General features: G+C 46.3%; 56 protein-coding genes and 1 riboswitch (1 of these 57 running past the window's edge). Of the genes, 54 read left to right on the top strand and 2 right to left on the bottom strand.

Annotation, left to right across the window (positions count from 1 at the left end; all coding sequences use genetic code 11):
• Both BK126_RS27550 and rsmI read left to right on the top strand, forming a co-directional pair.
• Window positions 1–21: the end of a tRNA1(Val) (adenine(37)-N6)-methyltransferase gene (locus BK126_RS27550; RefSeq protein WP_076315672.1), read on the top strand. The gene continues 729 nt to the left of window position 1, outside the view; 21 of the gene's 750 nt are visible here — the last part of the coding sequence; its start codon lies off the left edge, out of view; its stop codon occupies window positions 19–21.
• A 61-nt stretch (window positions 22–82) separates the two neighbouring features.
• Window positions 83–973, top strand: a complete 891-nt coding sequence (gene rsmI, locus BK126_RS27545; protein ID WP_076315664.1) for a 16S rRNA (cytidine(1402)-2'-O)-methyltransferase — start codon at window positions 83–85, stop codon at window positions 971–973.
• 201 nt (window positions 974–1174) lie between these two features.
• On the opposite strand, the gene BK126_RS27540 is transcribed toward rsmI, so the two are convergent.
• Window positions 1175–1429, bottom strand: coding sequence for an AbrB/MazE/SpoVT family DNA-binding domain-containing protein (locus BK126_RS27540; RefSeq protein ID WP_047914173.1), 255 nt, complete (start codon window positions 1427–1429; stop codon window positions 1175–1177).
• 360 nt (window positions 1430–1789) lie between these two features.
• Here BK126_RS27540 and BK126_RS27535 point away from each other — a divergent pair, with 360 nt between their 5' ends.
• The 15 genes from BK126_RS27535 (at window position 1790) to BK126_RS27465 (ending at window position 16810) form a co-directional block, all read left to right on the top strand.
• Entirely contained in the window at window positions 1790–3070 is a 1281-nt protein-coding gene (locus tag BK126_RS27535) for an HD domain-containing protein (protein WP_076315663.1), read from the top strand.
• 41 nt (window positions 3071–3111) lie between these two features.
• Window positions 3112–3879 (top strand): TatD family hydrolase, encoded by a 768-nt coding sequence (locus tag BK126_RS27530; protein WP_076315662.1) that lies wholly within the window; start codon window positions 3112–3114, stop codon window positions 3877–3879.
• Window positions 3880–4106: 227 nt separating this feature from the next.
• Window positions 4107–4353, top strand: a riboswitch (cyclic di-AMP (ydaO/yuaA leader).
• A 277-nt stretch (window positions 4354–4630) separates the two neighbouring features.
• Window positions 4631–5869 (top strand): ubiquitin-like domain-containing protein, encoded by a 1239-nt coding sequence (locus BK126_RS27525; RefSeq protein WP_076315661.1) that lies wholly within the window; start codon window positions 4631–4633, stop codon window positions 5867–5869.
• A gap of 166 nt (window positions 5870–6035) precedes the next feature.
• Entirely contained in the window at window positions 6036–6581 is a 546-nt protein-coding gene (rnmV, locus tag BK126_RS27520) for a ribonuclease M5 (protein WP_047914170.1), read from the top strand.
• Window positions 6582–6585: 4 nt separating this feature from the next.
• Entirely contained in the window at window positions 6586–7473 is an 888-nt protein-coding gene (gene rsmA / locus BK126_RS27515; protein WP_076315671.1) for a 16S rRNA (adenine(1518)-N(6)/adenine(1519)-N(6))-dimethyltransferase RsmA, read from the top strand.
• A 95-nt stretch (window positions 7474–7568) separates the two neighbouring features.
• Window positions 7569–8474 (top strand): sporulation peptidase YabG, encoded by a 906-nt coding sequence (gene yabG / locus BK126_RS27510; RefSeq protein ID WP_076315660.1) that lies wholly within the window; start codon window positions 7569–7571, stop codon window positions 8472–8474.
• A 259-nt stretch (window positions 8475–8733) separates the two neighbouring features.
• A complete protein-coding gene (gene veg / locus BK126_RS27505) occupies window positions 8734–9012 on the top strand; it encodes a biofilm formation stimulator Veg (protein WP_076315659.1) in 279 nt (92 codons plus the stop codon).
• A gap of 129 nt (window positions 9013–9141) precedes the next feature.
• A complete protein-coding gene (locus BK126_RS27500) occupies window positions 9142–9726 on the top strand; it encodes an RNA polymerase sigma factor (protein WP_076315658.1) in 585 nt (194 codons plus the stop codon).
• Window positions 9692–11359, top strand: a complete 1668-nt coding sequence (locus BK126_RS27495; RefSeq protein ID WP_076315657.1) for a DUF4179 domain-containing protein — start codon at window positions 9692–9694, stop codon at window positions 11357–11359. The genes BK126_RS27500 and BK126_RS27495 overlap by 35 nt, the downstream gene beginning before the upstream one ends.
• Window positions 11360–11481: 122 nt before the next feature.
• Window positions 11482–11664, top strand: a complete 183-nt coding sequence (locus tag BK126_RS27490) for a small, acid-soluble spore protein, alpha/beta type (RefSeq protein ID WP_076315656.1) — start codon at window positions 11482–11484, stop codon at window positions 11662–11664.
• Between the two features lie 153 nt (window positions 11665–11817).
• A complete protein-coding gene (gene ispE / locus BK126_RS27485; RefSeq protein WP_076315655.1) occupies window positions 11818–12672 on the top strand; it encodes a 4-(cytidine 5'-diphospho)-2-C-methyl-D-erythritol kinase in 855 nt (284 codons plus the stop codon).
• A 116-nt stretch (window positions 12673–12788) separates the two neighbouring features.
• Window positions 12789–13622, top strand: a complete 834-nt coding sequence (gene purR / locus BK126_RS27480; RefSeq protein WP_076315654.1) for a pur operon repressor — start codon at window positions 12789–12791, stop codon at window positions 13620–13622.
• Window positions 13623–13811: 189 nt separating this feature from the next.
• Window positions 13812–14096, top strand: a complete 285-nt coding sequence (gene spoVG / locus BK126_RS27475; protein WP_047914164.1) for a septation regulator SpoVG — start codon at window positions 13812–13814, stop codon at window positions 14094–14096.
• Window positions 14097–14358: 262 nt separating this feature from the next.
• Complete coding sequence (gene glmU, locus BK126_RS27470) at window positions 14359–15759, top strand: bifunctional UDP-N-acetylglucosamine diphosphorylase/glucosamine-1-phosphate N-acetyltransferase GlmU (protein ID WP_076315653.1); 1401 nt, start codon at window positions 14359–14361, stop codon at window positions 15757–15759.
• A gap of 97 nt (window positions 15760–15856) precedes the next feature.
• Window positions 15857–16810, top strand: a complete 954-nt coding sequence (locus BK126_RS27465) for a ribose-phosphate diphosphokinase (protein ID WP_076315652.1) — start codon at window positions 15857–15859, stop codon at window positions 16808–16810.
• 80 nt (window positions 16811–16890) lie between these two features.
• On the opposite strand, the gene BK126_RS27460 is transcribed toward BK126_RS27465, so the two are convergent.
• Window positions 16891–17091, bottom strand: a complete 201-nt coding sequence (locus BK126_RS27460; protein ID WP_047914161.1) for a hypothetical protein — start codon at window positions 17089–17091, stop codon at window positions 16891–16893.
• 150 nt (window positions 17092–17241) lie between these two features.
• On the opposite strand from BK126_RS27460, the gene pth reads away from it, so the two are divergent.
• The 37 genes from pth to BK126_RS27275 all read left to right on the top strand — a co-directional run bounded on the left by pth (window position 17242) and on the right by BK126_RS27275 (window position 57359).
• The gene (gene pth / locus BK126_RS27455) at window positions 17242–17799 is read left to right on the top strand and encodes an aminoacyl-tRNA hydrolase (RefSeq protein ID WP_076315651.1); all 558 of its coding nucleotides are present in this window, start codon (window positions 17242–17244) and stop codon (window positions 17797–17799) included.
• A gap of 97 nt (window positions 17800–17896) precedes the next feature.
• Entirely contained in the window at window positions 17897–18127 is a 231-nt protein-coding gene (locus BK126_RS27450) for an anti-sigma-F factor Fin family protein (RefSeq protein ID WP_076315650.1), read from the top strand.
• A 251-nt stretch (window positions 18128–18378) separates the two neighbouring features.
• A complete protein-coding gene (gene mfd, locus BK126_RS27445; protein WP_076315649.1) occupies window positions 18379–21903 on the top strand; it encodes a transcription-repair coupling factor in 3525 nt (1174 codons plus the stop codon).
• Entirely contained in the window at window positions 21890–23062 is a 1173-nt protein-coding gene (locus tag BK126_RS27440) for a peptidylprolyl isomerase (protein ID WP_076315648.1), read from the top strand. Before mfd ends, BK126_RS27440 begins: the two co-directional genes overlap by 14 nt.
• 361 nt (window positions 23063–23423) lie before the next feature.
• Entirely contained in the window at window positions 23424–23966 is a 543-nt protein-coding gene (gene spoVT, locus BK126_RS27435; protein ID WP_076315647.1) for a stage V sporulation protein T, read from the top strand.
• A gap of 139 nt (window positions 23967–24105) precedes the next feature.
• A complete protein-coding gene (locus BK126_RS27430; protein WP_076315646.1) occupies window positions 24106–25761 on the top strand; it encodes a putative polysaccharide biosynthesis protein in 1656 nt (551 codons plus the stop codon).
• Between the two features lie 84 nt (window positions 25762–25845).
• A complete protein-coding gene (gene yabN, locus BK126_RS27425) occupies window positions 25846–27345 on the top strand; it encodes a bifunctional methyltransferase/pyrophosphohydrolase YabN (protein ID WP_076315645.1) in 1500 nt (499 codons plus the stop codon).
• 297 nt (window positions 27346–27642) lie between these two features.
• Window positions 27643–27915, top strand: coding sequence for an HU family DNA-binding protein (locus BK126_RS27420; RefSeq protein WP_047914152.1), 273 nt, complete (start codon window positions 27643–27645; stop codon window positions 27913–27915).
• Window positions 27916–28191 (top strand): RNA-binding S4 domain-containing protein, encoded by a 276-nt coding sequence (locus BK126_RS27415; protein WP_076315644.1) that lies wholly within the window; start codon window positions 27916–27918, stop codon window positions 28189–28191.
• 128 nt (window positions 28192–28319) lie between these two features.
• The gene (gene yabP, locus BK126_RS27410; RefSeq protein WP_076315643.1) at window positions 28320–28604 is read left to right on the top strand and encodes a sporulation protein YabP; all 285 of its coding nucleotides are present in this window, start codon (window positions 28320–28322) and stop codon (window positions 28602–28604) included.
• Complete coding sequence (yabQ, locus tag BK126_RS27405; protein WP_076315642.1) at window positions 28601–29170, top strand: spore cortex biosynthesis protein YabQ; 570 nt, start codon at window positions 28601–28603, stop codon at window positions 29168–29170. The genes yabP and yabQ overlap by 4 nt, the downstream gene beginning before the upstream one ends.
• A gap of 33 nt (window positions 29171–29203) precedes the next feature.
• Window positions 29204–29548, top strand: coding sequence for an FtsB family cell division protein (locus tag BK126_RS27400; RefSeq protein WP_076315641.1), 345 nt, complete (start codon window positions 29204–29206; stop codon window positions 29546–29548).
• 183 nt (window positions 29549–29731) lie between these two features.
• The gene (locus BK126_RS27395; RefSeq protein WP_076315640.1) at window positions 29732–30262 is read left to right on the top strand and encodes a S1 domain-containing RNA-binding protein; all 531 of its coding nucleotides are present in this window, start codon (window positions 29732–29734) and stop codon (window positions 30260–30262) included.
• 365 nt (window positions 30263–30627) lie between these two features.
• Window positions 30628–33132, top strand: a complete 2505-nt coding sequence (spoIIE, locus tag BK126_RS27390) for a stage II sporulation protein E (RefSeq protein WP_076315639.1) — start codon at window positions 30628–30630, stop codon at window positions 33130–33132.
• Window positions 33133–33235: 103 nt separating this feature from the next.
• Window positions 33236–33982: a vWA domain-containing protein gene (locus BK126_RS27385; RefSeq protein WP_076315638.1), complete on the top strand. Its 747-nt coding sequence runs from the start codon at window positions 33236–33238 to the stop codon at window positions 33980–33982.
• Window positions 33966–34898 carry a serine/threonine protein kinase gene (locus BK126_RS27380; RefSeq protein ID WP_305954061.1) on the top strand — a complete coding sequence of 311 codons (933 nt, stop codon included), beginning with the start codon at window positions 33966–33968 and terminating at the stop codon, window positions 34896–34898. The genes BK126_RS27385 and BK126_RS27380 overlap by 17 nt, the downstream gene beginning before the upstream one ends.
• 50 nt (window positions 34899–34948) lie before the next feature.
• Window positions 34949–36373 (top strand): tRNA lysidine(34) synthetase TilS, encoded by a 1425-nt coding sequence (gene tilS / locus BK126_RS27375; protein WP_076315636.1) that lies wholly within the window; start codon window positions 34949–34951, stop codon window positions 36371–36373.
• A 65-nt stretch (window positions 36374–36438) separates the two neighbouring features.
• Entirely contained in the window at window positions 36439–36978 is a 540-nt protein-coding gene (gene hpt, locus BK126_RS27370) for a hypoxanthine phosphoribosyltransferase (RefSeq protein WP_076315635.1), read from the top strand.
• A 98-nt stretch (window positions 36979–37076) separates the two neighbouring features.
• Window positions 37077–39131 (top strand): ATP-dependent zinc metalloprotease FtsH, encoded by a 2055-nt coding sequence (gene ftsH, locus BK126_RS27365; protein ID WP_076315634.1) that lies wholly within the window; start codon window positions 37077–37079, stop codon window positions 39129–39131.
• A gap of 301 nt (window positions 39132–39432) precedes the next feature.
• Window positions 39433–40371, top strand: coding sequence for a quinolinate synthase NadA (gene nadA / locus BK126_RS27360; protein ID WP_076315633.1), 939 nt, complete (start codon window positions 39433–39435; stop codon window positions 40369–40371).
• 53 nt (window positions 40372–40424) lie between these two features.
• Window positions 40425–42038: an L-aspartate oxidase gene (gene nadB / locus BK126_RS27355; protein WP_076315632.1), complete on the top strand. Its 1614-nt coding sequence runs from the start codon at window positions 40425–40427 to the stop codon at window positions 42036–42038.
• Window positions 42031–42894, top strand: coding sequence for a carboxylating nicotinate-nucleotide diphosphorylase (gene nadC, locus BK126_RS27350; RefSeq protein WP_076315631.1), 864 nt, complete (start codon window positions 42031–42033; stop codon window positions 42892–42894). Before nadB ends, nadC begins: the two co-directional genes overlap by 8 nt.
• 6 nt (window positions 42895–42900) lie before the next feature.
• Entirely contained in the window at window positions 42901–43668 is a 768-nt protein-coding gene (locus BK126_RS27345) for a type III pantothenate kinase (protein WP_076315630.1), read from the top strand.
• 287 nt (window positions 43669–43955) lie between these two features.
• Window positions 43956–44840: an Hsp33 family molecular chaperone HslO gene (gene hslO / locus BK126_RS27340; RefSeq protein WP_076315629.1), complete on the top strand. Its 885-nt coding sequence runs from the start codon at window positions 43956–43958 to the stop codon at window positions 44838–44840.
• 25 nt (window positions 44841–44865) lie between these two features.
• Window positions 44866–45807 carry a peptidyl-prolyl cis-trans isomerase gene (locus BK126_RS27335; protein WP_076315628.1) on the top strand — a complete coding sequence of 314 codons (942 nt, stop codon included), beginning with the start codon at window positions 44866–44868 and terminating at the stop codon, window positions 45805–45807.
• A gap of 319 nt (window positions 45808–46126) precedes the next feature.
• Window positions 46127–47065 carry a cysteine synthase A gene (cysK, locus tag BK126_RS27330; protein ID WP_076315627.1) on the top strand — a complete coding sequence of 313 codons (939 nt, stop codon included), beginning with the start codon at window positions 46127–46129 and terminating at the stop codon, window positions 47063–47065.
• Between the two features lie 235 nt (window positions 47066–47300).
• Window positions 47301–48881, top strand: a complete 1581-nt coding sequence (locus BK126_RS27325; protein WP_076315626.1) for an anthranilate synthase component I family protein — start codon at window positions 47301–47303, stop codon at window positions 48879–48881.
• 119 nt (window positions 48882–49000) lie between these two features.
• Window positions 49001–49576, top strand: coding sequence for an aminodeoxychorismate/anthranilate synthase component II (pabA, locus tag BK126_RS27320; protein WP_076315625.1), 576 nt, complete (start codon window positions 49001–49003; stop codon window positions 49574–49576).
• Between the two features lies 1 nt (window position 49577).
• Entirely contained in the window at window positions 49578–50483 is a 906-nt protein-coding gene (locus BK126_RS27315; RefSeq protein ID WP_076315624.1) for an aminotransferase class IV, read from the top strand.
• Window positions 50470–51327 carry a dihydropteroate synthase gene (gene folP, locus BK126_RS27310; RefSeq protein ID WP_076315623.1) on the top strand — a complete coding sequence of 286 codons (858 nt, stop codon included), beginning with the start codon at window positions 50470–50472 and terminating at the stop codon, window positions 51325–51327. The genes BK126_RS27315 and folP overlap by 14 nt, the downstream gene beginning before the upstream one ends.
• Window positions 51327–51695: a dihydroneopterin aldolase gene (gene folB / locus BK126_RS27305; protein ID WP_047914130.1), complete on the top strand. Its 369-nt coding sequence runs from the start codon at window positions 51327–51329 to the stop codon at window positions 51693–51695. The genes folP and folB overlap by 1 nt, the downstream gene beginning before the upstream one ends.
• 6 nt (window positions 51696–51701) lie before the next feature.
• Complete coding sequence (folK, locus tag BK126_RS27300) at window positions 51702–52247, top strand: 2-amino-4-hydroxy-6-hydroxymethyldihydropteridine diphosphokinase (RefSeq protein ID WP_076315622.1); 546 nt, start codon at window positions 51702–51704, stop codon at window positions 52245–52247.
• A complete protein-coding gene (locus BK126_RS27295) occupies window positions 52199–52399 on the top strand; it encodes a helix-turn-helix domain-containing protein (RefSeq protein WP_076315621.1) in 201 nt (66 codons plus the stop codon). The genes folK and BK126_RS27295 overlap by 49 nt, the downstream gene beginning before the upstream one ends.
• 91 nt (window positions 52400–52490) lie before the next feature.
• A complete protein-coding gene (gene dusB, locus BK126_RS27290; RefSeq protein WP_076315620.1) occupies window positions 52491–53522 on the top strand; it encodes a tRNA dihydrouridine synthase DusB in 1032 nt (343 codons plus the stop codon).
• Window positions 53523–53747: 225 nt separating this feature from the next.
• Window positions 53748–54224, top strand: a complete 477-nt coding sequence (gene greA, locus BK126_RS27285; protein ID WP_076315619.1) for a transcription elongation factor GreA — start codon at window positions 53748–53750, stop codon at window positions 54222–54224.
• A gap of 113 nt (window positions 54225–54337) precedes the next feature.
• A complete protein-coding gene (lysS, locus tag BK126_RS27280) occupies window positions 54338–55849 on the top strand; it encodes a lysine--tRNA ligase (protein WP_076315618.1) in 1512 nt (503 codons plus the stop codon).
• A 172-nt stretch (window positions 55850–56021) separates the two neighbouring features.
• Window positions 56022–57359 (top strand): TrkH family potassium uptake protein, encoded by a 1338-nt coding sequence (locus BK126_RS27275; RefSeq protein ID WP_076315617.1) that lies wholly within the window; start codon window positions 56022–56024, stop codon window positions 57357–57359.
• The last annotated feature ends 312 nt before the right edge of the window (window positions 57360–57671 follow it).

Raw genomic sequence — 57671 nt, 5'->3', positions numbered from 1 at the left:
ATTTACTATCCGAGTCCATGACTACCACTGGAGATGGATAGAAGCAGGATCGGTGAGACGTGGAACTGGAGAGGAGTTAGCTATGAGTATTCAAGTACAGAAGAGCTTTGAACAGAAGGAAGGAACGGGTACACTTTATCTTGTAGGTACGCCGATCGGTAATTTGGAAGATATCACATATCGCGCGGTAAATACCTTGAAGTCATGTGATATCATTGCCGCGGAAGATACAAGACAAACCCGCAAGCTATTAACTCATTTTGAGATCAGCCCTGAGATGTTGTTTAGTTATCATGAGCATAACAAGGAAGCCAGTGGACCTGAATTAATTCGATATATAATAGAAGGAAAAAATTTAGCCCTTGTCAGCGATGCAGGTATGCCGGCCATTTCAGATCCTGGTTCAGACCTGGTCCGTCTTGCCATTCATGCACATATTCCCGTGGTGACGGTGCCAGGAGCGAACGCTGCTCTATCTGCGCTAATTGCATCCGGTCTTGGAACCGAGCGATTCACCTTCGTTGGATTTCTTCCCCGTGAGAAAAAGGACATTACAGCTATCCTGAAGAGTTTTGGCGCATCGCAGGGCACCCTTTTGTTTTATGAGTCGCCGCATCGGGTACAAAAAACGTTAACCGTCATGCTGGAGCTATGGGGAAACCGAAGAGCGGTGCTCGCAAGAGAGCTGACCAAGCGTCACGAGGAATATGTGCGAGGGAATCTACAGGAGTGTATAGAGTGGCTTGAGGAGCATCCGCCCCTAGGCGAGTATTGTTTGATTGTAGAGGGAAGAAGTCAGGACGAAGAGAAAGAGCTGCAGAAGGAGTGGTGGCAGCAGTTAAGTCTTACGGAGCACGTGGAGCACTATGAGAAGGAAGGCCTCTCTCGCAAGGATGCGATGAAGAGCACGGCTGCAGATCGAGAGCTATCCAAAAGGGATGTATATAATGCTTTATTAAAAGAGGAACAATAGACCTCAGACAGAATAAAAGAAAAAACACCTTCTTCGGCAGATTGGATCTGACGAGGAAGGTGCCTAAGGAGATATGAAAAAGGTTAGAAATAACAATTATATATTCTCAAGAAAAGCGAGCATCTATATTAAAGGAATCGTAATGATTACTGATTAAAGGTATGCTTTTCTCTATCCAAAATTGATTATAACCTATTTTACTTAATTTGTCACAGGTGCTGGAATTTCAGAAATACATTCGTGACAAACAATTTTACCTTTGAAGTAAGTTACGTTCTCAGCGTTGCCGCAGAAGATACATGCAGGCTCATATTTCTTAAGCATGATGCGCTCACCGTCTACGTAGATTTCAAGAGCATCTTTTTCACCAATACCGAGTGTACGGCGCAATTCGATAGGAATAACAACCCGGCCCAGTTCATCAACTTTTCTTACAATACCTGTAGATTTCATCATTTTATACTAACTCCTCTCGCCATCGCTTATTACTGTCATGATTCGACATTATTTTATCTTTTATGCTAATCATCATACCAACCATTCCCAAATCAGTCAACATTGAAAATAAAGAATAAAGTTAACATTGTATGAAGAAAGGGAATGAGTACTGGTATTAACGATGATTTTCTAGTATCTATCTATTATTATAACGCGTGTCGATTTGGAAATCAAAACTGCATCATTATTCGACAAACTTTGTCGTATAATGTCGAATATATGAAGTGATTAGCTTGGATAAAGTCGAAATCCGACTTTAGTTGCACACAATTGAATTTTGCTATAAGAATTTAGGTTGAGAAAAGGAGCTGATTATCAATGGAACAAAAGCTTAGCGAAGAGAAAGTATTTAAAGACCCTGTACATAACTACGTGCATGTCCAGGATCCGATTATATGGCAGCTTATCAACACCCCGGAATTTCAGCGTCTTCGCCGAATTCGACAATTGGGGACTACATATTTGACTTTTCATGGAGCAGAACACAGCCGCTTCTCCCATTCATTAGGTGTGTATGAAATTACAAGGAAGATCATATCGCAGTTTGAACGCAATGAATATCCCGATTGGCCTAAAGAAGAGAAGCTAGTTGCTCTATGCGCAGCTCTGCTGCATGATGTTGGGCATGGTCCTTTTTCCCACTCTATTGAAGAAGCTTTTGATATGGATCATGAAGAATGGACCTGTAAGATCATACTGGGAGATACCGAAGTGGGCCGGATACTGGGTACCGTAGGTCCTGATTTTGCCCAAAAGGTCGCTTCTGTGATTGCCAAGACGTATGACAAGCCTATTGTTGTCAATCTGGTTTCAAGTCCGCTCGATGCCGATCGAATGGATTACTTGCTGCGGGATGCCTATTATACCGGAGTGAATTATGGAACCATTGACCTTGACCGAATACTTCGAATGCTGCGCCCTTACCAGGGAAGAGTTGTGGTTAAAGATTCTGGAATGCATGCCGTAGAAGATTATTTAATGTCGAGATATCAGATGTATTGGCAGGTATATTTTCACCCTGTAACTCGAAGCTCCGAAATTGTCCTGCGTCAAATCTTTAGAAGAGCCAAGGAACTCGTAGAAGAAGAGTACATCTTCAGCTTCATGCTTAGACCCCTCCTTCATCTGATTAAAGGCGATGTATCGGTCAAGGACTATCTTCGTATCGATGAATCTACGATTCAGGCTGCCTTTAATGAATGGACTTATGAGAAGGACCCCATTCTGAGTGAGCTGTGTACCCGGTTCCTGGACCGTAAGCTCTATAAGTATGTGGAAGTGGATTATATCGAGCAGAAGGATATCAAGCGAATAGAAGAAGCATTTCTCAAGGCAGGCTTGAATCCAGCCTATGACCTTGAAATTGATTTTCCTACCGATCTGCCGTATGATGTGTTCCGACCTGATATTGCGGGGAGCAAGAGACAGATCATCATTCTAGACAAGCAGGAAAGACAAAGAGATATATCCGAGGTATCCGAGATTGTCCGCTCTATTAGCGGCATGCAAAAAGGGAATTATCATCTGTACTTCCCGCAGGAGAAGCTGATGAATGCACTACCCAAGCTGCCTCCGGAAATTGCCGGTATGTTTAAATAATGTGAGACAAGATACAGTCCTTGAAAGGAGAAAAATATACGATGTTATTCGACACACATACACATTTGGATGCACCCGAGTTCGACGCTGACCGCGAGGAAGTGATTCAGCGCGCTGTCGAAAAGGGGGTTACCCGAATGATTAATATAGGATTTAATCGGGAAACAATTCCGACTACGATGAAACTTGCCGAAACCTATGATTTTATCTATGCGGCAGTAGGCTGGCATCCTGTCGATGCCATTACGATGAAGGATGGAGATTTGGAATGGATTGCATCATTATGTAAACATGAGAAGGTCGTTGCGATCGGTGAAATTGGTCTGGATTATCATTGGGATACGTCTCCTAAAGAGATTCAGCATGAGGTGCTGCGCAAACAAATTGGACTGGCTAGAGAGATCGCTATGCCGATTGTTATTCATAACCGGGATGCGCATGAAGACATTATTCGAATTCTGCGGGAAGAGAGGGCACAAGAAGTAGGCGGAGTGATGCATTCTTTCTCAGGCAGCTGGGAAACTGCAAAAATGGCGCTGGATATGGGCTTTCATATCTCCTTCGGAGGACCGATCACGTTCAAGAACGCGAAGCAGCCCAAAGAGGTGCTTGCAAAGGTACCGCTTGACCGGCTTTTGATCGAAACGGATTCACCATACCTGACTCCACATCCATTCCGCGGCAAGAGAAATGAGTCAGCTCATGTGGCCTTGGTAGCAGAAATGGCAGCGGAGCTGAAGGGCATTTCTGTGGAGGAATTGGCAAGGATTACGACCGCAAATGCACTGGAACGATTTGACATTCGTTAAAATAGAGAGAAAAACAGGTGAAAAAGGGAGTAAAACGGAGCGATTAAACTTTTTGTAAGACTTTTTCGCTGATTATTACAAATTTTTAACCAATTATTTAGAAAAACATAGTTGAATACTGCTTTACAACATGTATCGAAACAGGATATCATCGTTTCAGTGAATTGTTGATTGTTGGTAAAGTCCATTTTACATTCAGTTGATTTACCACTTTGAATTCACTTCATGAGTCATTCTCGCTGAATCTTTTGTAATTTAACAAAGAACGGGGGAACCGATATAGTGGTCTGCTGCTAGTCAGAAGATGGAATTAAGAGAGTTGTCTCTCTTGCTCTGACCACTGTATTTGATTTCAACACTTGAGTCTTGGGGTGAACGTAAAGGACAGCTGCCATGAGCAGCCTGGATCTGAGCGGGGGCGACTCTTACGCCCGAACCCGACAGCTAACTCCGTAAGCGTATTGAAGAGGCAAAACTCGTGCATGATGTTTCCGATATTCTCATTTGAACTTATCGGAGCCACGAAAGAGTTCCTCTTAAACTCTTTTTTGGCTTCTTTGTTTTAGGAGAATAAAAGTTACATTGTCGTCATACTGTTGGTTAACAGGAGGTGACATCATGCTGCGAAGAGTGGCACATGATGCAGAATCGGACGGGAGTTTCTCCGGTTTTGTAGACAAATCGGTATAGTCGCGTCAAATACAATCATGCAATACTCTTGACGGCGGGACTATGAAGGAGGACGGAGGAAGTGGGAAATTTCCAACTAGAGGAGACCCATGAGTCACCATCATCCAGCAAGTCTTTCGCGTTGCGATGGAAGCATGAGAATCTGCGTCAGATCACACTAGTCGCAATCTTCTCAATCGCACTGTTAGTCATGATCTCACTCATTGTGTATGGTCAGGGAGGCAAAGAAATCTCAATTGTCGTGGACGGCAAGGTTCAAACCTTGGAAACACGTGAAGGAATGCTTAGTGAAGTGCTGGATGAGCATTCAATCGCAGTCAGTCCACATGACGAAGTATCGATGTCTTTGAGTGATGAGATTGAAGATGGGGATCGAGTAACAATTAACCGGGCCGTAGCGATTAACGTAACGGCAGACGGTGAGACAGAGCAAGTTTATACAACACAGGATACCGTTAAGGAAGCACTTGCTGCTCATAGCATCGAAGTATCAGAAGATGATAAAGTATATCCTGCTGCTGACACTGCGGTGAAGGCAGATCTTAATATTCGAGTAGTCCGGGTGACTAAGCAAACAGCGTCACAAGAAGCTTCGATTCCGTTCAAGGTGATCAAGACGGCTGACCCAAGCTTGTACAAGGGCGATAACCGGGTCATTCAGAGCGGCAAGGAAGGTGTAATTGTCCAGACGATCGAGAAGACCTTCCAGGACGGCGAATTGGTGTCCAAGAAAATGACCGGCAAGAAGGTACAGACCAACCGTGTCGACAAAGTCATTGCCGTAGGAACGAAGAAGAAGCCTGAGCCAGTTCAGGAAACCGTGGTTGCCTCTGCAAGTGAAGCTGAAGCTGCAACTGCAACTGCAACTGCTTCTAAAGCTTCTAATGCATCCTCTTCAAAATCGTCAGCAAATCTGGCTGATAAAGTGAAGAAGGTATCTGCTTCAAGTGACAGCGATTCTGTCACGAAGGACGGAGTTACATTCAAGGCCAAAAAAGTGCTAAGCAATGTATCTATGACGGCCTATTCCTCAGAACAAGAGGGCATTGGTACGAAGACGGCTTCCGGCACGCGTGTACAGGAAGGGCGTACCATTGCAGTTGACCCTGATGTGATCCCTCTCGGATGGTGGGTATACATTGAAGGCGTAGGATTCCGTCGTGCCGAAGATACAGGCGGCGCAATCAAAGGCAACAAAATTGATGTGTATTATGACAGCTTGGAGCAGGCACTCAATTTTGGCCGCAAAAAAGGTAAAACAGTATACGTTATCGGTCCGGTGAAGCCGGAACTGAATTAAAATATATTTTACAATGCGTCCCTGATGTTATAGTATTAACATCAAGATTAGGTGATGCTATATAAGGTGAACGAAAGTTTAGACAGCAAGTCTATCGTTTGCCTCTTACATGCAGAAGAGGAGTTTTTCCTCTTCTCTTTTTGTTTAGAAAGGAAGTCATGTGGTCATGATTAAAGAAATCATTGTCGTTGAAGGCAGAGATGATACCGTAGCCATCAAGCGTGCAGTGAATGCAGATACAATAGAAACCGGCGGTTCTGCTATAAACGCCCGTATACTTAAGAAAATTGAGCTTGCTCAGCAAAGAAGAGGTGTTATCGTCTTTACGGACCCTGATCATGCAGGCGAGCGAATTCGCAAAATAATATCGAACAAGATTCCCGGCGTGAAGCATGCCTTCATTAAGGAGCAGGATGCGACCCGCAAAGGTGATATTGGTGTGGAGAATGCATCTCCTGACTCTATCCGCGCAGCACTGTCCAAGGTGCATACAACCTATGATGGAGCTAAGCCGCTCATAGACTGGCAAGATCTGATTGAAGCCGGACTCATCGTCCATAAGGACGCCGCAAATCGGCGTATGATGCTGGGTAACATTCTGGGCATAGGATATTGTAATGGCAAGCAGCTGCATAAGCGGCTGACGATGTTTCAGATAAGCCGTGAGGAATTTGTACGAGCACTAGAGCAAATAGAACGTGAGGGATCGTGAGAACGTGAAAAATATAGATGAAATTGCAACACCGAGACGAACGAAAGAGATCATAGCGAAACACGGTTTTTCTTTCAAAAAAAGCCTGGGACAAAATTTTCTGATCGATCAAAATATACTCCATAAAATTGTGGATGCTGCTGATCTGGATGAACATAAAGGTGCACTTGAGATCGGACCGGGAATCGGTGCTCTAACAGAGAAGCTTGCACAGCGTGCAGGGACGGTAACTGCGGTCGAAATAGACCAACGCTTGATACCGATCCTCACCGAAGTGCTGGAACCTTACTCTAATATATATGTACATCATGGAGACGTTCTTAAAACAGATCTTCCTGAATTATTTGCAAAAAATTTCGCGGGCATGGATAAGGTCAGCGTCGTTGCTAATTTGCCTTACTATGTAACGACACCGATCTTGATGAGACTGCTGGAGGAGAAGCTCCCGCTCGACAGCATCGTTGTCATGATTCAGAAGGAAGTTGCAGAACGAATGGCTGCTTCCCCAGGAACGAAGGATTATGGGACGCTCAGCATCGCGGTGCAATATTACAGCGAGCCTGAGCTGGTATGTATCGTTCCTCATACGGTTTTTATTCCCCAGCCTAATGTTGAATCTGCTGTTATTAAGTTAAAGGTAAGAGAGAAGCCTCCGGTTGAAGTGAAGGACGAGAAGTTTTTCTTCGAAGTGATTCATGCTTCATTTGCACAAAGACGGAAGACCATCGCGAATAATCTGAAGAGCCGTTTCTTTACCAAAGAAAACAGAGATCAGCTGGAGCCCCTGCTGGAGGCAGCTGAGATTGAACCTGCGAGACGAGGAGAGACACTCAGTATTGAAGAGTACGCCCGTCTAAGCGATGTCTTGCTGGAAGCAGGGATTAAAGGTTAAGACGCTGAAGAGCCTTGTACTCCGCAAATTACGAAAAAAGAGATGAACCAAAGCCCTGCCTCGCCCATAACATAGGGTTAGAGGTGATAACGTTGATGAATATAGGAGACTTGGTCGTTCGGAAATCGTATGGAGGAGATGTCACGTTCCGAGTGGAGGGCCTCGAGAAGGATAAAGCAGTCATTAAAGGAACCGAATTCAGGCTCCTTGCGGATTCTCCGCTGAATGATCTGATCAGAGTGCCGTATGAGCCAGAGACGAACAAGACCCGGCTGGCACATATTAAAGCAAACGAATCTTACTCGCTATTGCAGAAGCATCGTCTGGAGCAAGCACAGCGTAACCAGGCGGGGTTAGTTGATGAGTGGAGCAAGAACACACAAACAGAGTCTCCTTCTTTTTTTGAAATGCCTGGCAAGGTGCTCCATCTGGATGGAGATCCTAATTATCTTAAGAAAAGCATGGCATTGTATGAAAGACTGCGTGTACCCGCAGAAGGCCATTATGTACATGAAGCTTCCATGGCAGATACACTATATCGGCTCCTGCCGCGCTCACGTCCTGATATAGTCGTTATTACGGGGCATGACGGAGTACTAAAGGGCAGACAGCCCTATGATCTGTATAACATCAATCATTATAAGAATTCATCCAACTTCATTACAGCCGTTCAGGTAGCCAGACAATATGAATGGCATTTGGATGCGCTGACGATCGTTGCAGGTGCGTGTCAGTCTCATTTTGAAGCACTGATCCGTGCAGGTGCGAATTTTGCCAGCAGCCCCAGCCGGGTATTAATACATGCACTTGATCCTGTATATGTGGCAGCGAAGGCGGCGTTCACCTCCGTGAAGGATACTATTAACATTAATGATATTATCCATCACACGATTAGCGGCAGTGACGGTGTCGGCGGGCTTGAGTCCAGAGGGAGCTATCGGATAGGCTTACCTCCCCTTCAGGATTTGTCCACTCTTAAGGTCACACCAGCGGCGATCTGAAGCTTATAGAAGAAATATTTGTGTCACAAGGACTCCTTAATTTAAAGGGGTCTTTTTTTGCTTCATATAACAAGGGTGAAATGAGCTATTTACCAAGAGAAGGGTAGCGAATTCGATCCAAAAAATATGGTGGCGAATTAAAGCAATAACGTTGCTAAAATATTCGTTGACAACACATTTTTGATGCTGATATAATTGATGATTTGACAAACTATGAAACCCCTTGTATAATGGACAAGGAAAGAGGTGGTCGTTAGCCATGGCTAAAAATTCGCTATTGGATATCAAACGCAGTCTCGACGCTCATGTTGGCCAGAAGATTCTACTTCGTGCAAACGGTGGACGCCGTAAGACAATTGAGCGTACTGGTGTATTGGAAGAAACGTACCCTTCTGTTTTTATTGTGAAGCTAGATCAAGAACAGCAAACGTTTAAACGGGTGTCTTACAGTTACGCCGATATATTGACTGAAGCAGTACAGGTTTCAGTATATGATCCTGAGCAAGTGGTCAGCGAAATATCGTACAACGAAGTGTAAGCTTGATTTCTCAAGGCGGCTCTCGTCCATTAAGGACGAGGCCGTTTTTTTTATTGTCCAAGTGAGAGGATTAGCTGCCAGCACCGTCTTATTAAGGGCGAGGGATAAGCACGGCTTAAGGAGGGCGTTATGGAGGACACACACAGCATAGAAGAACAGCAAATCATCGCAGATATCCTTAATGGAAATAAGCAGCTATACAGCGTGATCGTAAACCGCTACAAGCATCGAATATTTTGCTTTATACAAGGAATGGGGATTCCAAGGGAGGACGCAGAGGATCTTGTCCAGGAGACCTTTATTAGAGCTTACCGCAAGCTGGCAAGCCACAGATTGGATAGCAGCTTTAGTGCTTGGCTGTATAAGATTGCAGTTAATCAAGCAATTGATGCACGTCGGAGACAGAAGAACTGGCTGCCTCAGGAATACATAGCTCATAAAGAAGCGTTAAATACTCCGGAGAACGTGATGCTCCGCAGTGAAATGATCTCTGAAGTGCATGCCCTTCTGCAGGTGCTTAAAGATGAGGAACGCTTAGTCATTCTGCTGAGGTATACGAACGAGCTGAGTTATGAGGAAATAGCCAACATTACAGGGCTCAGCTCACATCAAGTGCGAAACAGGCTCCACCGGGCGAAGAAACGGATGAAAAAGGCACTGACTGAGGAGGTGAGGGATTATGAGCTGCTTGAAGCCTCATCAAATGGAAGATAAGGTGATTCGCGGATTAACGCTAACAGACAAAGAACATCTTAGCCGCTGCGAGCATTGCAGCACATTATATGAGTCGATCCTGCATGAACATCAGGAATGGAACAGCAGGCTGTATTCAGCTCGCGTAAGCGAAGACTTCACAACCCATATAATGAATGCATTAGAAGACGTTGAGATCGAACCCATTGACCCTAATGAGGAGAAGAGGATGACCTTATTAAGACAAAGAAACATAAAAAGGTGGATATCTGCTGCAGCCGTAGTTATCGTTTTGGGGGGGAGCTCCTATTACGCTCTGCAGCAGCCTTTTGTTCAGCAGCAGCTGGGTATTCAAGAGCAGATTGAGCCTTGGGCGACGCCTATGGAGCTAATAGGGTATGGCATCTTTAAAAAGTACGGTGAACTAGCGCAATATCCAAAGATTAAGGCAGAGAGCAATGGAGTTACAGTGAGTGTAGAAGAAGTGCTGGCTGATGCGACCCAAATAGTAATTGCCATGGAAATTACGAAGGATGGAGACATGGAGTATTCGCCTCATCTCGGATGGGAAATGAATATGGAGGATTACTTTAGGGTAACGAACTCGGAAGGAAAGGATATTGGCATCGTGGATAACAACAAGAGCAGGGGAATGAACGAATATAAATTCGTTAGGATCCCGCTGGACACGAGCAATATTTCGGACACCATACAGATCACCAGCACACTTAACAAGCTGCAGGCCTCAGATGCAAATGGCGAGCCGATCTTTCTCGAAGGAGACTGGAGCTTTGAGTTTAATATCGATATGAGGAAAGCGATGCAGCAAGCTGTCATTACTGAACTTCATGAATCTTATCAAATGCCTGATGGGACAAAGGTGAGAGCAGAGCAGCTCACTCGTACCCCGAATGGATACAGGATAGATTTTGTGACGGAGCAAGCGAGTGCCGATGTAAGTGAGGAGAATCCGCTTTATTCTGGGGATGAGGAGACGCTCCTATATTTTGACCTAGCCAATGGGACAGCTGGAGACAACTATGAGAGATATGTTTACTTTAACGATGATGATAACCGAATGACGATTCGTTATAGAGACGACAAGGAACTCCATTGGAGCCTCTACTTTAATGCAGAACAGGACATGGTTGACAAGCCATTCGTATTTCATTTCAAAGGATACTCTCAGCTTGCTTCTACCAAGGGAGAAATAACCTTTAGACCGAGAGCTCTCCTGTCCAAGCCGGCGGTGTTTAAAGATCAAGGAGATCAGTTCACATTTACCAGCATGACCGTGTCGGATGACCCCGGAGGAGAAGATGAAAAGGTAGGCATACTTAGTCTGTCGGCTGAGCTCAAGAACAACTTTGCTAAAGATAAGTGGGTAATGACTGATAAGAATGGGAAGGAGTATCAGGTTGAATATAGAGGAGCCATGAATATGGACACGAAGGAATTGTCCGATTTCAAGTTCATTATGAGAGGGATGTCAGAGCTGCCAGAGGAAGTGACCCTGAAGCGGGTTACAACCGATAAAACAGTCGATGATATGAATTGGAAATTAGAGCTGCCTGGCGTAAAGGAAGTTCCATGGGAATTAATCGATTGGGAGAAGGAAGAGCTCAAGTATAGAATGAATTTGGTAAGTGAATAAGTAAAATAAAGGGAAAAACTATGTCTACGCTTTAAGCAGATGCGCATACTTTATGCCTGCCAGACACATACTAACGTTCGAAACATGAAATTATGAGTCCCCTAATATAAGGAGGAAATCTGATGAGCCGCAGAAGACGCAGTGTAATGTCAGAAGAGCTCAAGTATGAGCTGGCCAAGGACCTGGGCTTTTATGATACTGTTCAGCAAGAAGGCTGGGGCGGAATCAAAGCCAAGGATGCAGGCAATATGGTGAAGAGGGCTATACAGCTTGCAGAGCAGGCAGCACGTAAGAATCAAGGATAATTAGGAGGGTCCCCTGGGATACAGCAGGGGGCTTTTTATATATTCGTATTCTAACAGCCTTATTTGTGAAGGGAAGAATATGACTTGACAGTCTGCTTTTGATATAATATGTTAAGTTGTCTTGAGGGAATAGCTGAGGGTGGGTGAGTCGCCTTGAAAATTTATGAAAAAGCTCCTGCGAAAATTAATTTGATGTTGGATGTATTACATAAAAGAAGCGATGGTTATCATGAAGTAGAAATGATTATGACCATGGTTGATCTTGCCGATCGGATTGAAATGTCTGAAATCAAGCGGGATACGATTATGATATCAAGCCAGGCGGGATATATCCCCCTGGATGAGAAGAACCTGGCCTTCCAGGCTGCCAAGCTGGTGAAGGAGAGATATGACGTTAAGAAAGGTGTGTACATTCATCTCGATAAGAAGATACCCGTTGCTGCCGGTCTTGCAGGCGGCAGCAGTGATGCTGCGGCAACCCTGCGGGGCTTGAATAAGCTGTGGGGTCTCGGTATATCAGATGAAGAGCTGAGGCTCCTGGGTGCAGAATTAGGCTCGGATGTACCTTTTTGTATTACCGGAGGTACCGCACTAGCTACAGGAAGAGGAGAACAGCTGCATCAGCTTCCGAATCCGCCGCAATGCTGGGTCGTGCTGGCAAAGCCGCCGATTAACGTCTCTACTGCAGAGGTATATGGTCGTGTACGCAGCGATCAGATCCAGAAGCATCCATCCGCCAAAAGAATGGAAGATGCGATTCGCAATCAGTCTTTTGCAGGGGTTTGTAAGGAACTAGGTAATGTATTAGAGGATGTGACTGTGAAGCTGCATCCAGAGGTAGGACAATTGAAGGAAGCCATGTTGAAGCTCGGAGCGGATGGTGTTCTTATGTCCGGAAGCGGACCTACTGTATTTGGTCTCGTATCAAAAGAATCAAAGGTGCCGAGAATTTATAATGGTCTTCGAGGATTCTGTAAAGAAGTTTATGCAGTAAGATTACTGACATAGGCTTCATTTTTTCCATTTATAGTATAAAAACGAATTGATTGTTGTACAAATACGTACAAAAATGATATATTGAATTGTAAACATTCGGATTTGGAGATAGATCGTGAGGAATCGACGTGAAGAAATTAAAGCGAAGCGCTCGTTTAGTGGAAATGACACAATATTTGCTCTCGAGACCACATACACTGATTCCCTTAACGACTTTTGCAGAGCGTTATGGTGCGGCGAAATCTTCAATTAGTGAAGATCTTGCCATTATCAAGGAAGTATTTGAGGATGAAGGAATGGGAGACTTGCAGACACTCGCTGGCGCAGCGGGCGGGGTGAAGTTTATGCCCAAGATGTCCTATGAACGTTCGTTATCCTTCATACAGAATTTATGTGAATTACTCGAACAGCCTGATCGGATTTTACCTGGCGGATATTTATATATGTCTGATCTGCTGGGTCAACCGGCTACAACGAACGAGATCGGCAAGATAATGGCTACTGCATTCGCAGGCCGAGACATTGATGTCGTGATGACAGTGGAGACCAAAGGCATTCCGCTTGCCTATGCTGTAGGCTCCCAGCTCAATCTTCCTGTAGTCCTAGTTAGACGAGATCATCAAGTGACAGAAGGCTCAGCTGTGAGTATCAATTATGTATCCGGCTCTCATAAGAGCCTGCATACGATGTCCCTATCCAGAAGAGCTCTTCCAGAGAAGTCTCGCGTGCTCATCGTCGATGATTTTATGAAGGCTGGAGGAACGGTGCAAGGGATGATTGATTTGTTGAAGGAGTTTAATGCGGAAGTGGCTGGAGTCGGCGTACTTGTTGAGTCGGGCGAAATTGATTCAGAAGAGCGTTTGCTGCATGATTATGTTTCGCTGGCAACACTGACAGCAGTGGATCCCAAGACGAAACAAATCTCAGTGGCACCAGGCAATTATTTTAACCGAAGCGAGTGACATGAACACCTGTGACACAGAAGGATTTTTATCGATCTTTCGCAAGTTTTGTCGAATAGCTCTTGAATTGCACCAAAACTCAAAAAATTCCTTAAATTAGGACATTTTTATGGAAATAAAAAGAAGGAGTTTCTGTATGCTGTGTGGAATTATACACCAAGTTCCGATGGAAAAAGGTGGTGAACACACATGCAGATTACAGATGTCAGACTCCGCCGTGTCAACTCTGAGGGGAGAATGAAGGCTATAGCTTCGATTACAATCGATAACGAGTTCGTCGTTCATGACATTCGCGTTATTGATGGTAACAACGGAATGTTTGTTGCTATGCCGAGTAAACGGACTCCCGATGGAGAATTCCGTGACATCGCCCATCCGATTTCTTCCGGTACACGCGAGAAGATTCAAGCCGCTGTTTTAGCTGAATACGAACGCGCTGCAACTGAGGAAGAGGTTATTGAAGAAGGCGCTTAAGAACATTATTGGGGTTCGAAAGAAAAGAGGGTCATTTTATGGCTCTCTTTTCTTTTTTTCAAGAATGAAGTATATTCATTAATGAGCAATATTGGAGCACAGACTTGTTCTCTCCCATAATATGGATTATGGGGTACTTGCTTGTGCCCAATTTAATGTTGACTAGACCGTTATTCCTTTCAAAGTGAACGAGGAATGGGATCCTTTTCGTTCTGTAACAGCAGAATGGATAACATTACAAATTTCAGCGCAGGAGGTCGGGATGTTGAAGAAAATGGCTATTGTACTTGCCGCTGGGCAGGGCAAACGAATGAAGTCCAAATTGTATAAGGTGTTGCATCCGGTATGCGGCAAACCGATGGTCGGCCACGTTCTGGACACCGTAAAACGTGCAGGCGTTACTCGTAACGTTGTCGTGGTAGGACATGGAGCAGAAGCTGTACAATCTTACTTGGGAGCTTCCGCAGAATACGTATTACAAGAGCAGCAGCTTGGCACGGGACATGCCGTTAAACAGGCTAAGGATTTGCTAGGTTCTGAGGAAGGAACCACGATTGTCATTTGCGGCGACACCCCGCTCGTTACAAGTGAAACACTCGAAGGCTTGATGCAGCTGCATGAAAGCCGCGGTGCTGCAGCTACCGTTCTGACCGCTCATATGGACAACCCGGCTGGTTATGGCCGTGTCATTCGGGGCGAGGATGGATCTGTAACGAAGATCGTTGAGCAGAAGGACTGCAACGATGTAGAGAATGCGGTTCAAGAGATAAATACAGGTACCTATTGCTTCGACAATGCCAAATTGTTTGAAGCTCTGGATAAAGTGACGAACAACAATGCACAGCAAGAATATTACCTGACTGATGTTGTCGGTATTTTCCGTGAAGCAGGCGAAACGGTTGAAGCCTTCATGACCTATGATGCAGCAGAATCGATTGGTGTAAACGATCGTGTAGCTCTATCTGAGGCGGAAGGATTTATGCGCGAACGTCTTGCACGCAAGCATATGCTTAATGGGGTAACGATTATTGATCCTTCTTCCACCTATATCGGTGCCGATGTTGAGATTGGCGCAGACACGGTCTTGTACCCTGGAACGATGCTTAAAGGCAACACCAAGATTGGAGAGCAATCCATCATTGGTCCGAATACAGATATTGAGAACAGTGTCATCGGCGATAACGTTACCGTGAAACAGTCCGTATTAGTCGATGCTGAAGTGGGCAATGAAACATCGGTAGGGCCATTCGCGTATCTGCGTCCAGGTGCCAAGCTGGGAGAACAAGTGAAGGTCGGCGATTTTGTTGAGATCAAAAACGCAACCATTGACAACGGATCGAAGGTGTCTCACTTGAGCTATGTAGGTGATGCAAAAGTCGGTAAGAATGTGAATATCGGCTGCGGCGCGATAACTGTGAACTACGATGGATATAATAAGGCTGTCACAGAAATTGAAGATGATGCCTTTGTCGGCAGTAACGTGAATTTAATTGCGCCTGTCAAAGTAGGTAAAGGCGCTTATGTTGTTGCAGGCTCGACCATTACGCATGCTGTTCCGGAGAATGACCTTGCTATTGCAAGATCGCGTCAAGAGAATAAGCCAGGCTATGCAGAGAAGATTCGCGGACGTGCGATAGCCAAGAAGAATAACGCTAAATCCTAATATTTGCTGCATTTCTCGATGAAGCAGCGCCGACGTTTTAGACACAAGCAGATCTAAAAATAGATTCCAATGAACCAGCACGGAGGTTTTTTATTTTATGACTTATTTTGATTCCAAATTAAAAATATTTACTTGTAACTCGAACCCGAAGCTTGCACACCAAATTGCTGATTACATTGGTATTCCTATGGGCGAATCCCATACCACAAGTTTTAGCGACGGTGAAATTCAAGTGAAGCTGTCTGAAAGTGTACGTGGCAGTCATGTTTACATTGTTCAATCGACTTGTGCCCCAGTAAACGACAACCTCATGGAGATGCTGGTTATGATTGATGCATTGAAACGTGCATCTGCCAAAACGATCAATGTCGTTATTCCTTACTACGGATATGCAAGACAAGATCGGAAGGCACGCTCAAGAGATCCGATTACCGCTAAGCTTGTAGCTAACCTGATTGAAAAAGCAGGAGCAACACGCGTCATCGGGATGGACCTGCATGCCATGCAGATTCAGGGCTTCTTCGATATTCCGGTAGACCACATGCTGGCGGTTCCGATCTTGGCACAGTATTTCCGTTCCAAGCAAATTGAGAATCCTGTTGTCGTATCTCCAGACCATGGCGGCGTTGTACGCGCACGCAAACTGGCGGATTTCCTGAATGCTCCACTTGCGATTATCGACAAGCGCAGACCGGAGCCTAATGTCAGTGAAGTTATGAATATTATCGGTAATATTGAAGGCAAGACAGCAATCTTGATTGATGACATTATCGATACTGCGGGTACAATTGTGCTGGGCGCCAATGCACTTATGGAAGGCGGAGCCAAAGAAGTGTACGCTTGCTGTACACATCCTGTATTGTCAGGCCCTGCGATGGAGCGTTTGGAGAATTCTCCGCTGAAGGAAGTTGTTGTAACGGATACCATTCCGATTACACAGCCGAATCCAACGAAGAAGCTGAATGTTCTATCCGTCGCTCCATTGCTTGGCGAAGCCATCATTCGGGTTCACGAGGAATTGTCGATTAGTAAATTGTTTGAAATCGAATAAAGATCTGCATGAAATAAGAAAAAGGGGTTACGTTGTCGTCTAGGACGACAATGTAACCCCTGTCGGCGTATCCCGGTTATTTAATATCCGGGCCTTGAAATGAATTGATGATAAGATCGGTTAAACAGAGCACCGTTAATTTCTACAAAGGGCTCATCATAAGTGGTAATGCATCCGATCTCGACATGGTTGCCGTGGTCATACACTTGCACCGGTATGGCCTGTTCCAAATGGTGTTGAAATTGGTACGGCTGCGTTAAACGTTCAATATCATGGCGCATGACCGGTTCATCCTTTCTTGCTGTTATGCTGATCGAATCTAAACAATTGTTTTTATTGTAAAGTGAAACTTCGTGTAAGTCCAATTGGTTGTTCAAGATTTATGTGCTGGCAAGGAAGCAATATAATATATGAAGGAGGCAGCTTCTCATATGAAATGGATAGTGGGACTTGGTAATCCTGGTTCCGAATATGCCAAGACGAGGCATAACATAGGATTTATGGCCCTCGACGCTATGGCAGAGCGCCATGGCATCACTATTAATCAGAGTAAGTGCAAGGCTCTCATCGGAGAAGGTATGATACAAGGGGAGAAGGCTGTATTGATTAAGCCAATGACGTATATGAATCTCTCCGGCGAATCCATTAGAGCATACATGGATTATTATAAGGTTGCCCTTGAAGATCTCATTGTAGTCTATGACGATATGGATACGGAAGTGGGCAAGATCCGCCTCCGATACCAAGGCAGTGCAGGTGGACATAACGGAATTAAGTCTATTATTCAGCATACCGGGACACAACAATTTAATCGTGTCCGTATGGGTATTTCGAGACCGGAACCAGGCTACGCGATTGTAGATTATGTTCTGTCTAAGTTCGCGAAGAAGGAGCAGGAAGCAGTTGAATCTATGATTGAAGCAACCTGTGACGCCCTCGAGTATGCGATGAAGGATACTTTCGAACGGACGATGGCGAAATTCAACTGATTTCTTTTCCATGATAAAGAATCAAGAAAAGAATTATATAAACTCGTGATTTCTGGAAAGAATAGAAGATATCATTTCTTTTCAGGAGGATACGAGTATGCCAATTCATTATGTCTGCAGACATTGCGGGACTTCAATCGGACAAATTAATTCATCCGAAATAACAGAAGCAAGGCTGGGTCTTCATTTCTTGACCCCTGCAGAACGAAGGGATATAATAGCCTATAATTCAAAAGGCGAAATGATGGTTAACATCACATGCGACTACTGTAATGAGGCTATCCTGGTGAACCCAGAGCTTAGTCTGTTAACAAGCCCGCTGCAATAGCGGTTAATAGGGAATCAAGAAGCATAGTACAGTGCTTTAAGGATGGGAATTATGCATCCAGCCTTGCGGCCTTGGCAGCGTTTGCTGAGGCTTTTTTTTCAGTTATCGGACGGCAGCCGGACCACTTTTGCTGGTAAGGTCAGTCAAAAAAGATTATGATGAAATCAGATTCATTATCCATATGTTTACAGTTTAAAAGGCAATGACAGGTTATATTAAAAGTAAAGTAAGTTATAAGAGAGGTGCCCCTTTTGCTACAAGCACTTATTGAAGCTTTTACTAAAGATTCCGATTTTGAATCGATAACTTCCGGTATTCGGTCAGGAATGAAGGAGCAGCTTATCTCCGGATTATCGGGTTCAGCTCGCCAGGTCATGATGGCTGCGATGCATAAACAGCTGGATCGGCCGATGCTCGTGGTGACACATAATATGTTTGCGGCACAGAAAGTGGCAGAAGACTTACAGGAAGCGCTTTCTGCGGACCAAGTGCTGCTCTATCCTGCTAATGAATTGATTGCTGCAGAAGCAGCGATTTCTAGTCCTGAAACACTTGCTCAGCGCATTGAAGTATTACTGAAGTGTGCAGCCGGTTTTCGGGGCATTGTTGTGATTCCACTCTCTGGTGCAAGACGTTACCTTCCTGCTCCGCAGGTGATAGCTAGTGCAGAGATTACCCTTAAGCAGAGTGGAACGATTGAGCTGGAGCATTTTCTCAAGCGTATGGTTGAGCTCGGATATGAACGCGTTGAGCGTGTCGAATCTCAAGGTGAGATGAGTGTACGCGGAGGAATTATTGATTTCTTCCCACTCACGGCCGAGCTGGCTTATCGTATTGAGCTGTTTGATGATGAAATTGACTCGATACGGACATTTGATCCCGCAGATCAGCGTTCCATTGACCGAGTAGAGCAAGTGGTTATAACACCGTGCAAGGAACTGATTGCTAGTCAGGAGAGAATGGAACAGGCAGCAGATCGAACCGCGATTCTGCTTGAAGAGCAGCTTGATAAAACAACGGACCGCCAAGCGAAGCTGCGTCTGCGCGAGGAGATCCATCGTGAAATCGAGCTGCTGCGTGAGCATGTCTATTTTCCGGAAATCTATAAATATGTAACAGAGCTGTATCCAGAGAAACAAACCATCTATAACTACATGCCTGAAGATACGATTCTTATTATGGATGAGCCGGCAAGGCTTCTGGAGACAGGCAAGCAGCTCGAACGAGATGAATCGGAGTGGAGCGTTCATTTGCTGCAAAATGGCAAAACGCTGCCGCAGCTTACACTCTCGCTTGACCATGATGAGGTGCTGTACCATCGACCGTTCCAGACTTTATTCGTATCCATCTTCCTTCGTCAGGTACCACACACACAGCCGCAGAACATCCTAAATATGGTCAGCCGCAGTATGCAGGATTTCCATGGCCAAATGAATGTGCTTAAGGCGGAGATGGAGCGCTGGCAAAAAGCCGGCGTCAACGTCGTTATGATGGCCAGCGGTGAGGAACGGCTTGATCGGATGCGTAAAGTGCTGCAGGATTATGACATCCATGAGCCAAACATGGTCATTGGTAATTTGCAGAGTGGATTTGAAATGCCTTCGATCCATCTGGCTGTCATCACTGAGGGAGAGATGTTCTCTCAGAAACAACGTAAAGTACGGAAACCGATGCGTAATGTGGACAATGCAGAACGGATCAAGAGCTATAGTGAGCTCAAGGTTGGAGATTACGTCGTACATCAAAATCATGGAATCGGCAAGTATATGGGTATCGGCACCCTTGAAGTAGGCGGTATTCATAAAGATTACATGCATATTTTATATGCAGGCGGCGACAAGCTGTCTGTTCCGATTGAGCAGATCGATCTCATCCAGAAATATGTCGGTTCAGAAGAGAAAGAGCCGAAGATCTATAAGCTGGGCGGAAATGAGTGGACCCGTGTCAAAAATAAAGTCCGCAGCTCTGTCCAGGATATAGCCGATGACCTGATTAAACTCTATGCAGAGCGGCAATCCTCTCCGGGGTATGCCTTTGATAAGGATACCGCAGAGCAGCAGGAATTCGAGGATATGTTCCCATATGACGAAACGCGAGATCAGGTTCGCGCTATTGAGGAAATCAAGAAGGATATGGAGCAGGGTCGTCCCATGGACAGACTGCTGTGTGGGGATGTAGGCTACGGTAAAACAGAGGTGGCCATACGTGCTGCATTCAAGGCGGCGATTGAAGGCAAACAGGTTGCTGTTCTTGTACCGACGACTATTCTGGCTCAGCAGCATTACGAGACATTCCGCGAACGCTTCTCGGGGTATCCGTTTAATGTCAGTGTCCTTAGCCGCTTCCGTACACGTAAAGAGCAGAACGAGACGGCCAAAGGCATCAAGCAAGGAACGATTGATATCGTCATTGGTACGCATCGTCTGCTCTCTCAGGATCTTGTGTTTAAAGATCTCGGGTTGTTAATCGTGGATGAAGAGCAGCGATTCGGCGTTACACATAAGGAGAAGCTGAAGAAGCTGAAGACGAATGTCGATGTGCTTACACTAACGGCTACTCCGATTCCGAGAACTCTCCATATGTCGATGCTGGGTGTAAGAGATTTGTCGGTTATCGAAACACCGCCGGAGAATCGCTTCCCCGTACAAACGTATGTTGTAGAGCACAGTCAGACGCTCGTTCGTGAAGCTATTGAGCGGGAGCTGGCACGAGGCGGTCAGGTGTACTACTTGTACAACCGAGTACAAGGTATACAAGAGATGGCAGCAGAGATTTCCGCACTTGTCCCAGAGGCAAGGGTGGGGGTTGGTCACGGCCAAATGTCCGAATCTGAACTGGAAAAAACGATTCTCGATTTTCTAGATGGTGAATTTGATGTGCTGGTCAGCACCAGTATCATCGAGACCGGGGTTGATATTCCAAACGTAAATACACTGATCGTGCATGATGCGGATAAAATGGGCTTGTCCCAGCTGTATCAGCTGCGCGGTAGGGTAGGGCGTTCGAATCGGATTGCGTATGCCTATTTCACGTACCAAAGAGACAAAGTCCTTACAGAAGTAGCGGAGAAGAGACTGCAATCCATCAAGGAATTTACAGAGCTCGGCTCTGGATTCAAAATTGCGATGCGAGATCTCTCTATCCGCGGCGCCGGGAATTTGCTTGGTGCGGAGCAGCATGGCTTCATCGCCTCTGTCGGTTTCGATCTGTACTCTCAGATGCTGTCAGAGGAGATCAATCGACGCAAAGTAACGATGCTCGGTGAAGAAGCACCGCAGGAGCAGAGCTGGAGCACCTCCATTGATATCAGTATTGATGCTTATCTGCCTTCTGATTATATCTATGACAGTATTCAGAAGATCGAGATTTATAAGAAGGTTGCCGTACTGGCTGCATTTGATGATGCAATGGAGCTTGAGGATGAGCTGGTTGATCGGTTTGGCGATCTGCCGGAAGCCGTTACGAATCTGCTGTCTGTTGCCAGACTCAAAATATATGGCAAGAAATACGGAATCGAGACGATTATGCAGCGCGGGGACCAAATCTCTGTGAAGTTCTATGAAGGACGCGAAAAAGCAGTGGATGGCGCTAAGCTTGCAAGGATTGGCAATCAATTCGAAAGACGTGTACAATTTGAACAAGGACAGAGCATGATTGTCCATATTAAAGGCAAGGGTCTGAGCGATCAAGAATTGCTCCAAACATTAGAGAAGTTTCTTGCAGCCATGAAGGATGCATTCAAATCAAAGGGGGAACTACAGGATGTTGCAAAATAACAGAAAAACCTGGAAAGCGATCGCGGTGACCGCTGTCGGTGCTCTATCGATCTCACTTCTGGCAGCATGCGGAAGCAATGATGAGGGAGGTGGCAGCACCAGTTTCAATAACTCAATTGAAGGCGACACGAGCAGTGTGGTTGTAAAATATAAAGGCGGCGAAATCACGGAGAAGGAATTCAATTCAGAGCTCAAGATTATGGAGTTCATGAATCCAACGATTGCAGCCTACCTGCAAATGGATGAAATGCGCGAGATGTTTGTGAAACAGCAAGTAGCGTATGAATATTTGAGTAAAGACGTGTCTCAAGAAGCAGGGGAAAAAGGTCTTGAAGAGGCTGAAGCACAGCTTACTCAAATGAAAACCCAGGTTGGCGGAGACGAAGCCTGGAAACAGATGCTTACGGATTATGAAGTAACAGAGGACGAGCTTAAGAATTATATGACTCGTGTCTTAAGCTTGGTTGAGTATAAATCGCAGGATGTAACGGACGAGCAGGCAAAGACGGAATATGAAGCGAATAAAGATCAATTTATTACAGCAAGTGTTCGTCATGTGCTGATCAGCAACACCGATCCTGAGTCAGGGGAAGCTCGCCCGGAAGGGGAAGCTCTTAAACTTGCGAAGGAAGTCAAAGCCAAGCTAGACAAAGGTGAAGATTTTGCTGCCATTGCCAAAGAATATTCGGAAGACCCGGGATCTGCAGAAAATGGCGGATTGTATGAGGACACACCGGTTACGAATTGGGTAGAGGCTTTTAAGGAAGCTGCAAAGACTCAAGAGAAGGGTGTCATTGGCGAACCGGTTGAAACGGATTACGGCTACCATATTATTAAGGTGGAGAAACGTACAGAGCCAACTTTTGAAGAATTAACAGAAGCTCAAATGAAGATGCTGAAGAGCTCTGTTGTAAACCAGGACGTGCAGGAATTCATGACGAATGAAGTGGATGGAGTCATTGAGGGAGAGATCACTCTGCCTGCGAAACCGGCTGCTGAAGAAGGTACCGAGGGTACGGAAGGCACCGAAGGTACTGAAGGAACTGAGGGAACTGATGCTGGAACTGAAGGTTCTGAAGAAGGATCGACAGGCGATGAAGGCGCAGCAGATGCAGGAACAGAGGGCGAGACCACAGAATCGAATACCGATGGTAAATAAAAAGAAGGCAGAGGCGCGGGAAACCGCGCCTTTTCTTTTTTGGCTGAAGGCTGATTCTGTGCTTAGGAACTTATTGTATATTTCATGTATAAGGAACTGGGAACAGAAGAATACTATGGTCTAGATAGATTGAACTAAAGTTCTGCATCGTCATTATTTTGATCAGAGGTGGATCTGGTGGCAGGACTAACCCTGCAATTACTGCAGGAAGCCCTTCACATTGGGGCTGATCTGTTACCCGTGATGAACATATTTTTCTTTAGTTCACTCTATATAGAAATCACACTTAACTACCCTGGCCCTCCTCATAAAAAGGAACAGTAGTTGAAAAATCTTCTCGAGAAAGTGGGGCAACATGTAAATGAAAGCTACTGGTATCGTCCGCCGTATTGATGATCTTGGTCGTGTGGTTATTCCGAAAGAGATTCGCCGTACTTTGCGAATTCGTGAGGGAGACCCGCTAGAGATTTTTGTGGACCGTGACGGCGAGGTCATTCTGAAGAAGTACTCTCCTATTGGAGAACTTGGCGATTTTGCGAAGGAGTATGCAGAATCACTGTATGAAAGTACCGGCCATGTAACGTTAATCTCAGACCGGGATACGATTATTACTGTGGCAGGCGGATCCAAGAAGGAATATTTGGATAAGCAGATTGGTCATATGGTAGAAACGTCTATGGATAACCGCAAGACATTGCTTGAGAACAGTAACGGATCTTATGAATTAGCTAAAGATCATATCGAACCTTTGTCATCCTATGTTGTGGCACCGATCATATCGGGAGGAGACCCGATTGGTGCAGTCATTATGTACAGCAAGGACGAATCCATTAAAATGTCTCAGCTCGAGACCAAAATGGCTGAAACCGCTGCCGCATTCCTTGGAAAACAAATGGAGCAGTAGCGTGCAGAAAAACTCCCGCCTTCTTATAGGCAGGAGTTTTTTGCTTTATTTGAAGCTTGTTTTGGGATTTATGCAAAATGCTCGTATAATAGAGATCATGTACTTCACCTTCATTTTATAACAAAGCAGGTATACATAGATGAACTCATCCAATTCGAGCAAGAAGCTGCTTCAAGGTGCATTTATTCTGAGCAGTGCTGCTATTTTATCCAAATTGATTGGAACACTGCAGAAGATCCCGCTGCAAAATATTGCCGGAGACAGCGTATTCGGTATATACAATACAGTCTATCCTTTTTATATTATGCTTGTTACACTCGCAACCGCCGGCTTCCCTATTGCTGTATCTAAGCTAGTCGCAGAGGCCGAAGCAAGAGGTGATGAAGAAGAGGGACGGAGAGTACTGAAGGCGACGACCATTCTGCTTGCCATCGTTGGAGGATGTCTCTGCGTCCTTACGTATTGGAGCGCACCGCTGATTGGTGGTCTAATCGATAACAGCGAGGTCATTGCATCGGTACAGGCAGCCTCTCTCTCCTTGTTATTCGTGCCGGTGATGGCAGGGCTGAGGGGGTACTTCCAGGGTCTCCAGAACATGGTGCCCACCGCGGTGTCTCAGGTTACCGAGCAGACGATACGTGTGACCGTCATGTTAATTGTGCTATTTCTGCTCATGGGATATGGTGCCGGTGCAGAGGATATTGCCGCAGGTGCTATGCTGGGATCGGCAGCAGGCGGGGCGGCAGGTCTTGTCGTCATGTGGATATTCTGGCTGAAACGATCCCGGTCAAAGGGATTTCCACAAATGGAGAACCGTTCTGGAGTAAAGGCGCAGCCTTTGGTCCGGGAGAATAAATCTACAAGAGCGCTGCTCCGGACGGTACTGAAATATGCGATTCCGGTTGCTCTCGGCTCGGTTGCTGTCCCTCTCATTAATATGGTCGATACATTTACCGTCCCTCGTCTGCTAAAGCAAGAAGGACTGAGCGATCTGGAAGCCATGGGGACATTCGGCATCTATAATCGGGGATTGCCGCTTGTCCAGCTTGTCACCATGCTGGCAACGTCTCTATCGGTACTATTTGTTCCCGCTCTGGCAGAAGCCAGAATCAGACAGGATCAAGCGGGAATTCAAAGACACGGCAGCCTGGCCTTGAAGTGGTTTTGGCTGATCGGACTTGCCGCTTCGGTTGGTATTATGGTGCTGGCAGACCCGATTAACCGCATGCTGTATATGAACGCAGAAGGGACAATGACGCTTCGTATACTCGCGTTATCTGCTGCAGGGAGCACCGTCAGCGTCATCGCTGCTGCCTTACTGCAGGGGCTCGGCAGCGCCAAAGCGCCTGCGCTCATCATGCTGGCAGCAGCAGCGATCAAGACGCTGCTGAACCTCGTGCTCGTGCCGCCGCTCGGAATCAGCGGAGCGGCTATCTCGTCGGCGGCAGCCTTTGCTGCAGCTGCCGCCATGAACGCGCTGCTGCTGGCAAGGCTCCTGCAGCTGCGTGTCTCCCCCAGCGCCGCCTTACTCAAGCCGGCGCTGGTTACCGCCGCGATGGCAGCCTTCGCGGCGATCGTCTCCGCAGGCGCTGCTGTGCTGTGCACAAGCGCCGCCGGGCTTAGCGCGGATGGGAGAATCACCGCGCTCGTCCAGAGCCTGCTGGGTGTCACAGCAGGCGTGCTTGTCTTCGTGCTGGGAGCCATCCGCACGAAGCTGATTACGGCAGCAGAGATTGCCGTGCTGCCGAAGGGAGCGAAGCTCATACAGCTGCTGCAGAAGCTGAAGCTGCTGTGAGCCGCCTGCATGCTGATGACTGCATGCAGGCTGTCGGGCTGTGTTATAGTAAATACGACTTAAACTATTTTGGAGGTAATGCTTATGAGCGGAGCGATCACGGTTGTTGGTCTCGGTTCGGGAGGAGAAGACCAGCTGACGCTTGGAATACTGAAGAGGTTGAAGCAAGCGCCGCATATCTATGCACGGACACTCGATCATCCGGTGTTTAATGATCTGTCAGATCTACAATTAACGATTACTTCTTTCGATAATATATATGAAGCCAAGAGTTCTTTCCCCGAGGTCTATGACGCGATTACGGAGGAGCTGATCCATCTGGCTGCCGGAGCGGCCGCAGGGGAAGAGATCGTGTACGCTGTACCCGGGCACCCCATGGTAGCGGAAGCTACGGTCCGCCTCCTGAAGGAACGTTGTCCAGAGCGGGGAATAGAGCTGACTGTGCTTGGCGGAGAGAGCTTCCTGGATGAAGCCTTCACAAGGCTCGGCTTTGATCCAATTGAAGGCTTTCAGCTGCTGGATGCCGGTGTCATTGACGCAAGCCTGTTTCATCCCCAGCTTCATACGGTGATAGGACAGGTATATGATATGTTTACCGCTTCCGATGTGAAGCTGAGCCTGATGGAGGTCTATCCTGACGATACTCTTGTCTATGCCTGCCATGCGCTCGGAGTAGAAGGTCAGGAGCAAATTCATGAAGTTCCGCTATATGAGCTGGATCGGGTAGAGGGATATGGCAATCTGTCCTTGATTTATGTACCAAGAAGAGACGACGAGCAGCTGCGCAGACGTACCTTCAGCCGTTTGCATGAGATTGTGGCCATTCTCCGCAGTCCGGAGGGCTGCCCATGGGACCGTGAGCAGACGCATACTTCGATCCGTAAGAATCTGATTGAGGAAACCTATGAAGTGCTGGAAACCATCGATGATGATGACCCAGAGCACATGAAGGAGGAGCTTGGAGATTTGCTGCTGCAAATCATGCTTCACTCCCAAATGGAGGAGGAGCTGGGCTCATTCAACGTATATGACGTGATTGAAACGCTGAATGATAAGCTGATCTTCCGTCATCCGCATGTCTTTGGCGATAATCAAGCAGAGGATGCAGACGAGGCGCTCGCGAACTGGGAAGCGATGAAGCTGCAGGAGAAGAAGCGCAAAGGACAAGAGAACGAGGATACATCGGCCCTGGCGGGGATTCCAAGAGATCTGCCTGCATTGATGAAATCGTACAAGCTTCAGAAGAAAGCGGCCAAAGTCGGGTTTGACTGGGACGATGTGAGCGGCGTCATCGCTAAAGTCGAGGAGGAACTGGCTGAGCTGAAGGAATCGATTGCCGAGGGGCAGTCTCCACAGGAGCAAATGCTGGAGCTCGGTGACATTTTGTTTGCATCTGTCAATATTGCAAGGTTCATTGATGCGGATCCGGAAGAGGCGCTGTCTGCCGTAAACCGCAAGTTTAGCCGCAGATTCCGCTACATTGAGGAGCGGCTGGCCGAGCAGGGACGAACGGTTCATGACAGCAGCTTGGACGAGATGGAAGGTTACTGGCAGGAAGCAAAGCAAGTGCTGAAGGATTACTGATGGAACCTGTTCTTTAGCTCCAAGGTATTGCTGAGAAATGGATTCAGGAATGAAGGAAATGGAATAGCATTCCTATTCACAAGAGGCGGCCTTGTTTGACAATGGCCCCTAAAATATCGTATTCTTGATCAAACCATGGGACAAATACCGGGCTTGTCACAAAAAAAGATCCATTACAGAAGGATTTATCCGGTATAAGCAAGAATAGACAAGTAGTAAAGTTACGTGACAGGATAGCGTTAGTGCGCTAAGGCTTTAGTTGCGTATCATTTTCTTTAATTTGGGAGGCTTTTAAACATGAACAAAACAGATCTGATCAACAACATCTCTGAAAAGAGCGGATTAACTAAAAAAGACGTAGAGTCTGTACTTAACAATTTCCTGGGTGAAATTACAGATGCACTTGCAAGCGGCGATAAAGTTCAATTGATCGGTTTCGGTACTTTCGAAACTCGCAAGCGTTCCGGACGTACGGGACGCAACCCGCAAACAGGAACAGCGATTGAGATCCCTGCTTCTAACGTTCCAGCATTTAAAGCGGGCAATAAACTTAAAGAAGCCGTAAAGTAAATGCGTGTTGATAAATTTCTTAAAGTGTCCAGGCTGATTAAGCGCCGTACCGTGGCAAAGGATGTCTCTGAGCAGGGGAGAGTGCTGATTAATGGACGCGAGGCGAAGCCTAGCACAAGTGTTAAGGTGGGTGACGAGATTACGGTCCAATTCGGGCAGAAGCTCGTTACGGTTCGCGTCGAACGATTAGCTGAGAGTACACGTAAGGAAGAGGCATCCAGCTTGTTCTCTGTGGTGAAGGAAGAAGCCATCGCCAAGGATAATGGACTTTTTTAAATGCCGTCAACATCATGGAAGAGCACTCTATCCCTCGGTCGGATAGAGTGCTTTTTTTCTATTCCTGGGATGTTCTAATCTCTGTATCTTGCCCATAAGCTAGGTGTAAGAAGGGAGGGGTACATGCCATGATGGAACAAACGAAGCTGAAACAGCACAGCATGTCGATACAGAATCGGAAGCTGCTCGATATTACGGGTGTCATGAATGTAGAGAGCTTTGACAGTGAGGAATTTCTGCTCAAGACAGAGCTCGGTCATCTGACCATTCGGGGCAACAATTTACATATTAAGAACCTCAGCTTGGAGGAAGGATTGCTCTCAATTGAAGGTTACGTCAGCTCCCTTGTATATCTTGATCCCGGTTCTAATGCTAAATCTGGTAAGGGGCTTCTTGGCAAGCTGTTTCGATGAATCCAGAGCTTCAGTGGCTTACGCTGGGATGGATGCTCCTCTCCGGAGGGATTATGGGAATTGTGTATGACAGTTACCGGGTGCTGTCAGGCCAGTTAAGATTTCCGCGGTGGAGCATTCATATCCTTGATTTGATGTACTGGCTGATCGCAGCCTTATTTATATTTCGAACACTCTATTCGGTTAACCATGGAGACTTGAGGTTTTATGTCTTTTTAGGTCTGTTCATAGGGGTTTGGATCTATTTTTTGGTTTTAAGTGTTACGATACAAAAATTTGTGGTAATGTTAATTGGAATTGTAAAACGTTTGGCATATGTGGTTTACCGGATATTCAATGTACTGATTGTTCTTCCGATCAAAGGGATGATAAGAATCCTGCACATTTTATTCGGATTTATTATGGCAGCTCTTATTTTTATCATCAAGATGCTGTATCAGTTGGTCAGACCGATATTGAAGCTGCTCTATTGGCCGCTTCGGCCACTGTTCAGCAGATGGAAGACACCGATGTGGCTGCAACGCATATGGGTTCGGATTAAAGAGTGGTGGACCTACTGGTTCTAGACCACCCTGATTATGATGAAGGAGGTTCCACGGATGAGTAAACCGTCTGGACGTCATGCTCGAAGTACAACTCAAGGAAATACACAAAAATCAAAAACGACGGGGGCACGCAGGCGAATCATGCTGTGGCTTACCTTTATGATTTGCTTTACAGGGTGGGCAGGGTACACTTTCTATAGTCAGTCTGTTCAAATGGCGGACAAGAGTGCCAAGCTTGAGCAGGCGACAAAGATCAATGCTGAGGCTGAGAAGGAGAAGACTGAACTGTCCAATGAAGTGGAGCGGCTGCAGGATCCAGAATATATCGGGCAGCTGGCACGGAAGAAATACGGAATGTTTCTGCCGGGCGAAACCCCCATTTATCCAGTAGACGAATAGGACAGGCAGGTACTTTGTAATTAGACAAAATTACTGGTATTTGATGCATATATAACCGTAAAATAGGCAATAAAGCAGGCGTCCGCTCAGTTGACCTTGCTTTGTGGCATAAGGTATAATTGACATACCGCAACAGATTCAAAAATCGGGTTGTATAATTTTAAGGGAGGATCATTTTATTCTATGGCAATTGAAGTGGGCACCAAGTTAGAGGGCAAAGTGACAGGCATCACGCATTTTGGAGCATTTGTGGATCTGTCAGGAGGTGTCACGGGTCTCGTTCACATCTCGGAAATCGCCGATAATTACGTTAAGGATGTCAATGATCACCTGAAGATCAATGACGTTGTAACCGTTAAGGTCATTAACGTTGATAAAGACGGCAAAATTGGACTTTCCATTAAGCAGGCGGTAGATCGTCCTGCAGGTGAAGTACAACAACAGGCTCGTCCGCCAAGAGCACCAAGACCGGAACGCACGGGTGGAGACAGAGAACGATTTGGCGGCGGCGGCAGCGGTAGTGGCGGCGGCAGCTATAACAATCGTGAACGGGGAGGGCGTCCTTACAAACCTTCTTCCGGCAAGCCTTCGTTTGGCAAGCCTTCATTCGAGGATAAAATGTCACGCTTCCTGAAAGACAGCGAAGAGCGAATTTCATCGCTGAAGAAGAACACTGAAGGCAAACGTGGAGGCCGCGGCGCGAAACGTATGTAAGTTATCAACCTGATCTTACGCATAGATTGTAACGTATGGAAGAACCACAGACTTTTAGAGTCTGTGGTTTTTTTGTCGCTTGTAAAGAATCGTCCGACAGGTTTCAAGCGATTTCCAGTATTCTCTTTTCATATCGCTAGCAGATTTAGGCAGAAGGGTGTATGCAAAATAGGGTAACTTGATTCGAGTGGGAACCGACGAACCTAGATGGGCACTTCATTCGCCTGTGTTTCTCTGAACTTTCGCACACTCCCTGTTTTTGTCGGAAATTTCTTTTGGCACGGTCTGTGTTTCTGACAAACTTTCACAGAACAAGCTGACTATAATGGGTACCATCAAATCAAACGATTGGGGTGCCAAGTTAAATGGACAAGTGGAATGTAATACCTTTCCCTGGACTGAGAACAGGCAAAGGAGGCAAAGCCATTCGTAAAGAAGCGGGCATGAGAATCAAATCCTGGGTGGGATCGCTGAAGGCTGTACAGTTCATTGCGGAGAAGAAATGGATGATTCTGCTGACGGTAATGGGTTTTTTGCTCGGAAAGGCTATGATATTGGACGAGCTATCTCCTTTTGCCATAGCCTACTTCGCCGTCATTATGTTCCTGAGAAGAGATTTTTTGCTCCCGGTAGGGATCGCTATCTTGGCTGGAGGCTTTTTCGCTCCCTATCCCACACTGTTTACGATCGCCGCCGAGGTCAGCATTTTCTATCTGCTCTATCGAGGACTCTCGTCTTTTGGCAAAACAGAACTGTCTTACGCACCGGTGATGGTATTCACTTCAGCCTTTATGGTCAATTTGTTTACCGTCCTGATCGGACCCTCATTCACATGGTACGCGGTCCTAATGATGACCATCGATGCTGTACTCAGCTTCGTGCTCACTCTTGTGTTCATTCAGGCCATTCCCGTGTTCACCTATCGCAAGAAGAATGTAAACCTCCGCAGCGAGGAGATCCTGTGTCTTATTATTCTACTGGCATCTGTTATGACAGGGGCTGTCGGTTTCACGGTATATAATCTATCCGCAGAGAATGTATTGTCACGATATCTTATTCTTGTCTTTGCTCTAGTAGGGGGTGCACCACTTGGCGCATCGGTTGGGGTAATTACAGGACTGATCCTAAGTCTGGCCAATATGTCAGCGATCTATCAGATGAGCTTGCTTGCTTTCTCCGGTATGCTGGCGGGGATGCTGAAGGAAGGAAAGAAGATGGCTGTCTCTCTTGGGATGCTGCTTGGCTCCTCCATTCTAGCCATTTATCTGGGCGGAACAGGAGATGTGATCACATCAACCTATGAGAGCTGTGCCGCGATCTTGCTCTTTTTACTGACACCGAAGAGTATATTAAATGTCATATCAAAATACGTGCCTGGCACGCAGGATCATAGTCATAATCAGCATGAGTATGCGAAGCGGATTCGGGATCTGACAGCAGAGCGTGTAACAAGGTTCTCACAGGTGTTTAAGCAGCTGTCGAAGAGCTTTGATCAGATGTCGGAGGTGCCTGAGATCAAGCAGGGTCAACAGGACATGGAGCATTTCATGAATGCTGTGGCTGACGGGACTTGTGCTGCTTGCTTCAAGCAGTCTCAGTGCTGGGACGGCAAGTTCTATCAGACATACAAGTATATGACGGAGATGATGTCGGCCATCGAAGAGAATCCAGACTTTGAAGCCAAGGATATTCCTGCTTCCTGGACCAAATCCTGTGCCAAGACGGAGGCTGTATTAGACGTGATGAAGCGTCAGTACGGGCTATACCAAGATAATATGCAATGGAAGAGGCAAATATACGACAGTCGTGTACTGGTTGCCGAGCAGTTGTCCGGCGTGTCTCAGGTAATGGAGGACCTGGCACGTGAAATCCAGCGTGAAACGACGATTATGCATAAGCAGGAGGATCAGATTCGTTCCGCTTTGGAGCAGCTCGGTTTATCCATTCACAGCATCGACATCATTAACCTGGACGCAGGTCATGTCGAGATTGAGATCGTACATGCTTATACGAAAGGATTTGATGAATGCCGCAAAATTATTGCACCACTGCTGTCCGATATTCTAGATGAACACATTGCTGTAGTAGAGGAGGTCATGACTTTACCAAAACAGGGTCTGGCGACGGTTACCTTCGGTTCGGCAAAAACCTATGAAGTAACCACTGGCGTTGCTGGCGCAGCCAAGGGAGGAGGACTCTTGTCTGGTGACAGCTACAGTACAGTCGAGCTCGGGAATGGGACCTTTGCTGTTGCGTTAAGTGATGGTATGGGCAATGGTGAGCGGGCGAGAATGGAGAGCAGCACGGCTCTTAACATTTTGGAGCAGCTGCTTCAATCCGGAATGGATGCCAAGCTGGCCATTAAATCCGTTAATTCTATTCTGATGCTGCGGTCTCCGGAAGAGATTTATGCCACAGTGGATATGGCACTGATCGATCAATATTCTGCCCAGTCCACCTTTTTGAAGATTGGATCAACACCAAGCTTTATCAAGAGAGGAGATGAGGTGATCCCTGTGTCTGCAAGCAATCTGCCGATAGGAATTATTAAAGATATTGAGGTTGATCTTGTCAGTATCCAGTTGAATCCGGGGGATATCGTCATTATGATGACCGATGGCATCTATGATGCACCCGGCTATGCGGTGAATAAAGAAATGTGGATGAAGCGGATGATTCAGGAGCTGGATAGTGAAGATCCACAGGAAATTGCCGATATCCTTCTAGAAAGGGTGATTCGTTATCAGCAAAATAAAATTCATGATGACATGACGGTTGTAGTCGGCAAAGTAGATCACTTCAGACCTGAATGGGCAACACTGCGTATTCCAGGAATGGATCGAATGGAACGGCCGAGAACAGTCAGCTGATCAGGCTCTATTATATAGAAGAAAAGAAAATTTCCCCCGTTTGAATCAAATCCATACTGGAAATAATAGGAATGATCCAGTTGATTTGAAAGGGGAATGAAGGATGAAGCAGATTTTGCTGATTACAGATGGATGTTCGAATGTTGGATCAAGTCCGGTTCTTGCAGCGGCGCATGCCTTGGAGGAGGGCATTACCGTCAATGTGGTCGGTGTAGTGGATTATGGGACCATTGGAGAGCTGGGAAGTCAGGAGATCGATGAAATCGCGAAGGCAGGCGGGGGTATCAGCCGTATCGTCGGTACGCCTCATTTGGCCAAGACGATGCAGATGATGACACGCAAAACCGTGGTTCAGACGATTGAGATGGCGGTTAATAAAGAGCTGAAGCAAATTTTAGGCAAGGGGACATTAACGGAGCTACCACCGCATCAGCGCGCGGAGGTTGTGAAGGTAATGGACAACTTGAGTGAGACGACTCCCTTACAGGTCGCGCTCTTAATTGACGCAAGTGCGAGCATGAAGCCCAAGCTTCCTGCTGTTGAGGAAGGAATCCGGGATTTAATGCTGAGCCTTCAAGCGCGTGAAGGCATGAGTCAAATCTCTGTATTTCATTTTCCGGGAAAGCATGGGGGCGAGGATGCGGTCAATGATATCCCTTGGACAAACGATGTTCATGCCCTTCGCTCGATGTTTAACAGGCTCCAGATGAGGGGAGCAACCCCTACAGGACCCGCAATATTAAAGGTGATGGATTACTACCGTTATGGTACACTAAACGAACACGAGCTTATATCTTATGATCAAGGGACTAAAGAAGGGATGCTGGGTGACTATGCCGCTGGATCCTGATTTTTCTCCTGGAACGGTGGTAACCGGCAAATGGAAACAGGGCAAGTATGTTATCCTGAGAACGCTGGGTAAGGGAGCAAACGGGATCGTTTATTTGGTTCAGCGTGAACCGGGTGGAGGCCGGTATGCGTTGAAGATGGGCTTTAATGGAGTAGACTTGCAGTCAGAAATTAATGTCCTGACATCGCTCGAAAGTCGGTATTCGCAAGCTGGACATAAGTCCGCTTCCTATCTTAAGGAAGTCGATGATTATCGGATTAACGGTATCGATATTCCTTTCTACGTGATGAAGTATGTTCGAGGTGAACCTATTCACCATTTTATTCAGAAGCATGGCTCGGACTGGATTACGATCACGGGTCTTAGGCTGCTGAAGAAGCTGGCCGAGCTGCATCGCCTGGGCTATATATTCTGTGATCTAAAGCCGCAAAATGTACTCGTCACCCGGTATGGGGAAGTTGAGCTCATTGATTACGGCGGAGTAAGTCCTGTCGGGCGCAGTGCCAAGCAGTTTACAGAATGGTATGATAGAGGATACTGGAACGCGGGAAGCCGTGTGGCAGATCCTGAATATGATGTATTTTCCTTTGCACTCCTGCTCATTCATCTCTTGGAGGGAGATGAATTACAGCGGCTTGCCGGAGAAGGCCTCCCCCAATTAAGGGGAATGGGTCCATTGACTGCATTGATTCAGCGCAGTGAGAGGCTCTCTCCATACAAAGGCTGGCTCGCACAAGCGGTTCAAGGAAAATTTGAAAATGCGGAGGTCGCATTTCTACATTGGAAGAAGCATGTGTATGGACCGGTTAAACGGCAAAGAGAGTCCAGATCTGAGCCCGCTCCTAGATGGTTAATTCCATCGTTTGCATTATCTGCTCTAATCATGGCGGGAGCGATTATGTTCCTGTTCCGCTGATGGTTTAGAGGTACATAGGCTAACCTTGATTTATAGAAAGAAGGAGCAGCATGGAAGGACGCAACAAGCTGAGCAAGACGGCACTTCAGGTGCTAGAAACGGCAGAGTCTTTTGATTTATGGCAGCCGGGTTACCGGATCGTGGTCGCAGTATCCGGAGGAGCGGATTCTGTGGCTCTTTTACATATCCTGCACCAAATTTCGAAATACCACACACCGCTTACACTGATCTGTGCTCATGTTCATCATGGCTTTCGGGCTGAGTCTGACCAGGAAGCGGAGATCGTGAGGGAATTCGCCGAGTCTCTATTGATTCCGTTCGAGATGACAAGGGTAAATATACCGCAGTATGTCGAGGACAGCGGAAGGAATGCACAGGATGCTTCACGCGAGAAGCGGTATGCATTTCTTCATCAAATAGCTGTCAAGTATGATGCGGATAGTATCGCTTTGGCTCATCACGCCGATGATCAGGCGGAGACGGTCCTGCTTCATTTGCTGAGGGGGAGCGGTCCTTCGGGACTCACCGGAATAAAAATTAAACGTTTTGAAAAAAACGTGGAACTTATCCGCCCTTGCTTACGTATTAACAAGACGGACTTGGTTCATCATTGTGAACAATATGATTTGTCCTATGTTGTTGACAGCAGCAATATGAATACGAAGTACAGAAGAAATGCGATTAGACTGGATGTACTTCCTTTTTTGGGGCAATATAATGCTCAGTTTACAGAGTCACTGAATCGCTTGGCTGAGGTCATGAGTGTTGAAGATGATTATATGGATACTATCTCCCGGCAGACGTATTCCGAAATGGTTCGAAATTCAGAGGGCAGCCTGTCCTTTAAAGTGACTGATTTCAAGGAGCTACATGTCGCTTTACAACGGAGGTTGATTAAATTAATATTAAATTATCTGCCTTCGAACGATGATTTTGTTGATTTTTCGAGGATTGAAACCATTCGCAGAGGTGCGGTTCAACATGAGCCCACAACGTGGAGCCACGATATAGGCCAAGGAATTGTTTGCATTCGGGAATATGATCATATCATTTTTTCTACCCAGAGGTCTTCTGTATTAGAGCATTATAATTACCAGTTGGATTTCTTGGATGGAGACGCTCAATTGGATCTTACTGAGATTGGCACAAGACTTCATTTATCCTGTCTGGACAGTTGGTCCAGGCCGGTTTCTGCTAGTGAAGCGCTGTTTGATGCGAATACATTCATATGGCCGCTTACGATTCGTTCGCGATTGCCTGGAGATACCATGAAAGTGATGGGATTAAACGGAAGCAAAAAGGTTAAAGATATTTTTATAGATGCCAAAATTCCTCCGTCCCTGCGTTCTCGTATTCCCGTAATATGCGATGGTGCCGGAAACATCATCTGGATTCCGGGCGTACGTCGCTCGATTCATTTCCCGGTAAGTGAAGATTCTACGTCCATCATTCGAATGCTGGTGGAGGAACTTTAGTGGGCCCGAGTGACAGTAATGGTGCAGGTAAGACTTTCATAGTATAACTTAGGAGGTTCGCGACGTTGCAGAACGATATTCAAGAAGTATTGATTAGTGAAGAAGAGCTTCAGAACAAGATTAAGGAATTGGGAGAAATCCTGAGCAAGGAATATGCAGATCGCAATCCTTTAGTCATTTGTGTACTTAAAGGCGCGTTTATATTTATGGCTGATTTGGTGAAGAACATTACTGTTCCCGTTGAAATGGACTTTATGGCTGTTTCAAGCTATGGTGCTTCGACCAAGTCGTCAGGCGTTGTCAAAATCATTAAAGATCTTGACGCGAGCGTTGAGAACCGTGACGTTCTTATTGTGGAGGACATCATTGACAGCGGTCTTACACTTACCCATCTAATTGACCTTTTGCAGCGCAGAGGAGCTAAGTCAACGACAGTGGTAACCTTGTTTGACAAACCTTCAGGCCGGAAAGTCGATCTGGAGGCGGACTACACAGGCTTCGTTCTGCCTGATGCATTTGTAGTCGGATACGGTTTGGATTATGCAGAGAAATACCGGAACCTCCCCTACATCGGGATTTTGAAACCGGAAATTTACACTAGCTGATATCCCAGCCATTGAGTAAGGATAACGTTCCTCCCTTTGTTGAGAAGGGCAGAATGGCTATGTTAAAATAACTTAAGTGTCTTGAGAGGAGGTAGGGGATGAATCGGTTCATCCGGAATTCTGGCTTTTATTTAATTTTATTTTTAGTAGTGGTCGGTATCTACCAGGTAATTAATGGTGGAAATGAAGCGGCTGATACCCCTAAATACAATCAGTTTCGGCAGGAGTTATCCGCTAACAACGTAAAGAATCTGAGCCTCCAATTTGACGGTTACACATATCGTGTAACAGGTCAATATAATGAAGTAGCTGAAGGCAAACCAGAAAATTTCATTACGTATATCCCTTACACTGAGACTGCTGTACAGGAAATCGTTGAGGCCAGCGAGACCAATGGCTTTGAACTTGAGCAACAACCGATGAAGGGTGACAGCATTTGGCTGACACTGCTAACATCGTTTATACCTCTTATTTTAATGTTTGTTCTGTTCTTCTTCCTATTCAATCAGGCACAGGGCGGCGGCGGCAAAGTGATGAATTTTGGCAAGAGCCGTGCACGTCTGTATAACGAAGAGAAGAAGAAGGTTACTTTTGAGGATGTCGCAGGAGCTGATGAAGAGAAGCAAGAGCTTGTCGAAGTCGTGGAGTTCTTGAAGGATCCTCGTAAATTTGCGGCAGTTGGCGCAAGAATTCCAAAAGGGGTTCTGCTTAACGGACCTCCGGGAACAGGTAAGACGCTCCTTGCTCGTGCAGTTGCAGGAGAAGCAGGCGTACCGTTCTTCAGTATTTCGGGTTCTGACTTCGTCGAAATGTTCGTCGGTGTCGGTGCATCCCGTGTACGTGACTTGTTTGAGAATGCGAAAAAGAATGCTCCATGTATCATCTTTATTGACGAGATTGATGCGGTAGGACGTCAGCGCGGCGCCGGACTCGGCGGCGGTCATGACGAGCGTGAGCAAACGCTCAACCAGTTGCTCGTTGAAATGGACGGCTTCGGTGCAAATGAAGGTATTATCATTATTGCTGCGACGAACCGTCAAGACATTCTTGACCCAGCCCTTCTCCGCCCAGGACGTTTTGACCGTCAAATCACGGTAGACCGTCCGGACGTTAAAGGCCGTGAGGCAGTTCTGAAAGTACATGCGCGCAATAAACCACTTACGAAAGACGTTAAGATGGATGTTATTGCGAAGCGTACGACCGGGTTTACCGGTGCAGACCTGGAGAACCTGCTGAATGAAGCAGCACTTCTGGCTGCAAGACGTAATCGTAAAGACATCTCCATGCGTGAGATGGATGAAGCGATTGACCGTGTCATTGTCGGTACTGAGAAGAAGAGCCGTGTAGTCAGCGATCGCGAGAAGCGCATTGTCGCTTATCACGAAGCAGGGCATACGATTGTCGGATATTTCTTGGAGCATGCCGATATGGTTCATAAAGTAACGATTGTCCCACGTGGACGTGCAGGCGGATATGTTATCATGATGCCTAAAGAAGATCGTATGCTTGCAACGAAGCCGGAGCTGCTTGACCGTATTACTGGTTTGCTCGGCGGACGTGCTGCCGAAGAAATCTTTATCGGTGAAATCGGAACTGGTGCATACAGTGACTTCCAACAAGCGACAGGCATTGTACGCAGCATGGTTATGGAATATGGTATGAGTGAGAAGCTCGGACCGCTTCAATTTGGCAACTCTCAAGGACAAGTCTTCTTGGGACGCGATTTTGGACACGAGCCTAACTATAGTGATGCGATTGCCCATGAAATCGACCAAGAGATGAGACGCATGATCACTGAATGCTATGAGCAAGCTAAAGAATTGCTGAACAAGTATTCTAAGGAAGTGCATCTGATTGCTGAAACTCTTCTTGAGAGAGAAACGCTTGATCTTGAAGATATTAAGCAGTTGATAGAGAAAGGTGCCATTACTGACAAGGGTACTGACTCGTCTGGAGGTTCTTCCGAGAGCGGCGAGCCTGTCATCGATAATGTTGGTGATGTGCGTGTCCGTATTCAAGGTAAAGAGAACAACGGATCTCAGCCTGGTGATATTTCCAATGATGGTCCGAGTCAGACAGAGCCTGACACAACATCATCTAACCCAGAGTCTGGGGATGCAAATTCACCGGATCACAACAAACCAACGACGTAATGAATGAGTCATTAAAAGAGATTAAACCGGAGAACGCACGAGCGTTCTCCGGTTTTTTTGATTTAACATGGACAATGCTCCTTAATTTGCGACAATTTTGTGAATTGACACATGGAGGAACCTTCTGTAAATTAGGTGTAAACCTGAATCAGCTTCATGGACTCAGAAATTCAAGTGAGAATGAAATTGATCCACCGATGGTATTCGTATGTCGTACTTTGTGAATCGAATAACAAGCGATGGCATCACAAAGGTGAAAGCGGTTTTTATCTATTGCTTATATAAGGGAGAGGGTCTTCAAGTGGAAGCATTAGCATTAGAGCGTAAGGCAGAAATGAATCGTGAACTGAAGGAACGTATTAAGGTGTTAAAGAAAGAGCGCAATGCAATTATTTTGGCACATTATTATCAACGTGATGAGATTCAGGAGGTAGCTGACTTTCGGGGTGATTCATTCCTGCTTGCTCAGAAGGCAGCTCAGACCGATGCCGATGTTATTGTGTTCTGCGGTGTTCACTTCATGGGAGAGAGCGCGAAGATTCTGGCACCGGACAAGAAAGTCATTATTCCGGATGAAAGAGCCGGCTGTCCTATGGCAGACATGGTAAATGTGGATGGACTGCGCAAGCTAAAAGCACAGCATCCGAATGCAAAGGTGGTTACATATATAAACTCCTCGGCCGAGATCAAGGCAGAGACAGATATATGCTGTACTTCTTCCAATGCAGTTAAAGTCATTCAATCCTTGGATGCAGAAGAAATTATTTGGGTACCTGATAAAAATCTGGGCCATTATGTACAGCAGCATACAGACAAGAAGATGATCATCTGGGAAGGCTATTGCAATACTCATGATATGCTGACCGTAAAAGATGTCGTTGAAATGCGTGCCAAATATCCGAATGCAGAGTTTGTTGTTCATCCAGAATGCCGCCCAGAGGTCGTTGAGATGGGTGATTTTGTGGGAAGTACGACAGCTATTTTAGAATATTGCAGAGATTCGGCATGTAAAGAATTTATTGTAGGTACGGAGGACGGAACAGGATATCAGCTTCGAGTGGATAGTCCGGATAAGGAATTCCACTTTGCAACGAAGTTCTTGGTCTGCCCGAACATGAAGGTGAACAATCTCAAGAAGCTGGCCAAGGCACTTGAAACCATGAAGCCCGAAATTTATGTGCCGCAGGATGTGGCTGATCGTGCTCGTTTGTCCCTTGAGCGTATGTTGCAGGTGAAATAATTCACTATGTTTGAGCAGTCCACCTTTTATGAAGAGACGGGAGATAGCAGACGATGATTCCTTCTTACTTGGTTAATTTCGATTTGAAAGAACTGCCTCGAATCGAAACCGATATTCTGATTATTGGCTCAGGCATTGCCGGACTTTACACAGCAATTGAAGCGAGCAGAGATCATCGGGTTCTTATGATTACGAAGAAAACACTCCTTGAGAGCAACACAAGGTACGCGCAAGGAGGCATTGCAGCCGTGACGGCCGAGGATGACTCGCCCCTTTATCATATGCAGGATACATTAACAGCAGGGGCAGGATTGTGCCGCAGCGAAGCGGTGGAGGTACTGGTTAGTGAAGGACCGGACCGGGTTCAGGAGCTCATTCAGCTGGGGACGGCATTTGATATTGAGAACGGCGAGCTTGCACTAACACAGGAGGGGGCACACAGCCATCGCCGGATATTACATGCCAATGGGGATGCAACAGGCTATGAGATCGTAAGAGCCCTGGCTAAAGAAGCAGCAGATCATCCGTCCATTAACGTATGGGATGAGCATTTTGTAATCGATTTAATTACAGAAGCTGGTGAATGCATCGGTGCTCTTGTCCAGTCTGCGAATGGTCAGCGTACTTTTGTGCGAGCCGATGCCGTTGTTCTCTGTTCTGGTGGAGCAGGGCAGTTGTATCGTTATACAACGAACCCTGAGGTGGCTACGGCAGACGGTGTAGCTATGGCCTACCGGGCAGGAGCTGAGATTCGGGATATGGAGTTTATCCAGTTCCACCCGACATCATTATGTTATCCCGAGGCGCCTAGATTTCTGATCTCAGAGGCTGTACGAGGAGAAGGGGCCGTGCTGCGGAATATTCATGGGAATCGGTTCATGGAGCGGTATCACCCTCAGCTGGAGCTTGCACCGAGAGATGTGGTTGCTCGTGCCATCGTCAGTGAGATGGAGGACACTCATGCAACACATGTCTATCTGGATATTACACATGAGACGCCAGAGCTCATTAAGCGCCGTTTTCCAACGATCTATGAGACCTGTATGAGCTATGGTCTTGATATGACAGCGGACTGGATTCCTGTAGCCCCAGCGGCTCACTATATGATGGGCGGTGTAAAGACGGACCTGCACGGAGAGAGCAGCATCCCTCGACTCTTCGCATGTGGCGAGGTATCCTCAACTGGGGTGCATGGAGCTAATCGACTGGCAAGCAACTCCTTGTCTGAGGCGATCGTATTTGGCAAGCGTATTGTAGATAGAATTAGACAGCTGCCTGACACCAAGCACCATACTTCTATACTTCGCGTTCAGCGAGAGCTTACTGCTGGTGCTTCGGAATCTGTGCATGTACGAAGGCTGGCTCTGCAGAAGGTGATGGTTAGACAAGTAGGGCTGCGGCGAACGGAATCGGGACTGTTGAAGGGTAAAATTCTACTGGAGCAGGAACGCTCTATTTTTAATACCAAGCTTGATAAGCAGGAAGAATACGAATTCGCAAATTTGCTGACCTGTGCACTGCTGGTTACAGAAGGCGCATTATACCGAAAGGAAAGCCGTGGAGCCCATTATCGCGAGGATTATCCCGTAAGAAATGATCATCGCTGGCAGATGCATACGGTTCAGCAGCGGGATCGGGACATTGTGGAGGAAGTAAGTCATGCTTAATGGATATAATGAAGTATTGAAGGAATCAATTAAAGGGTGGCTGCAGGAGGATGTTGGTGCAGGTGACGTTACTTCCTTGACGACAATTCCGGAAGGACATAAGTCCAAAGCTGTCATTCACGCCAAGGATGAAGGTATCATTGCAGGAATTACAGTCGCTGAGCTTGTATTTCAAATTGTTGACCCAGAGCTCAAGTTTACGGCTTGTGTCCAGGATGGCGATGTGGTGACTAAGGGAACGATTCTCGCAGAAGTGGAAGGAAGCACACACCGTCTTCTGACGGGAGAACGGCTGGCTCTGAATTTGCTGCAAAGGATGTCCGGAATTGCGACAAGAACACGTAGCTATGTGGATGCTCTGGAAGGTCTTAACACAAGGCTTGTTGATACGAGGAAAACAACACCGGGACATCGTATGCTTGAGAAATATGCTGTCCGGGTCGGCGGCGGTCATAATCATCGGTTTGGACTTTACGATGCGGTTATGATCAAAGATAATCATATCAAAGGAGCAGGCGGGATTACCGAGGCTGTTCAGCGTGCCAGAGGTGCTATCCCTCATACCATGACGATTGAGGTCGAGGTCGAGTCGCTTGAACAACTGGATGAAGCCCTGGATGCTGGCGCTGACATCATTATGCTGGACAATATGGACCTCAATATGATGCGTGAGGCAACTCAGCGTATCCACAGCCGGTCACCTCATGTTAAAATAGAAGCTTCGGGCAATGTTTCGCTTGCTACAATTCGTAGTATTGCTGAGACGGGAGTGGATATTATTTCAGTCGGTAGACTAACCTACTCTTTTGAAAGCCTTGATATCAGTTTAGATCTGAATGAAAAGAAAGGAGGATAATCCTCTTTGATTCTTGTCGTAGATGTAGGAAACAGCAATATTGTACTCGGTATTTACAAGAAGAAGGAGCTTCTTCACCATTTTCGCATTAGTACTTCCAGACAGTCGACGGTAGATGAGTATGGAGTCATGATCCATAACTTGTTTCAGATGTCAGGCATATCTGCTTCCGATATAGAAGGCGTGATTATCTCTTCTGTTGTCCCGCCGCTCGTGAACGTGCTGGAAGAGATGTGCATCAAATATGTAGGCAAAAAACCGCTGCTGGTAGGACCGGGTATTAAGACAGGACTTAATCTCCGCTACGAGAACCCGCGCGAGGTTGGTGCAGATCGTATCGTAAATGCGGTAGCGGCTATCGATCGTTATCAATGTCCGCTGGTTGTTGTCGATTTCGGTACAGCCACTACCTTTGATTGTATTGATGCAGAAGGTAATTACTTGGGAGGAGCCATCGTTCCAGGCATTGGAATCTCTACAGAGGCATTGTATCAGCGTGCATCCAAGCTGCCTCGGATTGAACTGGAGAAGCCCAAGAAAGTGATTGGGCGCAATACCGTTCATGCGATGCAGGCCGGAATTATATTCGGCTATGCCGGACAAGTGGATGGAATCGTGGAGCGCATCAAGGACGAGATGAAGGCTGAGCCCAAGGTCATTGCAACAGGCGGACTGGCAGAGCTGATCGCAAGTGAGACCAGAACGATCGAAGAGGTAAATCCCATGCTCACCCTGGAAGGGCTTCGAATTATATATGAAAGAAACAAGGGATAATTATACCTGTTCTCTATAAAAAGATAATGGAAGGAGGCAAGAGCATAGCTGCCTTTATTCCATTATCTTTTTCGATTACAATAAAGAAATAACGAAGCATGATTGAATTGACGTCGTTGCATGATAAACATACAGGGCAGCCAAGAACTGGCTGCCTGTCTTGTGAGACAATGGTCATCGTCAAATCTAGATTATAGAAGCGATAAGTATGCAGCTTTTAGGATTATGCATAATTGGAGTCAACCTTTTTAGGATTTATCTAATATTAAGGAGGCATTTATACAGCCATGGACAACAACAAGAAGGACTATCTGGTACGTGGAACGGCATTAGGAGGACGTGTACGCGCTTTTGCGGTGAGCACAACCCAACTGGTTGAAGAGCTTCGCAGAAGACATGATACTTTTCCGGTCGTAACGGCTGCTTTGGGACGCACAGTAACTGCTGCGGCAATGATGGGCGCTATGCTCAAGGGAGAAGAAAAGCTAACAGTGCAAGTTAAGGGTGAAGGCCCTGTCGGGCAGATCGTCGCTGATGCGAATGCGAAGGGAGAGGTTCGCGGCTACGTAAATGAACCTCACATTCACTTGCCGAGCAACAGTATGGGCAAACTCGATGTGGCCGGAGCGGTCGGTACTACAGGCTACATTCATGTAATCAAGGATCTTGGTTTAAAGGAGCCTTACCGGGGGAGTATCCCGATTGTTTCCGGCGAGCTTGCAGAAGACTTTACGTATTATTTCGCAACTTCAGAGCAAACGCCGTCTGCAGTGGGTCTTGGTGTGCTTGTTGATACAGATAACTCGGTCATTGTTGCGGGCGGTTTTATTATCCAGCTGCTGCCGGGGTTAAACGATAACGAGATCACAGAGATCGAGAATTCCCTTGGTTCGCTGCCTCCTGTAACCACTCTGCTTGAGCAGGGACTAGAAGTAGAGGATATGCTGCGCCGGATCTTACCGGATGTTGAAATTCGGGATCAAATGGATATTGAGTTCAAATGTCAGTGCTCTCGTGAGCGCGTTGAGCAGACACTGATTTCCTTGGGAGAGGAAGAACTGACAAACTTGATCGAGGAAGGCAAGGCAGAGGTTGTATGTCACTTCTGCAATGAAGCTTATCAATTTGAGAAAGAGGACCTGGAAGCGATACTTGAGCAAGCCAAAAGCTAATCCATTATGGGGTAGATGAGATGGGATGAGGAAACAAGAAAAAGGACTGTGGGTGACCGTTGTTGTCTTGACCGCTTCCGTTGTAATGATGGGTACTTTCATCCTTCAGGGAATGAACACGGCTTCTGACGAAGCCGATTCTCAGACGCAGGATCAGGAGGAGACTGTAGCCCGGATTGCCGGACAGGATGTTTCAGAGGAAGAATGGGTGAACTTGCTCAAGTCAAGATACGGGAAGAACATGCTTACTGAGATGCTGAATCGTCGTGCAGTGTTGGAAGAAGCCAAGGAGAAGGGTTTAACGATAACCGAAGCAGAGGTCGAGGCTGAACTGGAGGAGACGATGGAAGGCTACACCTCAGAGGAAGCTTACTACAAGGAGATGTTCACTCAATTCGGTCTTAGTATAGATGACTTGAAGGCAGAGGCTACCTATCACATTCTGCTCGAGAAAATCGCTACTGCTGGGATCGAAGTCAGTGAAACAGAAGTTGAGCAGTACTATGAAGAGCATTTGGACAGCTATACCCCAAGCAGACAGCTCGACCTCTCCATGATTCAAGTGAATGATGCAGAGACTGCGGAGCAGGTCATGTCACGACTGGAGCAGGGAGAGAGCTTTGAAGCGCTGGCTCAGGAGCTGTCGACGGATGAATACAGCAAGGATACGAATGGCAGGCTTGGACTGATTGATGAGGATGATCCTTTTCAGCCTGAGGCGATGATGGAGGTTGCCAGGGAACTCGACATTGGTGAGGCTGCCGGTCCTATTCTCATAGATGATGCTTATATTATTATCCGGCTTAACGATATTAACGAAGAGAACGCGATGACTCGTGAGCAGGCAATGGAGGATATTCGCCGGATGCTCGCGCTTAATGAAGCAGGGCCGCTCTCTGAAGTGGAGAAGTCGCTTCGGGATAAACATGGAGCTGAGATTCTGGTAGAGCTGGATAAGGCATCCTAATCTAAGCTTAGTTTAGTAAAGGCACTAATCTGGTTATAAAATACTTTGACAACCGGCTAAAGGCCCAAGTCAAAGTATTTTTTTTGAGCAATATTGACAAGTGCAGTTAAGGTTGATAAGATTAACTTTGAAATACCTACTGATTTACTCGGAATATAAATGATTTTTATCAATCTTGTATGAATTCTTTATAAATTCGGACTCATGACACGCTATTTAAGGTTAACCCTGTACTACAGCGTGCCTGCCCGAATGAATTTAACAACCAAGAAGCAGCAGCATTCTTCATATTTCATCTATCTCAAGGAGGTCAATTATCATGGCTAAAGTTGTTAACAACGTTACTGAACTGATCGGAGACACACCCCTTGTGCGTCTAAATCGTGTCGTACCTGAGGGAAGCGCAGAAATTTATGTTAAGCTCGAGTACCAGAACCCAGGTGCCAGCGTTAAAGACCGTATCGCCATCAGCATGGTAGAAGAGGCTGAGAAGCAAGGGCGCATTAAACCAGGTGATGCCATTGTTGAAGCAACGAGCGGTAACACAGGTATTGGCCTCGCAATGGTAGCAGCAGCAAAAGGCTATCGTGTTATTATTGTTATGCCTGAAACAATGAGCTTGGAGCGCCGCAATCTGCTTCGCGCATATGGTGCAGAGCTTGTGCTGACACCAGGGTCAGAAGGAATGAACGGTGCTGTTAAGAAAGCAGAAGAGATCGTTCAAGAGAATCCGAACTACTTCATGGCAGAACAGTTCAAGAACCAAGCGAACGTGAAGATTCACCGTGAAACGACAGGACCTGAGATTGTAGAAGCCATTAGCTCCATCGGCGGAACACTGGACGCATTCGTTGCAGGAATTGGTACTGGCGGAACAATTACAGGTGCTGGCGAAGTGCTGAAGCAAGAGTACCCGGACATCAAGATCGTAGCTGTTGAGCCTGCAGCATCTCCAATTCTTGCTGGAGGAACGCCTGGACCTCACAAAATTCAAGGAATTGGTGCTAACTTTATTCCAGAAATTTTGAATCGGGACATCTATGATGAAATCGTTCATATTGAGAACGATGATGCCTTTGAAACGGCACGCCAAGTAGCTAAAGAAGAGGGTATTCTTGCGGGAATCTCCTCTGGTGCAGCCATTCGCGCGGCTCTTCAAGTAGCTAAGCAGCTTGGAGCTGGCAAGCGTGTAGTTGCCATCGTACCAAGTAATGGGGAGCGTTACTTGAGCACACCGCTGTACAACTTCGAAGGCTAATCGTAATCCGAACTTTGAATCATGCAACTTTACTCACTTCTTAGGTCATCCTAAGAGATGAGGCAGACTGTAGACAAACTGCTTAATTGAGTTTGCCTGCAGTCTTTTTTTATTTCCATCCTCTTTATGGATGCTCTGAAATTTAAGAATGGTGCAATGCGGCTCTTTCCAAAAAGCAGCACGCTCTAGTATACTTACAAACAATAGATCAGGCGGCTGGGGGATATAGATTTAAATGAATAAAGTAATAACGACATATGAACACTGGCAGGCCTGGAGCAAGGGCGATTGGACTGTGCTTCCTTATGTTATCTGCAAGCCATTTCCTGGAGACGACAGAGTTGGCTCATGGAAGCCCGCTTGGGAACAGGCTTCTCCATATGCTTTTGTATTAGAGAGCGGCAAGGACGGCAGGTACACCTATCTGGGCCTTGATCCTGTATCTGTTATTACAGGCAAAGGGAATAGGGCACAGACAGAGGAGCTTACGAATACAGCCGAAGCAGGGATGTCTAATCTTCTGGAGGGAGATCCTCTGTCCATACTTGAGGAGTGGCTGAGTCCTTATACTGCTCCACGTGTAGAAGGGATACCGCCTTTCTCTGGTGGCATTGTCGGCTACTTGAGCTATGACATAGCTCGCTCGCTTGAGAAGCTGCCTGTAATAGCGAAGGACGATCCTGAGCTCCCTGATTATATGTGGATGCGGTTTGATGAAGTGTGGATGATGGATCATGAACGCAAGATGCTCTTCAGTGCCGTTTATGTACTTAAACAGGCGGAGCTTTCTCTTGAAGAGCAATTTCAACAAGCCGAACTCCGGGCTGAACGAATGATGGTAAGAGCTGAGAAGATCATTGAAGCGGCAAGTGGCTTAAAATACAGGACGGAGCTGAAGCAGCGGTTAGATCGGATGAAGCTGGCATCACAGCAGGGAGATGCATCTATTGACGTTACAACAGACTGGGAGTCCTCCTTTGCCCAGGATGCATTCGAGCAGGCGGTACGCAAAGTCCAGGATTATATCAGCCAAGGCGATGTATTTCAGGTGAATCTGTCTCTACGCCAGCAAAAGGAGCTTCATACCTCTCCGGAGGATGTATATGAGTGGCTGCGTGTGCTTAATCCATCTCCGTATATGGGGTATGTACGTACTCCAGAATTCGAGCTGGTGAGCGGTTCTCCGGAGCTCCTAGTCAAGCTTGATGATGGACAAGTGGTAGCAAGGCCGATTGCAGGCACGAGACGAAGAGGAAAGACACCCGAAGAAGATGAGCAGATGGCAAACGAGCTGCTTCATACCGAGAAGGAGCGGGCCGAGCATATCATGCTTGTTGACTTAGAAAGAAACGATATCGGACGTGTTGCGCAGTACGGTTCGGTAAGGGTCCCTGAATTAATGACGATTGAGTATTACTCCCATGTCATGCATCTCGTATCTCAAGTCGAAGGAACGATTGCGGATGGGAAAAATGCCTTCGATGTCATTGCAGCCGCTTTTCCAGGAGGGACGATTACCGGCGCCCCCAAGGTTCGTACGATGGAGATTATAGAGGAGCTGGAGCCTGTCAGACGAGGGCCCTATACTGGTTCGATCGGCTGGATTGGCTACCATGGAGATATGGAGCTGAACATCGTTATCAGGACCTTGACGGTACGAGATGGAATAGGTTACATTCAGGCCGGAGCAGGCATTGTTATTGATTCCGATCCGTATCGAGAGTACCGGGAATCAAAAAACAAAGCACGTGCAGTGATGAAAGCTGTACAATATAGTGAAGAGGCAGCATTGAAGCTGACGAATGCCAAAGTATAGATAAATACAGTAACACTGAGAGAAACATACACACTAACGTGATGTACCGTTTCTAACGTGAGTCGCATTTGCTCTACAAATGCTTAGTTGAGAAGAGATTAGAGGAGGTTAATTAGATTATGATTCTAGTTATTGATAATTACGATTCTTTTACGTATAACCTCGTACAGTATTTAGGTGAGCTAGGTGAGGAAATTGAGGTTCGTCGTAATGACGAGATAGACCTGGAAGGAATTGAGGCGCTTGCGCCCGATCATATATTGATCTCGCCCGGACCCTGCACACCGAATGAGGCGGGAATCAGTCTGGATGTGCTGACACATTTCAAAGGAAAGATTCCGATCTTTGGCGTATGTCTGGGTCATCAGGCGATTGGCCAAGCATTTGGCGGGAACGTGATTAGAGCAGAGAGACTCATGCATGGCAAAACGTCTCCGATTCTTCATGGCGGGCAGTCAGTCTTTGAAGGCCTGCCGGTACCATTTACGGCAACGAGATATCACTCCCTCCTGGTAGAGCGTGAGAGTCTGCCAGACTGCTTGGAAATCACAGCAGAGACAGAAGAGGGCGAGATCATGGGTCTAAGACATAAAGAGTATCCCATTGAAGGTGTCCAGTTCCATCCTGAATCCATCGTTACGGATTATGGGCATCAGATGCTGCGTAATTTCCTGAAGATACAGAAGCAGGCTTAAGATGAAATATACAATGATGAACGGTCAGCTGACCGAATTGAAACAAGCCGCGATTCCTGTAATGGATCACGGCTTCTTGTATGGCATCGGCTTATTTGAGACCTTTCGTACATATCAAGGTAAGCCCTCTAACCTGGGACGTCATTTGGATCGAATGGCTGCAGGCTGTGCTGAGCTGGGCATACCTTTTACAGCTGATCCGGAAGAGCTTGAGCGATGGATTGTCAAACTGCTGGCTGCGAATGGGCTGGAGGAAGCTTATATTCGGTATACTGTCTCTGCAGGAGAGGAGCTGCTCGGACTTCCATCTGACAATTATTCTGAGCCGAATCATATTGTATTTGCTAAACCCTTGCCTGCCATGACTGATGAATGGTATGAGAAGGGCAAGGCGCTTCAGCTGCTGCGAACGAGACGAAATACCCCGGAGGGGCTTGTTCGTTTTAAATCGCTGCATTACATGAATAATATTTTGGCGAAGCGGGAGCTTATGCAGTATGAGCAGGCTGTTCAGCGGCAAGCAGAAGGGCTGATGCTGACACCAGAAGGGTCTTTGGCTGAAGGGATGGTCAGTAATCTCTTTTTTGTGAAGGATGGGATGGTGTTCACCCCAGAATTATCGACAGGTATTTTGCCGGGCATAACAAGAGAAGTTGTGCTTGAAGTGTGTAAAGAACAGCAGATCCCAGCTGCTGAGGGGTTATATACCTGGGAGGCGCTGAGGGAGGCGGACGAAATTTTTATGACCAGCTCTATTCAGGAACTAGTCCCCATCACTACAATTCTGGATGTGCCGACAGGTGGAAGTTCAGCGGTGGAGATATCACAAGGACGAATGGGTCCGATTACGAGAGAGCTGTTACATCTATATCGAATAAAGGCAGGTCGGAGAGATGCTACAACCTAGAATTTATAAACGTACTTATCAAAAGGGTGAAATGACGCTTACCCTTGGTGAAAGAACACTCATTATGGGCATAGTTAATGTAACGCCGGATTCCTTCTCCGACGGCGGTCAGTTCTACGAGGTAGAGCGCGCGGTAACCCATGCACTGGAGCTATATGAGCAGGGAGCAGACATGATAGACATCGGCGGCGAATCTACACGTCCAGGTCATACGGTGATCAGCGACGAGGAGGAAATTGCGCGCGTTGTGCCTGTAATTAAGGCGATCTCAGAGCGTGCACCTCATATTCCCATTTCCATTGATACATACAAGTCAGGAGTGGCACGGGCTGCATTAGAAGCAGGAGCTCATATTATCAATGATATTTGGGGCTGCAAGGCGGATCCGCATATGGCGGAGCTGGCAAAAGAAATGGACTGTCCTATTATATTAATGCATAACCGGGATAACACGGATTATGGTGATTTTGTAAGTGATGCCCTTCAAGATGTACAGGAGAGCATTGATTTGGTGTTGACAGCCGGAGTAGATAAGAACAATATCATTTTGGATCCGGGAATTGGCTTTGCCAAATCGTACGAACAAAATCTGCTCATGATGGCGTCCCTTGGCGATCTGGCGAATCTAGGTTATCCCGTATTGCTTGCAACCTCACGCAAAAGATTTATCCGAAATACATTGAACCTCCCTGTAGACGATCTAGTGGAGGGAACAGCTGCGACAGTTGCTTTCGGTATTGCCCAAGGCTCGCAGATGGTACGTGTACATGATGTAGCCAAGATCAAACGGACGGTCGATATGTGTGACGCTATGCTGTATCAAACGTTGAAGGAGATGAAGTAATGGATAAGATGAAGCTGCACCGGATGGAGTATTTCGGATATCATGGAGTTTTTGAAGAAGAGCGCAAGCTGGGTCAGCGCTTCTATATTGATCTTGAGCTGGATCTTGATCTGCAGGAGGCAGGAAGCACGGATGATCTGAACAAAACGATCAATTATGCGGAGATCCATGCACAAGTTAAGGATATTGTTGAGAATCAGTCGTTCCAATTAATTGAAGCTTTAGGCGAAAACATTGCATCTTCTCTCCTTGCGACTTATACTAATGTCAATGCGCTTATTGTCAAAGTAACGAAGCCGCATCCTCCGTTCGACATTCATTTTGGAGGAGTAACTATAGAACTTCATCGCACTAGGAAAGTGGGATAACGATTCATGAACGCACACCAGACCTCTGATCCGTCAGAGGCTTATATTGCTTTAGGGGCTAATTTGGGTAATCGGGAAGCCACACTGCTCTCCGCCATTCAGCTGCTGGATCAGCAGGATCAGGTGAAGGTGCTCAGATGCTCCGATCTATACGAGACAGAACCTGTTGGATACGTGGACCAGCCTTCCTTTATTAATATGGCGATTGCTGTAGAGACCTCACTGCCACCGGACGAGCTGCTTGTCCTCATGCTGGATATCGAGCACCGTCTCGGACGGATTCGGGATATTAGATGGGGACCGAGAACTGTGGATCTTGATTTGTTGTGGTACGAAGGCGTAGAGATGAATACGGAACAACTTATTCTACCGCATCCTCGAATGACAGAGCGTGCTTTTGTGTTGGTACCTTTGTCAGATGTAGTGAGCTCGCAGTCAGGCTCTATATATACTTTTGTACAAACAGCTCTTGAGAGACTGGATGAAAGGGATGGAATACAGCGGTGGAAAACATGCAACTGGCCAGACGCATCCGCGCTTTCCGAAAATTAAAAGGCTTTACGCAGCAGACTTTAGCAGAACAATCAGGGATCTCTCTCGCGATGCTGGGGATGTTCGAACGGGGTACCCGTAAGCCGACGGATGAACAGCTTGCAGTCATTGCTGAAGCGCTGGAGATCACGATAGTGGAGCTTCAGAGGTAGCTATTCTTTTTGAATAAATTAACGTAATGGATGTTTCAAAACCTATAAATATAACCATTCTAGAACAATAGGAAGAAAGGGGGTTCGTTTCATGCTGAAAATAGCAGATATTGAAATGAAGAACCAGGTTGTGCTTGCGCCGATGGCTGGAGTAAGTAACCCGGCGTTTCGTTTGATTGCCAAAGAATTTGGCGCAGGACTCGTATGTGCGGAGATGGTTAGTGACAAAGGAATACTGAGTGGAAATAAGCGGACACGGGAAATGCTGTTTGTTGATGAACGGGAAAAGCCGCTTAGCCTGCAGATTTTTGGTGGAGACCGTGATTCGTTAGTCGGTGCAGCGAAGGTCGTTGATCAAGAGACAAATGCTGACATTATCGACATCAATATGGGCTGTCCTGCTCCAAAAATCAACAAAAGTGATGCAGGAGCTAAATGGCTGCTCGATCCAAATAAGATCTATGAGATGGTATCTGCCGTTGTAGATGCTGTCGCGAAGCCGGTAACGGTTAAAATGCGGATCGGCTGGGATCATGATCATGTATATGCTGTGGAGAATGCGCGTGCTGTGGAGAGCGCGGGAGGCAAAGCCATTGCACTGCACGGCAGAACAAGAGAGCAGCTGTATACCGGATATGCAGACTGGGACATTATAAAGGAAGTTAAGGAATCGGTATCCATTCCGATTATTGGCAACGGAGACATCTCCTCACCTGAGGAGGCCAAGCGAAGACTGGAGGAATCTGGCGTTGATGGCGTCATGATCGGCCGTGCTGCACTCGGGAACCCCTGGATGCTGTACCGGACGATTGAATATCTGGAGAAAGGCATTCTTCCCCCGGATCCTGATGCGGAGGAAAAGATCCGTATTGCCATTTTGCATATGGACCGCCTTATAGCGCTCAAAGGGGAGCATGTCGCTGTCCGCGAGATGCGTAAGCACTTGTCCTGGTATTTGAAGGGGCTGAAAGGCTCTGCTCGTATTAAAGATGCCATTATGGAAGGGACAAAACGCGATGAAATGGTATCCGTCCTGACGAATTTCCTCGAGCAGCTGCCTCAAAACGACGAGAATGAGAAGGCCATCGAGGCAGAAGCGGTTAATGCAGACTGCGCTTGTTAATAAACTTTTCATTTTTTATATTTGTTTCCAACAATCTCTAAGGGGCGACATTGACTTTTGAATACCGTTACCCTATAATTTTTTGGTATAAATTCGGCAAGAAGCTTTTTAATGAAACTTTACATCAAGAGAACAAGGTGTTCTGTTTTCTGAAGATTTGCATATTGTTTTTACAGGTATTTGAAATGGTTTTACATTATTCCCATGACAGGAGAATCGGTTGAGATGAGCGATAAAGAAGTCATTCTTACACAGGAAGGGCTCAAGAAGCTGGAAGATGAACTTGAGAACCTCAAATCCGTTAAGCGCCGCGAAGTTGCCGAACGGATCAAAGTAGCAATCGGATACGGCGATATTAGCGAGAACTCCGAGTACGAAGATGCCAAGAATGAACAAGCCTTCATTGAAGGTCGTGTTATTACTTTGGAGAAAATGCTTCGTAATGCGCGTATTATCAACAGTGACGAAATCGACACAGATACTGTAGGTATTGGAGCAACGGTTTCCGTTGAAGATCTCGAATTCGGTGATATTGTTGAATATACGATTGTCGGAACTGCGGAATCCAATCCGCTGCAGAATAAAATCTCGAATGAAAGTCCGGTGGGTAAAGCGATCCTTGGTAAGAAAAAGGGAACCGTTGTTGATGTTAACGTACCAGCGGGCGTCATCCAGTATAAAATCGTGGATATCAAGAAGTAATACCATGTTTTCGGGATAAGGATCAGAAGCTTCCCTTGGGGAAGCTTTTTTTCAGTATCGGCGTGCGTTGCTTATAAACGCATACATATCAAATAAGGGAGTTGAGCAAGGCAATGACGGATGAAACAATGAACCCGGAAGTAGAATTGAGCGAGCTTCTTCAGATCAGACGTGCAAAATTGGACGAGCTTCGTGGTCTGGGTATCGATCCATTTGGCAAGAAATATGTTCGCAACAGCGAAGCAGGAGCCATTCTGGCTCAATATAATGATCTTACAAAAGAAGAGCTGGATGAGAAGAACGTAGAAGTTACGGTAGCAGGCCGGATTATGGCCAAACGGACTATGGGTAAGGCGAGCTTCGCACATATCCAGGACCTGAGCGGCCGTATTCAAATCTATGTACGTAAAGACACGGTTTCCGAGACACAGTGGGATGCATTCACCATCCTTGATCTTGGGGATATTATTGGTGTCAAAGGCGTTGTCTTCAAGACTAAAACAGGTGAAACGTCGATTAAAGTTACAGAGCTTGATGTTCTCTCGAAGTCGCTATATCCGCTTCCGGACAAGTATCAAGGTCTTAAAGATGTAGAGCTGCGCTATCGCCAGCGCTATGTAGACCTCATTATGAATCAAGATGTACAGCAAACGTTCATTACACGTTCAAGAATCATTCAATCCATGCGCCGTTACCTGGATTCTCTTGGATACTTGGAAGTGGAAACACCGACCCTTCATGCCATTGCAGGCGGAGCGGCAGCGCGTCCGTTCATTACGCATCATAATGCCCTGGATATGGAGCTGTATATGCGTATCGCAATTGAGCTTCATTTGAAACGACTCATTGTGGGCGGTATGGAAAAAGTATACGAGATCGGCCGTGTTTATCGGAACGAAGGTGTATCCACACGTCACAATCCAGAGTTCACAATGATTGAGCTGTATGAAGCTTATGCTGATTATCAGGATATCATGGAGCTTACAGAGAACATGATCGCGCATATTGCCCAAGAAGTATTGGGTACGCAAAAGATTAACTACCAAGGACATGAAGTAGACCTCACTCCGAAATGGCGCCGTGTATCCATGGTGGATGCCGTTAAGGAAGTGAAGGGAGTAGACTTCAGTGTGCAAATGACGAACGAAGAAGCGCATCAGCTGGCAAAAGAGCATAAGGTTTCGGTAGAGCCTCATATGACATTTGGCCATATTCTTAACGCATTCTTCGAAGAATTTGTGGAAGAGACATTGATTCAGCCGACTTTTGTATACGGACATCCTGTAGAAATCTCACCGCTTGCGAAGAAGAACGAAGAGGATCCACGCTTTACCGATCGCTTCGAGCTGTTTATCGTAGCGCGTGAGCATGCGAATGCCTTCAGCGAGCTGAATGATCCAATTGATCAACGTCAGCGCTTTGAAGCACAGCTATTAGAAAAAGAGCAAGGCAACGATGAAGCTCATGAGATGGATGATGACTTTATCCGTGCCTTGGAGTACGGCATGCCGCCTACAGGAGGACTTGGCATCGGTATTGACCGCCTTGTTATGCTGCTAGCGAATGCGCCGTCTATTCGGGATGTGCTGCTCTTCCCACATATGCGTCCGCGTGCATTGGATTAATTGACCGAATAGCTGAGGGCGAACGGTAGTTACTGTTTCGATCGCGCAACGGCTAATTCATAATTAATGGAAGTACAACAGTCAGAGGAACAACCGAGCGAATACGGCTTCAGTTGTTCCTCTTTTATTAAGTCATGACAAGCATGCTGCGGCAAGAAAGGCGAGATCCGTTTTGAAAAAGACAGGGATAACTAAAAAATTTGCTTCCCCGCCATTTATACTCGTTGCCGGGATTCTTGCGATCATAGCCGTGGGCACGATTCTGCTAATGCTGCCTATTGCCAATGAGAACGGACAGGCCCTCAATTTTGTGGATGCGCTGTTTACAGCGACATCAGCAGCCTGTGTAACGGGTCTCATTGTTGTGGATGTGGGTACCACCTTTACCTTATTCGGCGAGATCGTCATTATGGTGCTAATGCAGCTGGGCGGTTTGGGATTTATGACCATTGCCACACTGATTGCCCTTCTATTCGGCCGCAGATTATCTTTAAAAGACCGATTGCTACTAAAAGAAGCGATTAATGCGGATACGATGGAAGGGGTCGTACGTATTATACGTAAAGTGCTGATCTTCTCTTTTTCTATTGAAGGTGTTGCTGCAATCATTTTTACGATACGCTGGGCAGTAGAGATGCCGTTCGGCCAGGCTTTTTATTACGGTGTATTTCATTCCGTATCCTTGTTTAACAATGGTGGGTTTGATTTGTTCGGAAACAGCTTTATGAATTACACAGGAGATTGGCTCTTTAATGTAGTTGCCTCTGTACTTGTCATTTCCGGTGGTCTGGGCTTTGTCGTCCTTAATGACTTGTTCGAGTTTCCGAAGAAGCGTTCATTGTCCCTACATTCAAAAATGGTGTTGTCTGTATCGGGATTTCTTATTGGTATAGGCGCACTTGTCCTATTTATATTCGAATTTACCAATACAAAGACGCTGGGATCATTGGACTTTGCTCATAAGCTGTATGCGTCGTTCTTCCAGTCCGTCTCTACCCGTTCTTCTGGGACAAGTACAATAGATATCACGGAACTGCGTTCGGCTACCCAATTTTTCTTCATTTTGCTTATGTTTATTGGTGCATCACCCGGCTCAACAGGAGGCGGCATCAAAACTACAACCTTTTTCATTATGATGGGCGCCATTATAGCCATGGTTCGTGGTCAAAAAGATATCGTGTTCTTCAGACATCGCATACCTCAGGGTCTGGTGATGAGAGCAATGACGATCATTATTATCACATTGGGTATATTTATGGTGGTCGTTATGCTGCTGCTTACAACAGAAGATGCACCATTCCTATCCGTTATGTTCGAAGCCGCATCGGCGATTGGTACAGTAGGGTTGTCCGTTGGTCTTACACCAGAGCTGACCGTATGGGGAAAACTAATTATTACCGTAACCATGTTCATAGGTCGTATCGGTCCGCTTACCATTGCATATGCAGTACGGCCTAAGAAGACAAAGAATCTTTATCGTCATCCTGAAGGGCGTATTATTATTGGTTAGGAAGAGGAGCTGTTGCTAGTATAAGCAGCGGCTCTTCTTTTTTAGTATTAAATCTAAAGACGGCTGAAAAGCATGGAACCGTAATCGAAAAGAACTATCTGTATCTGTAAGGATAAAAAGAGCTACTAAATATAAAAAACAGAAAATTGAATATAATTTTTAAAATAAGTATTGCATAAGTTTTATATACATGGTATATTCTAATTCCGGCCAAGAAATAAGCCGTTTCAAACAAGAACATGGCAAGTAAGCTTCGATCAGAAGTTGAAAAAAACTTTTAAAAAAAGCTTGCATTTCTAAACCGGACATGAT

The organism is Paenibacillus sp. FSL H7-0326, assembly GCF_001955535.1.
Taxonomy (GTDB): domain Bacteria; phylum Bacillota; class Bacilli; order Paenibacillales; family Paenibacillaceae; genus Paenibacillus; species Paenibacillus shunpengii.
This window is presented reverse-complemented; position numbering and strand designations above follow the sequence as displayed.

Excerpts from the sequence above, each read along its gene's own strand:
- rsmI (WP_076315664.1), top strand. The coding sequence starts at position 83 with ATGAGTATTCAAGTACAGAAGAGCTTTGAACAGAAGGAAGGAACGGGT.
- BK126_RS27540 (WP_047914173.1), bottom strand. The coding sequence starts at position 1,429 with ATGATGAAATCTACAGGTATTGTAAGAAAAGTTGATGAACTGGGCCGG.
- BK126_RS27535 (WP_076315663.1), top strand. The coding sequence starts at position 1,790 with ATGGAACAAAAGCTTAGCGAAGAGAAAGTATTTAAAGACCCTGTACAT.
- BK126_RS27530 (WP_076315662.1), top strand. The coding sequence starts at position 3,112 with ATGTTATTCGACACACATACACATTTGGATGCACCCGAGTTCGACGCT.
- rnmV (WP_047914170.1), top strand. The coding sequence starts at position 6,036 with ATGATTAAAGAAATCATTGTCGTTGAAGGCAGAGATGATACCGTAGCC.
- yabG (WP_076315660.1), top strand. The coding sequence starts at position 7,569 with ATGAATATAGGAGACTTGGTCGTTCGGAAATCGTATGGAGGAGATGTC.
- veg (WP_076315659.1), top strand. The coding sequence starts at position 8,734 with ATGGCTAAAAATTCGCTATTGGATATCAAACGCAGTCTCGACGCTCAT.
- BK126_RS27500 (WP_076315658.1), top strand. The coding sequence starts at position 9,142 with ATGGAGGACACACACAGCATAGAAGAACAGCAAATCATCGCAGATATC.
- BK126_RS27495 (WP_076315657.1), top strand. The coding sequence starts at position 9,692 with ATGAGCTGCTTGAAGCCTCATCAAATGGAAGATAAGGTGATTCGCGGA.
- BK126_RS27490 (WP_076315656.1), top strand. The coding sequence starts at position 11,482 with ATGAGCCGCAGAAGACGCAGTGTAATGTCAGAAGAGCTCAAGTATGAG.
- spoVG (WP_047914164.1), top strand. The coding sequence starts at position 13,812 with ATGCAGATTACAGATGTCAGACTCCGCCGTGTCAACTCTGAGGGGAGA.
- glmU (WP_076315653.1), top strand. The coding sequence starts at position 14,359 with ATGTTGAAGAAAATGGCTATTGTACTTGCCGCTGGGCAGGGCAAACGA.
- BK126_RS27465 (WP_076315652.1), top strand. The coding sequence starts at position 15,857 with ATGACTTATTTTGATTCCAAATTAAAAATATTTACTTGTAACTCGAAC.
- BK126_RS27460 (WP_047914161.1), bottom strand. The coding sequence starts at position 17,091 with ATGCGCCATGATATTGAACGTTTAACGCAGCCGTACCAATTTCAACAC.
- pth (WP_076315651.1), top strand. The coding sequence starts at position 17,242 with ATGAAATGGATAGTGGGACTTGGTAATCCTGGTTCCGAATATGCCAAG.
- BK126_RS27450 (WP_076315650.1), top strand. The coding sequence starts at position 17,897 with ATGCCAATTCATTATGTCTGCAGACATTGCGGGACTTCAATCGGACAA.
- BK126_RS27440 (WP_076315648.1), top strand. The coding sequence starts at position 21,890 with ATGTTGCAAAATAACAGAAAAACCTGGAAAGCGATCGCGGTGACCGCT.
- spoVT (WP_076315647.1), top strand. The coding sequence starts at position 23,424 with ATGAAAGCTACTGGTATCGTCCGCCGTATTGATGATCTTGGTCGTGTG.
- BK126_RS27430 (WP_076315646.1), top strand. The coding sequence starts at position 24,106 with ATGAACTCATCCAATTCGAGCAAGAAGCTGCTTCAAGGTGCATTTATT.
- yabN (WP_076315645.1), top strand. The coding sequence starts at position 25,846 with ATGAGCGGAGCGATCACGGTTGTTGGTCTCGGTTCGGGAGGAGAAGAC.
- BK126_RS27420 (WP_047914152.1), top strand. The coding sequence starts at position 27,643 with ATGAACAAAACAGATCTGATCAACAACATCTCTGAAAAGAGCGGATTA.
- BK126_RS27415 (WP_076315644.1), top strand. The coding sequence starts at position 27,916 with ATGCGTGTTGATAAATTTCTTAAAGTGTCCAGGCTGATTAAGCGCCGT.
- yabP (WP_076315643.1), top strand. The coding sequence starts at position 28,320 with ATGATGGAACAAACGAAGCTGAAACAGCACAGCATGTCGATACAGAAT.
- yabQ (WP_076315642.1), top strand. The coding sequence starts at position 28,601 with ATGAATCCAGAGCTTCAGTGGCTTACGCTGGGATGGATGCTCCTCTCC.
- BK126_RS27400 (WP_076315641.1), top strand. The coding sequence starts at position 29,204 with ATGAGTAAACCGTCTGGACGTCATGCTCGAAGTACAACTCAAGGAAAT.
- BK126_RS27395 (WP_076315640.1), top strand. The coding sequence starts at position 29,732 with ATGGCAATTGAAGTGGGCACCAAGTTAGAGGGCAAAGTGACAGGCATC.
- spoIIE (WP_076315639.1), top strand. The coding sequence starts at position 30,628 with ATGGACAAGTGGAATGTAATACCTTTCCCTGGACTGAGAACAGGCAAA.
- BK126_RS27385 (WP_076315638.1), top strand. The coding sequence starts at position 33,236 with ATGAAGCAGATTTTGCTGATTACAGATGGATGTTCGAATGTTGGATCA.
- BK126_RS27380 (WP_305954061.1), top strand. The coding sequence starts at position 33,966 with ATGCCGCTGGATCCTGATTTTTCTCCTGGAACGGTGGTAACCGGCAAA.
- tilS (WP_076315636.1), top strand. The coding sequence starts at position 34,949 with ATGGAAGGACGCAACAAGCTGAGCAAGACGGCACTTCAGGTGCTAGAA.
- ftsH (WP_076315634.1), top strand. The coding sequence starts at position 37,077 with ATGAATCGGTTCATCCGGAATTCTGGCTTTTATTTAATTTTATTTTTA.
- nadB (WP_076315632.1), top strand. The coding sequence starts at position 40,425 with ATGATTCCTTCTTACTTGGTTAATTTCGATTTGAAAGAACTGCCTCGA.
- nadC (WP_076315631.1), top strand. The coding sequence starts at position 42,031 with ATGCTTAATGGATATAATGAAGTATTGAAGGAATCAATTAAAGGGTGG.
- hslO (WP_076315629.1), top strand. The coding sequence starts at position 43,956 with ATGGACAACAACAAGAAGGACTATCTGGTACGTGGAACGGCATTAGGA.
- BK126_RS27335 (WP_076315628.1), top strand. The coding sequence starts at position 44,866 with ATGAGGAAACAAGAAAAAGGACTGTGGGTGACCGTTGTTGTCTTGACC.
- cysK (WP_076315627.1), top strand. The coding sequence starts at position 46,127 with ATGGCTAAAGTTGTTAACAACGTTACTGAACTGATCGGAGACACACCC.
- BK126_RS27325 (WP_076315626.1), top strand. The coding sequence starts at position 47,301 with ATGAATAAAGTAATAACGACATATGAACACTGGCAGGCCTGGAGCAAG.
- pabA (WP_076315625.1), top strand. The coding sequence starts at position 49,001 with ATGATTCTAGTTATTGATAATTACGATTCTTTTACGTATAACCTCGTA.
- BK126_RS27315 (WP_076315624.1), top strand. The coding sequence starts at position 49,578 with ATGAAATATACAATGATGAACGGTCAGCTGACCGAATTGAAACAAGCC.
- folP (WP_076315623.1), top strand. The coding sequence starts at position 50,470 with ATGCTACAACCTAGAATTTATAAACGTACTTATCAAAAGGGTGAAATG.
- folB (WP_047914130.1), top strand. The coding sequence starts at position 51,327 with ATGGATAAGATGAAGCTGCACCGGATGGAGTATTTCGGATATCATGGA.
- folK (WP_076315622.1), top strand. The coding sequence starts at position 51,702 with ATGAACGCACACCAGACCTCTGATCCGTCAGAGGCTTATATTGCTTTA.
- dusB (WP_076315620.1), top strand. The coding sequence starts at position 52,491 with ATGCTGAAAATAGCAGATATTGAAATGAAGAACCAGGTTGTGCTTGCG.
- greA (WP_076315619.1), top strand. The coding sequence starts at position 53,748 with ATGAGCGATAAAGAAGTCATTCTTACACAGGAAGGGCTCAAGAAGCTG.
- lysS (WP_076315618.1), top strand. The coding sequence starts at position 54,338 with ATGACGGATGAAACAATGAACCCGGAAGTAGAATTGAGCGAGCTTCTT.